The organism is Frankia sp. CgMI4 (assembly GCF_001756285.1).
Classification (GTDB): domain Bacteria; phylum Actinomycetota; class Actinomycetes; order Frankiales; family Frankiaceae; genus Frankia; species Frankia casuarinae.
In genome coordinates this window covers 1-45,453 of record NZ_MAQZ01000054.1, presented here as the reverse complement: position 1 = coordinate 45,453, position 45,453 = coordinate 1, and the positions used below count along the sequence as shown (strand labels likewise).

At 68.8% G+C, this 45,453-nt stretch carries 36 protein-coding genes and 1 pseudogene; 11 read left to right on the top strand and 26 right to left on the bottom strand.

Translation table 11 applies throughout. The features are described 5' to 3' along the window. The 11 genes and pseudogenes from Manayef4_RS08030 to Manayef4_RS07980 form a co-directional block, all read right to left on the bottom strand. Window positions 1–237, bottom strand: a pseudogene (locus Manayef4_RS08030) (hypothetical protein); the annotation flags it as partial. A 477-nt stretch (window positions 238–714) separates the two neighbouring features. Next, on the bottom strand, window positions 715–1,350 hold the full coding sequence (locus tag Manayef4_RS08025; RefSeq protein WP_070131161.1) for a hypothetical protein: 636 nt from the start codon (window positions 1,348–1,350) through the stop codon (window positions 715–717). Continuing rightward, on the bottom strand, window positions 1,347–3,629 hold the full coding sequence (locus Manayef4_RS08020; protein ID WP_139140039.1) for a hypothetical protein: 2,283 nt from the start codon (window positions 3,627–3,629) through the stop codon (window positions 1,347–1,349). Before Manayef4_RS08020 ends, Manayef4_RS08025 begins: the two co-directional genes overlap by 4 nt. Then, window positions 3,622–4,746: a hypothetical protein gene (locus tag Manayef4_RS08015; RefSeq protein WP_139140038.1), complete on the bottom strand. Its 1,125-nt coding sequence runs from the start codon at window positions 4,744–4,746 to the stop codon at window positions 3,622–3,624. The genes Manayef4_RS08020 and Manayef4_RS08015 overlap by 8 nt, the downstream gene beginning before the upstream one ends. A 193-nt stretch (window positions 4,747–4,939) precedes the next feature. Continuing rightward, complete coding sequence (locus Manayef4_RS08010) at window positions 4,940–5,617, bottom strand: Crp/Fnr family transcriptional regulator (RefSeq protein ID WP_070131158.1); 678 nt, start codon at window positions 5,615–5,617, stop codon at window positions 4,940–4,942. Window positions 5,618–5,893: 276 nt separating this feature from the next. Next, window positions 5,894–6,289: a hypothetical protein gene (locus Manayef4_RS08005; RefSeq protein WP_308726802.1), complete on the bottom strand. Its 396-nt coding sequence runs from the start codon at window positions 6,287–6,289 to the stop codon at window positions 5,894–5,896. Window positions 6,290–6,553: 264 nt separating this feature from the next. Then, a complete protein-coding gene (locus tag Manayef4_RS08000; protein WP_049760935.1) occupies window positions 6,554–7,417 on the bottom strand; it encodes a rhomboid-like protein in 864 nt (287 codons plus the stop codon). Between the two features lie 249 nt (window positions 7,418–7,666). Further along, window positions 7,667–8,773 carry an alpha/beta hydrolase-fold protein gene (locus tag Manayef4_RS07995; RefSeq protein ID WP_254665521.1) on the bottom strand — a complete coding sequence of 369 codons (1,107 nt, stop codon included), beginning with the start codon at window positions 8,771–8,773 and terminating at the stop codon, window positions 7,667–7,669. 97 nt (window positions 8,774–8,870) lie between these two features. Further along, window positions 8,871–10,802 carry a phosphatidylglycerol lysyltransferase domain-containing protein gene (locus Manayef4_RS07990; RefSeq protein WP_070131156.1) on the bottom strand — a complete coding sequence of 644 codons (1,932 nt, stop codon included), beginning with the start codon at window positions 10,800–10,802 and terminating at the stop codon, window positions 8,871–8,873. Window positions 10,803–11,788: 986 nt separating this feature from the next. Next, entirely contained in the window at window positions 11,789–12,526 is a 738-nt protein-coding gene (locus tag Manayef4_RS07985; RefSeq protein WP_254665520.1) for a ribonuclease BN, read from the bottom strand. Window positions 12,527–12,845: 319 nt separating this feature from the next. After that, entirely contained in the window at window positions 12,846–13,478 is a 633-nt protein-coding gene (locus tag Manayef4_RS07980) for a GAP family protein (RefSeq protein WP_070131155.1), read from the bottom strand. A gap of 791 nt (window positions 13,479–14,269) precedes the next feature. On the opposite strand from Manayef4_RS07980, the gene Manayef4_RS07975 reads away from it, so the two are divergent. Further along, the gene (locus Manayef4_RS07975; protein ID WP_070131154.1) at window positions 14,270–15,211 is read left to right on the top strand and encodes a ParA family protein; all 942 of its coding nucleotides are present in this window, start codon (window positions 14,270–14,272) and stop codon (window positions 15,209–15,211) included. A 317-nt stretch (window positions 15,212–15,528) separates the two neighbouring features. Continuing rightward, window positions 15,529–15,771 (top strand): hypothetical protein, encoded by a 243-nt coding sequence (locus Manayef4_RS25830; protein ID WP_254665519.1) that lies wholly within the window; start codon window positions 15,529–15,531, stop codon window positions 15,769–15,771. A gap of 60 nt (window positions 15,772–15,831) precedes the next feature. Here Manayef4_RS25830 and Manayef4_RS07965 read toward each other — a convergent pair whose 3' ends face one another. Both Manayef4_RS07965 and Manayef4_RS07960 read right to left on the bottom strand, forming a co-directional pair. Then, window positions 15,832–16,383 carry a hypothetical protein gene (locus tag Manayef4_RS07965; protein ID WP_070131153.1) on the bottom strand — a complete coding sequence of 184 codons (552 nt, stop codon included), beginning with the start codon at window positions 16,381–16,383 and terminating at the stop codon, window positions 15,832–15,834. Between the two features lie 504 nt (window positions 16,384–16,887). Beyond that, window positions 16,888–17,283 carry a helix-turn-helix domain-containing protein gene (locus tag Manayef4_RS07960; RefSeq protein WP_011437141.1) on the bottom strand — a complete coding sequence of 132 codons (396 nt, stop codon included), beginning with the start codon at window positions 17,281–17,283 and terminating at the stop codon, window positions 16,888–16,890. Between the two features lie 61 nt (window positions 17,284–17,344). Between Manayef4_RS07960 and Manayef4_RS07955 the strand changes: the two genes are divergently transcribed. From Manayef4_RS07955 to Manayef4_RS07935, 5 genes are all read left to right on the top strand, one after another. Beyond that, on the top strand, window positions 17,345–18,841 hold the full coding sequence (locus Manayef4_RS07955; RefSeq protein WP_175443344.1) for an MFS transporter: 1,497 nt from the start codon (window positions 17,345–17,347) through the stop codon (window positions 18,839–18,841). Window positions 18,842–19,302: 461 nt separating this feature from the next. Next, a complete protein-coding gene (locus Manayef4_RS07950; RefSeq protein ID WP_070131151.1) occupies window positions 19,303–19,725 on the top strand; it encodes a rhodanese-like domain-containing protein in 423 nt (140 codons plus the stop codon). A 221-nt stretch (window positions 19,726–19,946) separates the two neighbouring features. Beyond that, a complete protein-coding gene (locus Manayef4_RS07945) occupies window positions 19,947–20,915 on the top strand; it encodes an isocyanide synthase family protein (RefSeq protein ID WP_070131150.1) in 969 nt (322 codons plus the stop codon). Further along, window positions 20,912–21,724 carry a TauD/TfdA family dioxygenase gene (locus tag Manayef4_RS07940; protein ID WP_070131149.1) on the top strand — a complete coding sequence of 271 codons (813 nt, stop codon included), beginning with the start codon at window positions 20,912–20,914 and terminating at the stop codon, window positions 21,722–21,724. Before Manayef4_RS07945 ends, Manayef4_RS07940 begins: the two co-directional genes overlap by 4 nt. 27 nt (window positions 21,725–21,751) lie before the next feature. Continuing rightward, window positions 21,752–23,608 (top strand): tryptophan 7-halogenase, encoded by a 1,857-nt coding sequence (locus Manayef4_RS07935; protein ID WP_070131148.1) that lies wholly within the window; start codon window positions 21,752–21,754, stop codon window positions 23,606–23,608. 66 nt (window positions 23,609–23,674) lie between these two features. Here Manayef4_RS07935 and Manayef4_RS07930 read toward each other — a convergent pair whose 3' ends face one another. Both Manayef4_RS07930 and Manayef4_RS07925 read right to left on the bottom strand, forming a co-directional pair. Beyond that, on the bottom strand, window positions 23,675–25,177 hold the full coding sequence (locus Manayef4_RS07930; protein ID WP_070131147.1) for an MFS transporter: 1,503 nt from the start codon (window positions 25,175–25,177) through the stop codon (window positions 23,675–23,677). A gap of 223 nt (window positions 25,178–25,400) precedes the next feature. After that, window positions 25,401–26,096: a TetR/AcrR family transcriptional regulator gene (locus Manayef4_RS07925; protein ID WP_083282345.1), complete on the bottom strand. Its 696-nt coding sequence runs from the start codon at window positions 26,094–26,096 to the stop codon at window positions 25,401–25,403. A 495-nt stretch (window positions 26,097–26,591) separates the two neighbouring features. On the opposite strand from Manayef4_RS07925, the gene Manayef4_RS07920 reads away from it, so the two are divergent. Both Manayef4_RS07920 and Manayef4_RS07915 read left to right on the top strand, forming a co-directional pair. Further along, window positions 26,592–27,602 (top strand): alpha/beta hydrolase, encoded by a 1,011-nt coding sequence (locus Manayef4_RS07920; RefSeq protein WP_070131146.1) that lies wholly within the window; start codon window positions 26,592–26,594, stop codon window positions 27,600–27,602. Between the two features lie 186 nt (window positions 27,603–27,788). After that, entirely contained in the window at window positions 27,789–28,808 is a 1,020-nt protein-coding gene (locus Manayef4_RS07915) for a universal stress protein (RefSeq protein WP_083282350.1), read from the top strand. A 50-nt stretch (window positions 28,809–28,858) separates the two neighbouring features. Here the strand turns inward: Manayef4_RS07915 and Manayef4_RS07910 are convergent, their stop codons facing one another. Both Manayef4_RS07910 and Manayef4_RS07905 read right to left on the bottom strand, forming a co-directional pair. Then, a complete protein-coding gene (locus tag Manayef4_RS07910) occupies window positions 28,859–29,920 on the bottom strand; it encodes an LLM class F420-dependent oxidoreductase (protein WP_011437151.1) in 1,062 nt (353 codons plus the stop codon). Window positions 29,921–30,058: 138 nt separating this feature from the next. Further along, window positions 30,059–30,925 (bottom strand): class I SAM-dependent methyltransferase, encoded by an 867-nt coding sequence (locus tag Manayef4_RS07905; protein ID WP_083282344.1) that lies wholly within the window; start codon window positions 30,923–30,925, stop codon window positions 30,059–30,061. A 469-nt stretch (window positions 30,926–31,394) separates the two neighbouring features. On the opposite strand from Manayef4_RS07905, the gene Manayef4_RS22675 reads away from it, so the two are divergent. Next, entirely contained in the window at window positions 31,395–32,315 is a 921-nt protein-coding gene (locus Manayef4_RS22675; protein WP_083282343.1) for a class I SAM-dependent methyltransferase, read from the top strand. Here Manayef4_RS22675 and Manayef4_RS07895 read toward each other — a convergent pair. From Manayef4_RS07895 to Manayef4_RS24840, 8 genes are all read right to left on the bottom strand, one after another. Continuing rightward, complete coding sequence (locus tag Manayef4_RS07895; RefSeq protein ID WP_070131144.1) at window positions 32,212–34,137, bottom strand: ABC transporter ATP-binding protein; 1,926 nt, start codon at window positions 34,135–34,137, stop codon at window positions 32,212–32,214. The genes Manayef4_RS22675 and Manayef4_RS07895 overlap by 104 nt on opposite strands. Further along, on the bottom strand, window positions 34,134–35,012 hold the full coding sequence (locus tag Manayef4_RS07890; RefSeq protein ID WP_070131143.1) for an ABC transporter permease: 879 nt from the start codon (window positions 35,010–35,012) through the stop codon (window positions 34,134–34,136). The genes Manayef4_RS07895 and Manayef4_RS07890 overlap by 4 nt, the downstream gene beginning before the upstream one ends. After that, window positions 35,009–35,992, bottom strand: a complete 984-nt coding sequence (locus Manayef4_RS07885; RefSeq protein ID WP_349257431.1) for an ABC transporter permease — start codon at window positions 35,990–35,992, stop codon at window positions 35,009–35,011. The genes Manayef4_RS07890 and Manayef4_RS07885 overlap by 4 nt, the downstream gene beginning before the upstream one ends. 13 nt (window positions 35,993–36,005) lie before the next feature. After that, the gene (locus tag Manayef4_RS07880; RefSeq protein WP_011437157.1) at window positions 36,006–37,673 is read right to left on the bottom strand and encodes an ABC transporter substrate-binding protein; all 1,668 of its coding nucleotides are present in this window, start codon (window positions 37,671–37,673) and stop codon (window positions 36,006–36,008) included. A 919-nt stretch (window positions 37,674–38,592) separates the two neighbouring features. Beyond that, a complete protein-coding gene (locus tag Manayef4_RS07875; RefSeq protein ID WP_070131141.1) occupies window positions 38,593–39,462 on the bottom strand; it encodes a helix-turn-helix transcriptional regulator in 870 nt (289 codons plus the stop codon). A 462-nt stretch (window positions 39,463–39,924) separates the two neighbouring features. Further along, window positions 39,925–40,638 carry a response regulator transcription factor gene (locus Manayef4_RS07870; RefSeq protein WP_070131140.1) on the bottom strand — a complete coding sequence of 238 codons (714 nt, stop codon included), beginning with the start codon at window positions 40,636–40,638 and terminating at the stop codon, window positions 39,925–39,927. A gap of 415 nt (window positions 40,639–41,053) precedes the next feature. Then, a complete protein-coding gene (locus Manayef4_RS07865; protein ID WP_254665518.1) occupies window positions 41,054–42,619 on the bottom strand; it encodes a 4-hydroxyphenylacetate 3-hydroxylase N-terminal domain-containing protein in 1,566 nt (521 codons plus the stop codon). Further along, on the bottom strand, window positions 42,616–43,569 hold the full coding sequence (locus Manayef4_RS24840; protein WP_175443343.1) for a hypothetical protein: 954 nt from the start codon (window positions 43,567–43,569) through the stop codon (window positions 42,616–42,618). Before Manayef4_RS24840 ends, Manayef4_RS07865 begins: the two co-directional genes overlap by 4 nt. Before the next feature lie 565 nt (window positions 43,570–44,134). Here Manayef4_RS24840 and Manayef4_RS26460 point away from each other — a divergent pair. Beyond that, window positions 44,135–44,863 carry a helix-turn-helix transcriptional regulator gene (locus tag Manayef4_RS26460; RefSeq protein ID WP_082456850.1) on the top strand — a complete coding sequence of 243 codons (729 nt, stop codon included), beginning with the start codon at window positions 44,135–44,137 and terminating at the stop codon, window positions 44,861–44,863. Here Manayef4_RS26460 and Manayef4_RS07850 read toward each other — a convergent pair. Then, on the bottom strand, window positions 44,843–45,453 hold a 611-nt coding region (locus Manayef4_RS07850), incomplete at its 5' end, for an ATP-dependent Clp protease proteolytic subunit (protein WP_070131138.1). The genes Manayef4_RS26460 and Manayef4_RS07850 overlap by 21 nt on opposite strands.

The window sequence follows — 45,453 nt, the reverse complement described above, 5'->3', positions numbered from 1 at the left end:
CCACCCGTCCTTACCGTTCCAGCCGTCCCACCCGTCCTTACCGTCCCACCGGTCCTTGCCGTCCCAGCCGTCCCAGCCGTCCTTACCCCAATGATCCTTGGCGATCTTTTCATCCACCGGGCCACCGAGATAGCTCGACGCCAGCGCGCTCGTAGYCGCCGGCCCCACGGTGACGAACACTGCCGCCGCCGTAGACACCGCGACAACCGCGGCTTTCCGCCTCACGGACTTGTCCACGCTTCCTCCAGAACCGAGAGAGAGTGAATCGCTACTATCGGTAACAGAGACTAGCGTGCTCGACGAGGTCCGCAAACGGATCATCGACCGACTTCGACGATCAGCTAGCCACGGAGCGTGGCCTTAGCGGGATGAAGAGGAGATTCCAACTCCTATACACCCGCTGGAAAGGGAGATGCGGAATGTTGAGGTTCGCGGTTCACGGACTCCCACCACGCATGGTAATTGTCGGGTGGGTAGTAGGCGGTCATGCCCTTCGGCATGAATCGGTCCAATTCTGACAACGGCGCCTCGTCCGGAGTGATATACGTCAGCTGCCGGGTCGCAGGAGGAGATGGCGCGGTCCGCCTCCTGACGGATCCACCCGGCCCAGGCGAGCGCTGCTGCGTGTTCGGATTCCTCCGGCGTGTCGCCGGCATCCGTCGAGGGCAGGCCACGCTTCCGCCGCAGCCAGAAGTGATCAAGGTGGTCTATCGACTACAAAATGGCCTGGGAGGCGGGATACAGCTGCTTCAGTAGTTYGYCGAACTCCCCCGATGTGTTCCATCTGTCKAGCACGATTCCGAGCTGCGCGGCAAGGTCGCCTCGCCTGCCGTCCGCTGGATCTGGGAGGACTGCCTGTATGATCGCCTCGGCATGCTTTTCGAAGGTCATGTCGTCGTCCACAGTGTGTTCCCACTTCCGCGGCCTCGGCAATCGGCTCTCCGCCTTTGGACTGATCACTGAGACGAGATAGTCCAGCACGGGCATCGCCCGGCCTGTTGCCTCGATATCCRCATCGCCGCGAGCCAGGTGCCAGACCGCCGCCGAGTCCGCGGCAGAGAACACCTGAGCGAGATCACGCCGTCTCTCCAGCTCGCGTTGGTACTCGYCGGAGAGGACGGGAACCGGGGTCATCGCCATCGTAGGGACTACCACTGGCGACGGAGGAGMCTTCTCCGCATCCAGAATCCCGCGCACCGGCCACGCCTGGACGACTGTCACTCCTGTCAGAGCGAGCGCAAGAACTACCCAGATCAACAACGGCCCGCCCACGATCCACCCCAGAAGAAGCGGCGTGGCGAGGAGACCGAAAAGGTTCATGACGAAGACGACCCACTGACTCCTGGTCATCGTTGTTCCTCTCGTCCTGCGGCGGGCGACGGCTGGGTGTCACCTGGCGAGGAGGGCGGACGCAAGCCGACATCCTCCCCGAAGAGCTCCTTATCGATCCGGTCGAGGAGATAGGTGCGAACTGCGGCCTGGTCGGGCGCCATCGAATCCCCCAGCGGCCGATCCACCCAACGACCGAGGATCGCCCGCAGCGATGAAAGCAGATCAAAACGTTCACGCAGCGCGTCGACGAGCAAGTCCGGTAAAATCGTCGGCCCCCGCCCAACAGCCTGCACCACGTCATCCAGCCAGAGATGGACCAGCCCGATCGTTTCCTTCGAGGGCGGCGCATCGGCCTCGAGCACAAGGATCCACCCGCCACGGAAAAGCTCCCCGCATTCGGGATCGTCGACAGGCCGCCATCCGACGGCGTCCCTGGCATACAACCGAGAGGCCGACACCAGGCGCAGAAAAACCTCCGCGTTCCCCGTCGATCCGCGGACGGCATAGGGCGCTCTCACGGACCGGCCAAGTACATAGCGATAGTTGTCCCGGTCGGCGCTTGCCAGGGTCTCGACGGCATCGATGGCCGCGCTGGCAACCTGCGGATTCTCATGCGCGGCGAAGTTGTGCAGTCGGGTCAACGCCTGAAACGGATAGATATCATATATTATTTTACCAGAGAGCTCGATACACATACGCGCCAGGTAGGCGTCCAGCCGATGATCCTCCGACCATGCACGGATCCGCTGCCGGAACTTCCGGCCRCCGGTTCCCTCCGCTCCCTCCTCCAGGCCMTTCGTAAGCAGGCCCAAGCACGCGGGGATCGCGGCGACACGACGGCGACCGATCCAGTGATACGCAAGATCCAGGGCATCATCGGCTCGATCACTCCGCAACGACTCCTCGGTGAACCGTTCCGCGAACCTCGTCAGAACATCGTTGGGCCAAAAGATCCCCGGCGGCGARGGAAGCCGTTCCGCCCAATCGAGAAAGGCCGGACGCAACGTCGGGTAGTTGTCCCAGGCATAGTGGCGCGCGGCCACGCCGAATCCCGTCTTCTCAAAACGGATCGGTCTCTGCTCGTCGCGGACGACACCGATCTCTCCCAGGCGGGCCAGAAAACCTGGGCGGGTCAACGCGTGGTCATCTGGAAGGCGAAACTCACCGGCCCGGGCGAGCTCCCGTTGCGCAACGAACACCAGGTCCCGATCCGCGTCCTCCAGCATGGCCGCTGTGATGAGAAGGAGAGCGTTCATGCCGGTCCGATCGTTCTCGAGCAGACAGTCGATCTCCTTCCCATAATCGCTGTCCTGCCGTTTGACCTCCCGCCAGGCCAACCGGAGGCAGTCCGGCAGAGCCGCGCCCGGACGCATACCCAGGAGTTTCGCTGACGCTACGGCCACCCGGCTCACCTGATACAGCGTGGCGGCCCCGAGATCGGCGAGATCGGCGGACTTTTCGATGATCTTTACTATCGTCGCAAGATCAGGCTGCGCGCTTGGTTGCATGGATACGGCGAGGTGTGATTGCAGCACGGCACGCCAGTCCGGCCGGCTCAYCTCGGGCACGAGTCGCCGCAGCTCGRCCGGCAGCCATCTCACCGAGTCCGCTGGAAGAATGACMGCCAGATAGCGGGCCGAGCCGGCAACGACGTCCCGCAGCGCCTCAAGCCGCTTCGCCAGTTCCTCGGAGCGAGACGGCATCAATTCGGACAGGTCGAGAAGATACCGCGCCTGATCGTCCAACGCTTTCTGGGGAATGTCCGGCTCGTCGTCTGCCTCGACATCGGCGGGAATACGCTCAATCCTCTCCGTCCCGGCCCTGGCACCACCGGCTCCAGCCACCAGCATCCACGCCGCGGCGTGGATGCCGTCTCCGGGGGATCCCGAGAGCAGCACCAGGCGGTGTTTTTCTATCTTTTCCGCCGCATCCGCGAAGCCGGTGGGCCGAACGAACACTCCGCTCAGCTCGCGAAGAGTCGCGCCGGAGATGGCTTCGGGCCGGCGAACTCGCTTCTTTGCCAGGTCGATCAGATTCACAATATTCTTGATGTCGCCGTTTCCCAGATGGGTCTGCGCCCGATTGTCACCACTTACCGAGCCGCCGACGTTGCCTGCTCCACCGGATTTTCCTGCCCCGCTGACATTACCGGTGTTCCCGGCCCCCGGTGGTTCGGCGGCGGCCGCTGCGCCGGCGCCGGCTGCTTTCTCGTCCGGGGGCACATTACCCGGCGGTTCGTGCGGCAAGGTTTCATCCGCTGGACTGGCGCCAGGCATAAGACTCCGGATGTCAGTCATCGTGTGCGCCCTCCACGCCCGAAGTCCCCTTTTCGTCCACGGCTCCGGGGTCCGGGGCCGTGGTCGGGGATCCCTGCGTGAAGTTAGAATCACCAAAATTAGGGCGGTCGAGCGGCGCGGCGAACTGGTGGCCCTGGCCATAGTGTTCCGGGCCATGGTGCTCGGTACGCGGCCCGATCTGCTGGTCGCCGCGTGGGGCGTGGGTATCTCTACGGGTTGTGCGGATCGGACCAGACGCGGTGTTGATGTCACCGATGCCCACGTGCGTCTGCGGCCGATTATCCCCGAAGACCGATCCGCCGACGTTGCTGATACCACCGATATTTCTGATGCCGCTGATATTTCTGGTAGCGCCGCTCTGCCCAAGGTCGRCTCGGCTACGGTCCGATGGCGTGGAAGCCTCGGCCGCCGCCCGCGACGGTGCGGCTGGAACCTCGGGAACGCGGAAGCCGCGGTGCAGCAGGCCGCCCGACGGTCTCGGCACATACAGGTACGCCTCGTCGCGGTATGTCTTCACCTCGACGGGGGCCTTCACGAACAAGGAGTCGTCCAGCCCGCTGTAACCRCTGAGCACGGCGTCCTCGTAGGCCCGTGACGACAGGATCGCGGCCACCAGGGTCGTCCGGGGATTCGACTCTTCCAGCAGGTGTCGTACCGCGGCGGCGTCAAGCTGGCGGTGCAGGGCAATACGGGCCGCACCGCTGCCGTCACCCAGCCGGTTCGTCCCCRAATCGGTCGTCGATCCCACGTGCAGGCTCACCCGCATCCGCAGCGTCCGGTCGGCCGCGGCAGGTGCGACGGGCGCGACCTTGTTCCRGTACTCCAGCTCCTGCTGGAGGTTGTCCAGGAACGGGTGGACGAGCAACGGCAGCATCGAGGGCTCGAAGCMGAGCACGTACCCGTCGCCGGTGGTGTCGGAGAAACGTTCCATCGATGGTGATTCGGACCAGCCAGAACGCGCGAACGCTCCGGTGAGGATGTCCGGCACCGCCCGCGTCATGTCCTCGTGCCAGCGTCCGGGGTAGCCGCTGAAATCCTTGATGTCGACGACGAGCAGGGCCCGGTAAGGGGGCATTGCCATGCTGTCGGTGCCGCCATGGACCGGTGTAGAGGCCATCGCTGAATCCTTCGCGTTCGCGGGAGAGCACGGATGTCGTGCCCGTGTTCTTCAGCGTCGCGGCGGAAGAGTGACAAAAACGTCCATCGACGGACGGTTCAACGGTGGCACGGACCACATCTCGTCGGCCCACCGGCTCCCGTCAACGGAGAACCAGCGGACGACCTGGAGCCCGCCGGGCCAGCCGGCATGCTCAGCCGGTCGTGATGCCCACCTCGGCCCGCRACCGTGAGATATCCGCCACCGCGAGCCGTGGCCCCGGCCTCAGCACCTGTTCCTCTCGCAATGCCGCCACATGTGYGGCCACCGTGCTCCGGGCGAGTCCCAGGGACTCCGCGACGGCATCGAGCGAGAACGGCACCCGCATCGGATCGGGCAGCTCCGGTCCGGCGAGGGCGACCAGTTCCAACAGCAGGCGGGCGACCCGCTGCCGCGGCGAGAAATGCACGAGCTGATGCTGATAGGGAACCGTTTCGGACAGCTTGCTCACCACGTAGTCAGCCAGCGCTCCCTGAACACCGTGCCGCCGCAGGAAGGAGTCGAGCGTGGCGGCGGAGACCCGATGCGCCTCGCATCGATCGATCGCCTGCACCGTGGCGGTGCGTCCGGTTCCGATTCGCGCCATCTCACCGATCATGTCCCCGGGCGAGCGCAGCGCCAGCAGGAGGGCCGAGCCCTCCGCGTCCACGCGCACCACCTTTACCCGGCCGGTGGTCAGCAGAAGCAGGAAATCATCTGGATCGCCCTGACGCAGCAGCACCTGCCGCGACCGGAAATGGCACCGGGAACCGCATGACAACAACGCCTGCCAGAGACGGTCGCCGAGGATAGCCTGCATTCCCCGCCGGGCAGGCCRGACAGAATTGGTCATCCCACAGAAGTATCGCGGATCGGGCCCRCATTCGGCGCCGCCACCGAGAGGATGCGACTGAGGTGACCGACCAGCGGTCTTGTCCGATCAATCCTTTCTATCCGGTTCGCCCGATTCGCTCTCGGCCGCGATGCACCGATGCACCGATGTACCGATGTACCGTGCCGCGGATGGTCGAACTGCTGCCATCCGCGGCACGGCGCCCGGCTCCCCGTGCCATCGGCGCAGGGCCTCGTTCACCGGCCGGGCCGGGCCCCGGGTGGACGGGTTACTCGACTACTCGACGCCCTCGAAAATCCAGCCCCTGTCCTCCCTGAAGATAGGTGACAGGGCAACCAGCGGCGGGTAGATGAGCGCCGGGTGAAGTCCCAGGGTCAGTTCATTGTCCGGGACACCGATGGTGAAGGTACCCGACTGGGGACCATCAGCGATCTTCCATTCACGCGGCTCCGGGAGCACACGTACCCGCTCGAATGTGTCCGGGTCACCATCGAAGCTCACAAAAGCCCCGCCGGACGGCTTGCGGATCGTGTAGGTGTCGTCGTTGGCGCGCCGCACCTGCCACACCTGCCCGCCGCCGTTGCCGTCAGGCAGAAGGACGAGGTTGCCCCCGCCCACGTCGGTGAGGGTCTGCTGCCCGGCGATGCTGATCCGGTAGATGCCGTCGATCACACTTGCCACGCTTGGCTCCTCTTCCGTCAAAGGAACAACTGGTCACGGTTGCAACCAGCCGCGATTGAGAATGTTGCTGCCTGCACCAGAGTCAGAAGGAAGATCTTCTCTTTGATGACATGATGAGACCCTTTTTGGCGGTTCGATGAGCCAGGAAAGCTCTGCGATGGGGCACTGGACGAGCAGACCGTGGTGGCAGCGGACAGCCAGGACGCTAACACCATCATGCCCGCTGGCGTCGGCGTTTCGGATCAGCGGCGCACACTAAAAATGCAGATCAAGACCCGACTCGCGCCGTCCACGTATCCAACGATATCTTCGCACACCAAACCGCGCTTTGTGGCCGGACTTCGCCCTCCTGTTCCCCCCGACGTCCCACCAGCCGCGCCGAGCGGTGTCCCGCCGCGCCGCGGCGCGGCGGCGCACCGGTGGCGCGAGCCCCGCGAGCGCACCGAGGGCGAGGGCCGCCGTATGGCCGACCGCGTCGAGCTCCCCACGGCTCACCCCCTTCATCATCACGGGGAGTACGACGACGAAGGTCAGTGACGCCAGAGCGCGCAGCGACCGGCGGGAGGGCAGCACCACGAGCGCGGTCAGGGCGGTCGCCACGACATAGCTCGGCCCGACATCCAGGACGTGCAGAGCGGTCCGCGGCAACCCGCCRGTGACGACCCGCAGGTCCAGCACACCCTGGGAGATCAACGTCGCCCCGGCGTGCCCACCCAGCACGACGGCCAGCGCGGTGGCGCCTCCCGCCGTCGCCTCCAAGCCGCCCACGGCCAGGCCCGCGAACATGAGCCACGGCGCCAACGGCCCCTCGGGCAGCCACGGAATACTGCCCACAAGCACCCCGAGGGGATGGTGGCGCATCTGGTCGAAGGTTGTGCTCATGGCCCACTGCCAGCGGGTCGCCGTGGCCGGGTCGACGTACTGGAACACCCGCGCCGCGACGAGGGCGCCGAGCAAGGAGTCGGTCACCGGCAGCCGCCACACGACCGACCACGGGCGTCCCGACCACGGGCTGGCGGCGCCCTCGGCCCCGTGAACGTGCTCCGCGCCGGCGGGGCCGTCGTCACCTCTGGCGGTACCGTCGTCGCCTCCGGCGGGGGCCGGTGTGCGGACGGTCATGGGACTCCGGCCCCCGGTCCACCTCGGATGTTCTCCGCCGGCGCGGCCCATCCCCGCTGATCGCCCCGGCCTGGAATCGAGCACGCCACGGAACACTCCCGCCTGACGAGAAGCAGGGCCCATCTGAAGAATGTCTTCGCCCGGCGCTGTCATTCCCGGCACCGCGGCAGCCGACCAGATGTGCCACGGTCGCGCCGGGCGGATGGTCGCGCCGGGCGGATGGTCACGCCGGGCGGACGGGGCCGACAGTCACGCCGGGCGGATGGTCACGCCGGGCGGTACCGCCCACAGCAGGCTGTCTCGAAGCGCCGGACGCCACACGCCGAAGTCGTGGCCGCCGGGGCGCAGCCGCAGCACGACGTCGAAGCCCGGACGCTCCCCCAGGGCGCGGGCCATCGCCTCCGTGTCGCCCAACGCCTCATGATCGCCATGTCCGCAGTCCAGCCACACCCGCATCGGCGGGAATGGTGGGAGCGTCGCCGCGTACCGGGCCGGGGTGTTCGCCGCCACGACCAGAGCGAGATCGGGCCGGTTCCCGAACAGGCCGACCATCCCGCCGTCGTGGGTCGGTTTCGACATCCCGGACATATCAATGATMGTCTCGACGAGGTCACGGTGGCRTAGCCCGAGGTTCAGCGCGCAGAACCCGCCGGCGGACATTCCGACGAAGATCCGGTCGGCTCGGTCCGCGATGGCGCGCAACCGCCGGTCGACCGTCGAGATCACGTCGTCGATCAGATAGGTCTCGATGTTCTCGCCGGGCCGGTCGACGCATTCGCTGTCGTCGAGCCAACCGTGACTCAGTCGCGGGGCGACGAGGATCGCGGGCCGGCCGACCCCGGCAAGCAGCGCGCCGACCTGCGCGGCCCGGCCCGCCCGGTACCAGTCGACCGGCACCCCCGGCGAGCCATGCAGAAGGTAGACGACGGGGAACCGGACGTGCGGTTCGGTGAAGTACTGGGGCGGGAGGTACACCAGTGCCTGCTTTGCCTCCTTCACACCGAACCCGCTGTGCGTGCCGGGGACCAACAGGTCGATAACCGATCCGTCCGGGTGCGGCGGCGCTGGCGCCACAGCCTCCCGCGCCGACCCCGTCGGCCAGGACTTCACCCCGATGACGTCGTCGACCCGCGGCAGGTAGCCGTAGTAGGCATTGACCAGATCCGCCGCCGTCACCAACGTGAGCAGCATGGCGAGGACGCCCATCCCGAACGCGGCGGGGCGTCCCACCCGGTTCCGATGCCCCGCCCGGCGCCGGTGGGCCAGYCACCCGCAGCCTGCCCAGCAGGCGAGCGACATTCCCGCCAGGGACAGCAGGAACCACTTCCCGATGACGACCAGGGACCCCAAATCCACGCTCCCCTGCGAGTGTGTCCACGGTGTAGACAATATGGACGACGTAGACAATATGGACGACGTAGACAATATGGACGACGTAGACTGAAGGTGATGGTCAGTCCGGCCCGGGGCCGGTCGAGGTGTCCTTTCTTCGGGCACGGTGATGGAGGCCGGCCGTCCCAGGCCGGGGCAGTCGGGACAACCGGGATAGTCGGGACAACCGGGATAGCCCGGACAGATGGTCGCGCCAGCAGGGCCAGACCAGGAAGGCCTCGGCTTCGAGCATCGCCAAGGCGATCCGTGGTAGCTCGGAACTGGCGGGGTAGCAGATATAACGGGGCTGCCAGGTGGGTTGAAATTTGGCGTTGAACCGGTACAAGCTATCGATTTGGAACCAGCGGGACAAGAATATTAACAGGGAACGCCAGCAGCGGATGACCGGCCCGGCGCCCAGGCGCTCGCCGCGTTCGAGCGCGGACCGGAAGAACGCAAAGTTCAGCGACAGCCGTTCGACGCCCAGCTCGCGGGCCTGGCGCAGGGCGCTGACGATGAGGAACTCGTTCAGCCCGTTGTCGGCGGTCCGGTCCCGCGTCATCGCGTCCAGCGACAGGCCGTTGGGGCCCCACGGCACGAAATGCAGCAGGGCGCGCAGCCGGGGCTCGGTGCCGGCCGCGTCGGCATGCGACGTGCCGTCCTCGATGCCGCTTGTCGTGTCGTTCGCCGGGTGGCCCGGAGCACCGTTCACCGGGTCGTCCGCGTCGTGGGGACCCGCGTCATGGGGACCCGCGTCATGGGAGAACGCCATCACGGCTACGCAGTCGCCGTCCGCGCCGCCGCCGAGGCGGCCGAGCGCCATCGAGAAGCCCCGTTCCGTCTGGGTACCCCGCCAGGCAGCGGCCTGTGCCTTCAGCCGGGCGATGTCGGCCGGCGCGAGATCGCCGACCCGCCGCGCGACCGCGGTGTAGCCGGCGCGTTCCACCCGGGCGACCGCCTGGCGAACGTTACGCATCGCCCGGCCCTCCAGCGTGAACGACGCCGTGTCGACGATGGCCTCGTCACCGAATTCCAGCGCGCACAGCCCGGCGCGGGTCCAGGCGAAGCCACCCGCCTCCGAGCAGCCGAGGACCGCCGGCGTCCACGCATGATCGGCCGCCTCACGCAGGAACTCCCTGATGGCCCCCGGCCAGGCCTCCCGGTCACCGAGCGGGTCTCCGCTGGCCAGCATCACGCCGGAGACCACCCGGTAGGCCACGCAGGCCTTGCCGGTCGGTGACCAGATCACCGACTTGTCCGACCGCAGCGCGAAGTATCCCAGCGAGTCGGCCTTGCCGTGCCGGGCCAGCAGGGCACGTATCCGTTCCTCGTCGGAGTCGGTCAGCCGGGGCCGGGGCTCGGGCGGTCGCAGCGCGAGGTAGCCGGTGGTCACTATGGTCAACAGGCCCATCGTCAGCAGCACGCGGGCGGCGAGGCCGGAGAACCGGTCGGAGGTGAACCGTAGCGGACCGGGGATCCCGACGAGTCCCTCGACGATCTGTTCGAACTGGKCGGACAGCGAATGCGGGCCGACGATCCGGTCCTGGCGCACATAAAGCAGCAGGAACCCGATCCCGATCGAGACGACAGTGAGCAGCAGGCCGACGCCRAGCGCCCGCCAACGCGTCGACGGGTCGCCCTTGGCCCGGAACTCCCCGTGGACCAGCAGCAGGGCGATGAGCAGCGCGGCCGATCCGGCCGCCTCCTCGTAGTCCAGACCCTTGGCAACGTGGAGCACGATGCTCACGCCGAGCAGGACCACCACGGCCCGCCAAGCCCGCCGCTTGCGGCGGCGCAGCCCCGGCGTCAGCAGCACGAGCAGCATGCCGACGACGACGGTGAACGCGGCGGCCTGCTGGGAGGCCGCGGGGGGCAGGAGCACCCGCAGGTCCTCCAGGCGGGAGCGCCACTCCGGGGTGACCGCGGAGATGACGTCCACCAGGCCGACAACCAGAGCCAGCAGCGCGGCGATCCGAGGCGCCCACGGCTGTTTCCAGGGGGGCAGCACGGGCATCCGGCCGCTCTTCCTGCCGGGACGGACGCCGGGTGATGTCGTCGACGGCGGGGCAGATGACGGCTGTGAGGCAGACGACGCCGGTGAGGCAGACGACGCCGGTGAGGCAGACGGGGCACGCGGTGCCTGGGGGGCAGGCTGTGCGGAAGGGACAGGAGGGACGGGAGAGGCCGCGGACCCCCGACCGACCGGACCAGACCGGGCGGACAGGCCCCGGCGGGCGCCGGGCCGCCCGGGTTCCGGCCGCACCGCCGGGCGTGGCCACCACCGGCGCCGGATGACGGCGCGCTCGTTCGCCTCGGGCGGCGCGTTTCCCCCCCGCCGCCCGTCGGCGGGGCGCCCGGCCGAGGTGCCCGATGCCCCGGTCCCGCTCGAGATTCTCATGATCCCTATCGTCTCCCGATGGGTCGCTTGCTATGGCGCTCAGGACCTGGAGACGATAAACCGCCCCGTCACGGACGTTCCTCGTGCCACCCGATCGTAGCCGGGCCGAGTCGCGGGGTGGTCACGCGCAGAAGGCGCCGAGTCGTGGACGAGGGCCAGGCGGGCGTCCCGGGCCGGCAGGGAAGGACGACCTGGACGATCTCCGCCCGAACGTCTAGACACACCCAGCAGACCAGCTCACATACGACATTTAGGCAGTTAACTCACTTATCTAGCTCACTTATTACTCCCATCCGGACGGAGGTGACCCTGTGAGGTCGATCCGCGGTCTACTCATCCTGCGCTGCCGCTGCGGCCATGCGCGTCATGACCACGAGCACTACCGGCCCGGCTCGGATTGCGGCCGATGCGGGTGCCCGGCTTGGACCCTGTGGAGGCGACGTTGACGCCCCTGAACCTAGGGTAAGACGGGCAGGACGCCAGTCAACCAGATCAGCCGCTTACACAGCGTCACCTCCTGCTGTCCGCCGGACACGATCAACACCAGGTCACACGTCATTGGCCCTTGTGGCCCTCGGCGCCGATCMGCGCACCGGCTCAGCTCATGATTTCCGGGCTTGGTCTCGGCCCGTCCTCCTCCCGATGTGAAACTTTCTGAGGATGCCGGCGACCGACAGCTCGGTGTCGAGATACCACGTGCCGACGATTACCCCCCCGATGAGGACGACACCGAAACCGATCAGCCACGACAGGATGGTGAACACGACCCCGATCCCGCCATAGCTGCGCTCGTTCGCCACGATGGAAGCCGAGAATGCCAGCCGGCTGACGACACCCAGACCAGTCAGGCCGATCGTCGTGAACAGGGCTGTCGGCCACGAGTCCCGCCAGCTCATCCGGCCGATGGTGAGTACCCGGACCCCGACCCACAAGAAGAGCGCCAGGATCACGGTGGCTACCAGGCCGTAGCAGACCTGACCAGCCACGGTGCCGGTGAGCAGCGCCCCGAGACTCGTGGTAGCGACGAGAAAGAAGATCAATCCGCAGAGCCAGCCGACCTGGGCCAGTAGGCCGCGTAGCCCGAATGGCTTCAGTCTGAAGACCCGCACATAAATGGACTGGACGGACGCGGCCAGACTCAGTCCGCCAATTATCAGCCAGAGCACTCCCAGTACTGTCCAGCCGGTGAGGACGGTTCCGCTCCGCGGGGTAAAGAGTCGTTCCACGGCCATCGCCGCATCATGGCTCAACCCCATGCGCGCGATGATTATGTCCGCCGCACCGCCCTGCCGCAGTGGCGACAGCGCCGCCAGCGTGATGACAAAAGGAAAGAAAATCATMAGGATCATCGCGGCGAGATTCATCGCCCTGTTAATCAGATCCGCCTCACGTAGTCTGGACGCCAGGTCTCCTACCGGGGACTGCCCCGCACGCCCCCGGGCTGTCCCGACGCGCGCACAGAGCGTCCTGATCGGCCGCCACGGCGCGCCGCTGCGGTGAGCGCCAGCGCCGCCGGACGGCCGCGACGCAGGATTGTTATTACTCGTACGCCAGCTCCGGGGCATGGCGTCCTCCCCACAGCACCGGGTTCATCGCCGGATCCGCCGAATGCCCTGTGTGCGGCGCTCGCCCTCCGGGGCGGGGACTCAGGCAGCCGCTTCAGTCGATGATGAGGGCGATGAAAATGATGCAGACGATTATGTTGATGAGCCAGCTGTGAGTGTTCATCCAGTCTCGGACGCGCGGTGCGGCGACTTCTGCCCGTCTATGGAACAGTAGTCGGGCAAGCAGCGGCAGTGCCGCCACCGTAACGGTCAGYCCGATGAACGGGAGTGCTGCCGCATAGGACGCGTTGTTCTGCTGCAGGTGTATTCCAACCGTCATCATAATCACGATGTCCGAGGGCATCAGCAGAATGACGAACAGTCCGACTTGGAACGCCTTCATCAGATCTGCCRCCATCAGCGTCGTCAGCCATTTCGGCGGCTCCACCGTTTCGCGCCGCACCCAGTTCTTCACGGCGGCGACTGCCAACAGGCCCACCAGTACGTACTGGATGATCTGGCCGRCCGAACCGTTACTCCTCGAACTTCCCAGGTCGACGGCGCTGTCCAGCAAGGCGGCGAGGCCCATCATGACGGCCACACCGGCCGCTGTCGCGGCCGCCACACCGGCCAGGAACCCCAGGGATACCCGCCCGGCTCGTGGCGTGGTAACGAAGATGATCGCCGACATGATCTGCGGTCCGATCATCATGGTGATTGCCAGCGGGAGAATCTGGAGACCGTCCATGGATGCTCCCCACCGCTTGACCATGCTGATTCACGCGAGACTCCTAGCCCTCTCGCGCTCGAACTCCTGGTCGTTGAGCAGTCCGCGGCGGTGCAGGTCTCCGAGCTTGGCCAGCTCGTCTGCAATAATGGTCGCGCGGGTCGCGGCGCGGRTGTAGCCGCGGACCGCTTCCTCGCTCGCCGAGCCAACAGCCGGACCGGGTCCTCCCGGCCCCGCGCGCGTCGGGTGCGCCGATTACCACAGCCATTACCTACCGCCTGCTCGCCGCGTCAAACCCAGCATCACCCGAAACTCACCCTCTCGTCTCGGCCCGATGCCGCAGACGGTGGCCGGGGGCACTAGGTGAGCAGGGGCACTGACGGAAGACGGTCGGCTTGGGGTGTCCGGCCGGACTTGCGGGCCTTCGTCTTGGTACCGTCCCACTTCGCTTGAGTTGACCATGGTGTACCCACCAGTCGGCTAGGTCCAGCGTGGCGGCAGTCCGGAGCCGGTGCGCGGCTGGCTGCCCTACGACCTCTCCCACGACCCTCCCAACGTGCGATCAGCTGGACGATCGATGGTCATCGGCGRCCAAATGTCCACGCACGGCACTCACCCGTCCGGGGGATCCTGGAAGTGGYGTCAACGGCACGTGGTGTGCTGGCAGGAAGAAGGCCGGMGCGGGTTACGCGTACGGACGACGGCGCCAGTGCGCGACAGGGGGACCGCCGGATGACACATCATCGAAGTCCACGAAGCCAACCTGACGGCTACCTTAATATATCGCGGTCATCCACAAGAGCGGTGACACCGTGAAAGTGGTCTCCGTCATGAACTACAAGGGCGGAGTCGGAAAGACCACTCTGACGGCGAACATCGGCGCGGAGATCGCCCGCTGGGGAAAACGGGTTCTTCTGATCGATCTTGATCCGCAGGCGAGCCTCACCTTCTCCTTCTACCGGCCGGAGGACTGGCGGGCGCACCTCGCCGAGGGCCGGACCATCAAACAGTGGTTCGAAGCCTGGCGGATGGACGGGCCGGTGCCGGGACTCGAGGTACTCGTCACCGCCCCCACGGTGGCGAACTCCCGCATCGCGCATAACGGTGGCCGGCTCGACCTGATCGCGTCCCACCTTGCCCTCGGCGACGTCGAGATGGATCTCGCCGCGCGGTTGGGTGGGGCACAGATCCACCGGTCGACACGCCACTACTTCGACGTCTATCTGCGTCTCGCGGCCGGGCTTGCCACCCTGCCCGGGCGGCTCTACGATCTGGTGCTCATCGACTGCCCGCCGAACTTCGGCGTCATCACGAGGTCCGCCGTGGCGGCCAGCGACCAGCTGCTCATCCCGGCCCGCCCGGACGAGCTGTCCACCCTCGGAATCGATCACCTGCAGTCCCGGCTGCGCCGGTTCACCTGGGAATTCAACCAGGTCGCTGATCTGCAGGCCGACCTCCGGCCGGCCGTGAAGAAACTGGAACCGATGATTCTGGGCGTCGTCTTCACGATGGTCCAGTACTACGGTGGTCAGCCCGTCTCGGCGCTGCGGCCCTACATAGCACAGACCAGAAGCCTCGGGCTGCCCGTCTTCGATGCGATGCTTCGGGAGAGCAACAAGCACTTCGCCGGCGCGGCCCGCGCCCAGCTCCYCGCCATTCTCACCGAGCAGCTCAGCCGGGAACTCGCCTGGGAACTGCAGAGCCTGGTCGAGGAGTTCCTCAAACGCATCCGGACGGCGAACCATGGCTCCTGACAGTCGRCCCGCCAGCCACCCGGGTCGGGATGCGGCCCGTCTCGGGGCTGTTCTCCTGCGCCAGGTGTCCGATCTGCTCGACACCCTGGACGTCCGGCAGCTTGACGATCTCGTGGCGGGTCGGGCGCGGCTCGCGGTCGTCCCCACGCCCACAGCAGCGCCCACGCCCACAGCAGCGCCCACGCCCACAGCAGCGCCCACGCCCACAGCAGCGCCCCACAGCAGCGCCCACGCCCACAGCAGCGCCCACGCCCACGGCCACGGCAGCAGACCCGGGCGGTCGTGCCGCGGCGGACGGCTCCCGGCTCCCGGCGTCCGTGGACGTCGAGAAGCTGCACGCGACACTGGTCGCCGCCGCGAGCCGGGAGGAAGCCCGGGAGCACCTGGCTGCCCTGGGCCGGATTCCGGTCCCGCAGCTACGGGCCCTGGCGGGCGCCCTGGGTGTCGACGGTGTCGGCGGCAGGGATCCGAAAGCCACCGTGATCCGAAAGATCGTGGACGGGACCATCGGTTTCCGGCTCAGCTCCCGGGCGATGCTGGCCGGGGAATCCGAACTGTAGAGCCGCGTTCTCCGACCGTTCTCCGGCCGGTGGAGCCGTCGGCTGGCCCGCTCCCGCCGGTCATGCCGCACCGAGCAGGAGGCCGAATCCGGTCATCAACACGGCGACGGCGAGTACCAGCGAGGTCACGAGATTACGCATGGTGACTCGGCGGGGAGCGCCGTCGAGGTCCGGCTGCGCCTCGGGCTCGCGCGGTGGAATCCGCAGGGCGAGCACGATCGGGTGAAACGGCGAGACGCGGTTCGGCGGCCAGGCGACCKCCCGCAGATCGCGCCGTTTGAAGGGGGCGTGACTCGCGCATCCGGTGAGCCAGCCGTTGACCGGGGTCTCGCAGATGCCGTCGTCGGTCCGGTAGGCCCGGCAGAGCGTCGGCCAACGGAATCCCAACATCACGGTGATCACGAGCAGGGCCACCGGCAGCGCGATCCACGTGCCCCGCAGGGTGAGCCACAGCCCGGCGGCACCGAAGGCGAGATAGCAGGCGAGATGGACATGTTTGCGTTCCCGTCGGCTCCTCGTCCGTGAAGCGGCCCGGCGGGACCGGGTCGGTTGCCGGCGGCGGGCGGACGTCCGGCCCGATCCCGACGAAGATCTCCTGCGCGGCGCTGCCATGACCATCCTCCTGTCTGCCCAGGTGCACGGGTGGGATGCGCCGCGGCGTCACGACAGATGCGTGGCCGTCCGTGCATCTGCGCCGACGGTCACGCCCCGCCCCTCGGCTGGCGTCGCTCCGCGATGGTTCTAGCACAGCTTGATGCCTAATTTAGCGCTTATCCTTTGTTTGCCATCACTTGCCACCAAACGCCAATAATAGGCGTATGATGTGTCCGTATAGCAGTCATGTTTTCAGTCATGCTTCTTCGCGACAGATCTCGATCAAGGCTTTGGCGGATCCCGCCGGCCTGTCGATCAGTACGGTGAAGGCGCGGTCGAGATCGGGCAGCGGATACCGGGGATGATCAGACTGGCCGCGACGAGCCTCGGCCTGGTCCCCACCGGCCTCCTTGTCCGACGGGACACGCGCGGGCGTCCGGGCCGGCCCTGGACCTTCGGCCGCACTGACGCGCCGCCGTTGACACCTGGAGCCGCTCCAGGAAGCTCCTGCTCCTGGCCGGGTTACTCGTCCATGGCACGGAGYAGGCTCGCGGGCAGCGATCGATCCGGGCCGGCTCCCGTAGTCCATCGGGAGCCCCATCGGCCGAGTTCCATCAGGATCGGCGCGAGATCCCGGCCCGCCGACGTCAGTTCGTATTCCGAACGAGGTGGACGTGGCTGATAAAGCCTGCGTTGCAGGATGCCTCGATCGACGAGCCGGTCGAGGCGCCGAGTGAGGGTGTGATCGGAGATCTTCAGACGGGTTCGGAAGTCGTCGTAGCGCCGAGCGCCGCCGAACGCCTCTCGGATGATCAGCAGGGACCAGTGATCGCCGATCAGCCCGAGCGCGCGAGCGGCCGGGCAGTCGGACTCGTCGTGCTGGTCAAGCACCTGGCCAGTGTATCTGTTGACTTCCATTTCGGAAGCATCTAGGATCCCTTCCGAAATGGAAGTCGGTCTCGGGGGAGTGGAGGCGCGTATGTCGAGGTCCGCTCAGCCGAAGGAGTCTGCGGCATCACCACTGCTGCTGCCGGTCGTGTGCCTCGGCCAGTTCCTGGTCGTGTTCAGCCTGTCCAGCGTGAATGTCGCGCTGCCCAGCCTGGCAGCCGATCTTCAGATGAGCCGCGAGACCCAGCCCTACACGGTCACGGCCTACGGGATAGCCCTGGGCAGCCTGCTCCTGCTGGGTGGCAGGGCTGGCGATCTACTCGGCCGACGGCGACTGTTCCGGCTAGGCACGGGGGTCTTCGCGGTCGGCACCGTGGTGTGCACGCTCGCCAACGTGACCGGCGTGCTGCTCGCTGGGCGGGCCCTGGAGGGGCTCGGTGCGGCCATGCTCGCCCCGGCCGCGCTGGGGACGATCAACGCGATCTACCCGCAAGGGCCGAGCAGAAACAAGGCGCTCGGGGTGTTCGGTGCGGTGTCCAGCGCGGCGGCCGGGGTGGGCGTCTTGGCGGGCGGGGTCCTCACCGACGGGCCGGGATGGCGGTGGGCGTTCGCGATCAAAATTCCCTTCTGTCTACTCCTGCTCGCCGTGGTCGGAAGGATCATGCCGGAAACCCGTGACACCCGTTCTCACCACGGCTTCGACATCGCCGGCGCGCTCACCGCGACGGGGTCGATGTTCTCGCTGGTCGTGGCCATCACACAGGCGGAGCAGCGCGGTTTCACCAGCCCGGCGATCCTTGCTCTGTTCGGATCAGCCGCCGTTCTTCTGATCGCCTTCATCGTGATCGAGAGCCGCGGCGACGACCCGCTCATGCCGTTGGCCCTCTTCCGCCGGCGTGGTCTCAGCGTCGCCAACGGCGCGACCCTGCTCGTGTGGGCCAGCTTCGGGTCGGCTTTCCTCCTGGTGGCCCTGTATGTGCAGCAGGTACTCGGCTACAGCCCGATGAAGGCCGGGCTGACATTCGTGCCGATGGCAACCGCGGCCGCGCTCGCGGCCAACGTCGCCCAGGCGACAGCGAGTCGTTCCGCGCGCGGTCCCAAGCCCGCGCTGCTCGTCGGCCTTGTCCTCCTCACTGTCGGCGTGGCCCTCCTGTCCCGGGGCGACGCCGACACCAGGTACACGGCGGTGCTGCTGCCGSCGCTCGTGCTGTGCGGCGCCGGTCTCGCGACCTCCCTCACCGCGCTCAACGTGGCCGCCTTCAGCGGCTCCAACAGCGACGACTCCGGGGTTGAGGCAGGACTCCTGAGCACCTCCCAGGAGATCGGCGCGGCCCTCGGCGTCTCGATTCTCTCGACGGTGTCGGCCCGCGTCATCTCCGATCATCTCGCAGCTCATCCCGGAGATCCGACCGCGATGCTCAGCGGCACGGTCGATGCCTTTCAGGTGTCCTTCGTCGTCGYGGCGGGCATGGCTGCCGGCGCCTTCCTGCTTTCCCTGATCGCCCTCTCGACGCGGGTTGATATCCCCCCGGCCAGCGTGTCGGAAAACCCCCTCGCGGAACCAGCCTCGATAATGCCCTCAAGGTGACACGGTCTCCTTAGACGGGACTTCCGAAGATCGTCGCGCGGGTTCCGCCCGCCTTCTCATCGGATCGAACTCGGCCGCGGCCATGCGGCTGCTCCTGCCAGGCCTCCGCTCCCCTCGTCCCGCTCGCGGCCTCCTCCGCTGGGCCGTGCCGTTTCCTCCTCCCGCAGCACATCCGGCGTCAGTGGCGCTGGCCAGTGATTTCTTTCTGGCCAGCCCGTCAGTACCCGCGCTCCTCAATGAATCGCTCCTTGAGGAGCAGGTCCGCGACCCCGTTTCCCACCCCGTGGGACGGGGTTGTTGTCGTGTTCGGTGGGGTCAGGGGTGATCCCGGCCCGCCGGTAGTGCCCGCTGATATCTCCCTCCAGTCTGTCGCATAGGAGACAGCGGAGTCCTTGTTGCTAAATTGCTACGTATCGCCCAGAGTGGTGATGTCCAGTTGTTCAGGAAGAAAGGATTGGCTGATGGTAGTGCTTGACCAACGGCTGCTCGAGAGTTGTCGACGCTACGTCGACGACATGCCGCCGCGCTTCAACTACATGACTTCCCCCGAGCTGGCCAAATCCCTGGAGTCCCATCCGGACGCATACTTCGTCCTTGACAACCGCACCCCCGAGGCGTATGCGGCGGGCCATATACCGGGTGCCGTGAACATGTGGTTCAAGGACGTGCTGTCCGACAGCAACCTCGCTCTTCTCCCTCGGGACAAGACAATCGTCATCGTATGCTGGGTGGGCCATACGGCCAGTCAGCTCGTCGCCCTGCTCGGTCTGCTGGGTTTCACCGTCGCAGGTCTTCAGTACGGCATGGGTGAAAGCCCGGTGCCCGATTCCCCCCGGGCCGGCTGGCGCGATCTGGGCCTGCCGCTGGAAAAGAAAATTGGCTAGCGAATCGCTCACCTGAGCTGACGCAACGCCTATCTGCCCTCACCGCAGGTCAAGACTTCCAAGAACCCGCTTTGAATCTTGTCTTGACCGCGAACGGCGCTACACCATGGGATCGAATCCCGGTACTCGGCGTGCCGACCGGTCACAGCCCTCTTTGTCAGGCTGGAATACCGGACCGGAGTACTTCTAAAACAGACTCTAAGAGGGAGTCTTAATCAGCCATGCCCAACGAAACCGCAACAGAGATCATCGATCTGCTGTTTCAGTTCCGGCGGCTCTCCGATCCGACGGAGGTCTGCTCGGCCCAGCCCTGCGAGCTCTGCTTCGACATCCATCGCCCAAAGATCGAGTACTGGATCAACCAGAACGAGCCGATCCACTTCGTGATCCTCGCTTTCCCGGCCAAGTCACCCAACAGGCAGAAGGTCCTCGGCTCGCTGCCGGATCTCGCCGAGCGCATCGCGCTCGACTTTCTGCGCTCGATGTGTGAGCACATCGGCCATTTCTATGAGCCCGGAGCCAGGATCACGGTCTGCTCGGACGGGCACGTGTTCGKGGATCTGATCAGTGTCTCCGACGAGGCCATCTCGTCCTACCGCAGCGACCTGGAGGCGCTGCTGGTCGACATCAGAGCACACAATATCGATCTCTACTCACTGGACGACGCGTTCGGCGCCGGTGACTTCACCGAGCTGCGTAGGAAACTGGAGGAAAACTATGCCGCAACGGTGGCGGAACTGCGCCAACAGATCGCCACGAGCCCAGCCACGAAGACGCAGTTCAACGGCATCCACCGTTTCGTGTTCGAGGATCTGCTGGTGCTGCGCCCGGAGACCAGCCGCACTCAACTCCGGCTCGCCAGCAAGGATCTCGCCTACCAGATCGTCCGCCGCAGCAACGCCTGGAGCCGACTCGTCGCCGAGCAGTTCCCGTCCGCCGTCCGCCTGTCGATCCACCCCCAGCCCTGCCATTCCGAGAAAATCGGCATCCATATGATCAGAACCAGGGACAACTGGCTCACTCCCTGGCATGGCGTCGCCATGGACGACGGCAACAGTGTCACGCTGATAAAGCGCAGCACCGCCGAAAAGCTGAACGCGTCGGTGGTCTGGCGCAATGGACGACCGAGTCACTTCGTCGCTCCGCATCTCATGCGGACGGATTCGAGGGTGAAGGAGACCGTCTCGTGAGTGCCGGGGCACTGGTCGACGCCAGCTCGGCGCCGCGGCGTTCGCTGCATCCGTTCGGACTGTTGATCGAATCATCCAGTGACACGGATCTGACCGCCGTGCCACCCGAGGAGTTGACCCGGTTCGTCGCGGATTCGAAGCTGCTGGTGCTACGAGGTTTCCAATCTCCTTCGACCACCGATCTCGTCGCCTACTGCCGGCGAATGGGCGAGATCCTGACCTGGGACTTCGGGGAGGTGCTGGACCTGACGGTGCACGAGGACCCACAGAACTACCTGTTCACCACGGGTCCGGTGYCCTTCCACTGGGACGGCGCGTTCGCCCGGCTCACGCCACGCTTCATCGTGTTCCGCTGCCTACGCGCTCCCGACCCGGATAGCGGYGGGGAGACGACTTTCTGCGACACCGCCCGCATTATTTCCGCCGCGCCTGCGCACCTGCGTGACACCTGGGCCGGCGTCCGGATCGACTACCAGACCGAAAAGATCAAGCACTACGGCGGGCACATCGTGCAGGACCTCGTGGTGCCCCATGCCGTGACGGGTGTGCCGACTCTTCGTTTTGCCGAGGCGCTCGACCCAGCCGAATATCTCAATCCGCTGTTCCTCGACATCCACGGCGTCTCACGGAATGATCGCGAGGACTTTCTCGACGATCTGTCGGCCCGGCTCTACGACCCGTCCGTCAGCTACGCGCACGCATGGCGTTCCGGCGATGTCGTGATCGCGGACAACCATGCGCTGCTACACGGTCGACGGTCTTACTCACTGGCCTCCTCGCGGCGACTCCAACGCATTCATGTGATCTGAGCAAAGATTCGAGGAAATGGAGAAGACATGCGGGATCATTACGACGTTATTATCGCCGGCGGCGGGCCGGCGGGCTCTACACTGGCCGCGCTGCTCGCCCGCACGTCGGACCTGAAAGTAGCGATCTTCGAGAAGGATGAGTTCCCGCGCGAGCACATCGGCGAGTCGTTCGCGCACCCGTTGATCCCGGTGCTGGCAGAGAGCGGAGCGCTCGCGAAGGTGCTGGCCAGCAACTGCTGGGTAAAGAAATTTGGCGGTATCTACAGCTGGGCGCGGCAGGGTCCGAGCCGGGCGTTCTTCGACCACGCGAACTGGGCGGTGGACGGGGTACACCGATGGGCACTGCACGTCAACCGTTCAGAGTTCGACCAGATCCTGCTGGAACACGCCCGGGACCTCGGAGTCGACGTCACCACCGGGATGGCCGTCACCGACTTCGCCGCGGCCGCCAACGGCTGTCAGGTGACGCTCRCCGACGGCACCGCCGTGTCCGGCGCGTACTTCGTCGATGCCTCCGGTCGCCAGCAGAGCCTGGTCACCAAAAAGCCTCGCGAATGGTTGTCCGGCTACCGGAACATCGCGATCTGGCAGCACTACCTGGGCGGCCTGCCGGCCCAGGGGCTCGACGGCGACTGGAACATCTTCCGGGAGAAGAACCTCTCGCCGATCGGTTGCTTCGCGTTTCCCGACGGCTGGTGCTGGTACATCCCCGTCCCCAGGATCGTGAACGGGGAGCGKGTGCTCACGCACTCGATCGGCATCGTGACGAGCCCGGAGGTGCTGAAGGAACCCGGGAAGGACTTCACGGACTCCGAGGTCTTTCTGCGCACCGTCCGCGGCGTGCCGCGGCTGGCCGACCTGGTGGCCGAGGTGACGCCGATCTCCGACCAGATGATGACGGTCACCAACTACTCCCGGGTCAATGAGCGCTTCGCCGACCTCGACCGGCACTGGATCCTGATCGGCGATGCCTCCTACTTCGTGGACCCCCTCTTCTCGTCCGGGGTCGCGTTCGCGGCCAACCAGGCGGCCTCGGCGGCGCTGCTGCTGCGCACCACGCTGCGCGCCGAACTCTCCCCGGGTCTGGTGAGAGATCTGTGGCAGGACTACGACCACGAGTGGCACGGAATGGCCGAGGTGTTCGCGCTCTCGATTGATCAGTGGTATCACATGATCGGCGCGGACAACCCGGGCAGCGCATACTGGCRCCGGCGCAATTCGAGTCCGCATCTGGACATGCCCGATCGGTCCTTCGACGCGCTGCTCAACACGGCGTTCACCCCCGACCTGCTCCTGATCATGACGCGCGGCACCGGCCGAATGTCCGACCTGGCGATCGACGGTCCGTACCAGCAGGMTCGCGCGCACGTGATGCTGACGGAGCCGGAACCGGACGCCGTGCTGGTCGCCGCTCCCGGAGTCCGGATGCGGGCCGGCGTGGCGCTGGATGTCCCCGGCTTCAAAGCGGTGCTCCCACCGGCCGACCTCGAACTGGACACGCCCGCCGCGGTACGGGCCGCCGTCGCCGAGTACTGGACCGATCCGGTGGCGGCCGAGGCGAACGGCGGCCTCGGCGTGCCTTCTCCGACCGCCTCCCCAGTACCGTGCCACCGTTTCGAGTTCGATTCCGACGCACTCGTCGATTCCGGCTCAGGCGCGACGGGGTTTTCGGTGCGCGGGGTGGACAGTCACGACGGYGCACCGCAGCTGTGGGAGATACTCAGCCGCGGTCCGGTCGTCTACGGCGAGCTCGGCTCGCGGCTCGCCCCCGGTCAGCGGGTGCTGCTGCAGCGGCTGATAAAGGCCGGAATGGTCACCGTCAAGACCGCGGCGAGGCAGACCACGCCGGGGACTGAAGCCGCCGAGGTCACCCTCGCGGACTGACCGAAGCGGCGGCCGGCCAGCCGGGCGCGGGCCGGGCCGGTCGCTCACGCCGGCCCGGCCCGGGTCTCAGCCGGCGTGCGCGGGGACGACCTCGACGTTGGTAGTCGACTCCCGCCCGGCCCGGATGAGCACGACGATCACCACCGCCGCGAGCGCGATGAGGATGGCGCCCCACAGGAACGCCGTGGTGTAGCCCTCGATCTGCGCCTGGTCGAGAAGCGCCTTCCCACCCCGCCCGTGATCGGCCAGGTAGTTGGTGACGGCCGTCGCGTAGACGGTGTTGAGCAACGCGGTTCCCAGCGCCCCGCCGATCTGCTGGGTCGTGTTGACCAGCGCGCTGGCCACCCCCGCGTCGTGCGGGGCGACCCCGATCAGCGCGAGGTTCGACAGGGGCACGAACGAGAAGCCCATGCCGATGCTGATCAGCAGCTCGGAGGGCAGGATGTGCACGACGTAGCTCGAATCCGTCCCAACCCCGAGGAGCAGCGCCATCCCGACCGCCGCKAGCGTCGTGCCGGTGCCGGCCAGCACCCGGGGTCCGACGCGCGGCAGGAACTKGCTGGCAAGCCCCGCGGAGACGATGATCCCGCCGCTGAACGGCAGGAACGCGAAGCCGGTCTTCAGGGCGCTGTAGCCGAGCGTCTGCTGGAAGTAGTACGTCAGGAACAGGAACATCGCGAACAGGCCGGCCCCGGTCAGCAGCGAGGCCAGGAACGAGCCGCCGCGGTTGCGCTCCCACGGCACCCGCAGCGGCAGCAGCGGCGCGCTGGTGCGGGACTCGACGACGACGAAGGCCACGAGCAGCACAGCCGCACCAACCAGCAGCCCGATGGTGCGGGCGTCGCCCCAGCCATCCTCGGCGGCCACGGTGAAGCCGTAGACCAGGGCCACCAGGCCCGCGGTCACCGTCACCGCGCCGGGCAGGTCGTAGCGGGCCTCGCCCTCCGCCCGGCTCTCGCGCACCACCGGCAGCGCGAGTACCGCGGTGATGATCGCGATCGGCACGTTCACCAGCAGGCACCACCGCCAGGAGGCGTACTCGGTGAGCAGGCCGCCGACGATGAGACCGATCGCGGCGCCACCGCCGGAGATCGCTCCGTACACGCCGAACGCCTTGGCCCGCTCGTGGCTTTCGGTGAAGGCGACGGTGATCAGCGACAGCGCGGCCGGCGCGAGCAGGGCCGCGAACGCGCCCTGCAGCGCCCGCGCTGCGAACAGCAGCCCGGCGTTCGGGGCCAGGCCGCCCAGCGCCGAGGCCAGCGCGAAACCGAGGAGTCCCCAGCTGAAGGCCCGCTTGCGCCCCAGGTAGTCGGCGACGCGCCCGCCGAGCAGCAGCAGACCGCCGAAGGCCACGGTGTACGCGGTGATGATCCACTGCCGGTTCGCGGTGGAGATGTCGAGATCGGCCTGCGCGTGCGGGATCGCGATGTTCATGATCGCGGCGTCGAGGACGACCATGAGCTGCGCGACAGCGATGATCCAGAGCGCGAGCCAGCGCCGTGGATCGGGCGAGCCGTCAGCCGCGTCCACCGGAYGGTCCTCCGCCTGGTGGTCGAGGGTTGTGGTCACAGGGAAGCTCCTAGCCGGTCGGACCTGAAACGGGGACGAACGAACGCCACGAGTTCGGGCGAGGCGACCCGGTGCGGTGGGGATGGTGCCGATGGGGATGGTGCCGATGGACGGCGCCCCCGGGACCGGGCGGTCCGTGGCGGCGTCGGTGACGCGGCAGTGGCAGGGACAGGGACAGTGGCAGTGGCAGGGACATCGAACAGGAGTTCGAGCAGGGAATAGCTCAGGCGTTCGAGTTGACCCCGGACGGGGGTGTTTCGGGCCGGAGTGTCGTTCCGGGCCGGCCAGCCAGCAACGGCATGAGCACGTCGTCCACCATATGATCGACGAACGCATCGTCGAGCGGCTCGCCGGTGACGAGCAGGCGACAGAAAATCATCGCCATGACGATCTCCATAATMACGTCGAAATCGGCCGACACAGAGATCTCCCCCCGTTGCGAGGCCCGAGCGAACATGCAACGGCCGATCTTCGCTTTGTTCTGCAGGATGTTGGCCTGCACGACCGCGGCCAGCCGCGGGGACTCGCTCGCGGCCCGGAGCACGCCGATGAGCAGCGCACCGTCGGGACCGGTAATCGTGTCGATCATGAGGTGCACCTCGGCGGCCAGGTCGTCCCGCAGGCACCCGGTGTCAGCCGGAACGCGGTCGCCGGGACCATGCCGGCGCAGGGCCTCCACGACCATCTCGTCCTTGCACGACCATCGGCGGTAGATCGTCGCCTTGCTGGCTCGGGCCCGGGCCGCGACGGCGACCATGCTCATCCGCTCATACCCGACCTCGACGAGCAGTTCCAGCGCGGCGTCCAGGATCGCCCGTTCCCGGGCGTCGTCCCGGGGCCGGCCACGCCCGGCGCCACTCGGCGGGGAAATCGGTTTTCGCCCTTCCGTCTCGGACGCTTCTCCGGAGTCGACGCKCATGGCCGCGACGCCGAGGAGAAGGCGTAATGAACATTACCTGGACCAGAGAAACAGTACCGTACTGTACTGAAAATACCAGCTCCCCACACCGTGTGGTGCTGGTCACATCCACTACCCGTCACCAACACCCGTACCCGCACCCGCACCGCGTCGGCCCCGGCCCCGGCCCCGGCCCCGGCCCCGGCCGCAGGCTCCGGCCGCAGGCTCCGGCTCCGGCCGTGATCCGGGTGTCCCGAACGGACAACGCCCGGGGCCGTCCGTCTGGWATGTCAGTGAACGCCAAGATCAAGGGATTCATCATGCGATCGGACGTTCGGAACGGTCAGAGCGGCAGGGCATGATGACTGGCGGAGGCGAGAGTTCCGTCCCCGCTGACCCCTGCCCGGCCGATCCCCGTCCCGCCGATCCCCGTCCYGCGGACGGCCCTCCGGAAGGGAGATTGTCATCATCCGCTCCGCCCAGCACCGATTCCTCGCCGCTGCCGCCACCGGCGGCATGCTCGCACTCGGCCTGGGCCTGGCGGCGTGCTCCCGGCACGGCTCCACCCCTCGCCCCTCGTCGCCGACAGCGTCGGGCCCGGGTGGCCCGAACAGCACACTCGCGCAGGCCGGCACGCCCGAGGAGTCCGACGGCCTGTGGGTCCTGCGCGACGTGCCCTACGCGCCGGTCTCGCCGGCACAGCGGCTGGATCTCTACCGCCCCTCCCCGCCGGCCCCGACGGCGGGTGCCGAGGGGGCCCGGGTGGTCCCCGGGACGGTCCTGCCGGTGGTGCTCACGATCCACGGTGGCGCGTTCATGCTCGGCGACAAGCGGGACGACCTGCCGGTGGTCCGGGCACTCGTCCACGCCGGATACGCCGTCGCCAGCCTGAACTACCGGCTGTCCGGGGAGGCGAAGTTCCCGGCCGCGGTCCAGGACGTGAAGGCGTCCGTCCRCTGGCTGCGGGCCCACGCGGGCACCTATGGCCTGGACCCCTCCCGCATCGCCGCGACCGGCGCGTCGGCCGGGGCCTACCTCGCGGTGATGCTGGGCACGACGAGCGGCGTGGCGATGTTCGACGACCCGGATCTCGGCAACCCCGGGGTGTCCAGCGACGTCCAGGCCGTCGTCGACTTCTACGGCCCGGTGAACTTCGCCTCGATGGACGCCCAGCTGCGCACGAACGAGCGGTGCACCGTGGCCGACGCCCAGCACGACCGGCCCCACTCGCCGGAGTCGCGCTTCCTCGGCCGCACCGTGACAGCCGTGCCCCAGCTGGTACGGGTGGCGAGCCCCCTGAACTACCTGAGCCGCGGGCCGCTGCCGCCGTTCCTGATCGAGCACGGGGACGCGGACTGCACGGTCCCCCACCAGCAGTCGCTGGAACTCGCCCACGCGCTGCGCACCGCCGGAGCGCCGGCAGTGGACGTGACGATCGTGCCGGGCGCCGGCCACGGCGGTGYCTTCCCGACCCGGGAACGGATGGGCGTCGTTCTGGCGTTTCTGCACCGCACCATCGGCCGCTGACGGCCGGCACACCACCCGGCGCTCCATCGAGCAACCACCTCTGCGACCTCAGGCCGCGGGCCATCCGGCAGGGTCATGACCCGGCCGCAGGCCCCACCGGCTCACCCCGCGCGTCACGTCGCGGGGGTCACCTTCAGGCGGAACCATGGCGGTGGCGGGGGACACCACGGCGAGAGGGTGATGGCGATGTCGGACACCACGGCACAGCCGGACAGCGCGGCACAGCCGAACAGCGCGGCACAGCCGAACAGCGCGGGGTACGCGCGCCCCGCCGGGCCGGCGGACGCCCGCAACCCCGCCGGGCAGGCCGTCGAGGTGGCGGACGCGGAGTCCGCCGCCGGTGGGATCGTCGTCGGGGTCGACGGTTCACCCGCGTCCGTCGCCGCGATCCGGTGGGCCTGTGACGAGGCCGCCCGGCGCCTGGTCCCGGTGATCGCGGTACTGGTATGGGACGTCATGGGCGAACCGCGGCCGGTCTTCGAGACCGCGGCGAACGCCGACCGCGAGGGTCTGGCGCACGCCGCCACGCGGGTTCTGGACACCGCGCTGACCRCCGCCCGGGTCAGCGATCCGACAGTGCGGATCATCCGGCGGGTCGAGGAGGGCAGTCCCGTCCCGGAGCTGCTGCGGGCCGCGGTCGGCGCGCGGATGATCGTCGTCGGCGAGCGCGGTCACGGGGCCCTGCACCGGCTGGTGAGCGGCTCGGTGAGCCAGGGTGTGGTGCACTATGCCTCCCTGCCGGTCGTCGTGGTACGGCCGGTCGCCCCGGCCGCCGGCGTCGACGACCGGCCGGTGGTCGTCGGCGTGGACGGCTCGGCCCTMTCGCTCACGGCACTACGGTGGGCCGTCGAGGCGGCGATGCTCCGCAAGAGCGCCCTGCACGTCGTGCATGCCTGGCACCTGGACATCCCGATCTACCCGGGGAGCTACGCCGATATCGGATCGGTGCTGGCGGAGCAGGCCCAGCAGACCCTCGACCAGGCCGTCTCCACGATCGTCACCGAGCACGCCGGCGGGCTACCCATCCCCGTTATGAAGGAGACCGTCGCCGATGGCCCCGCCCATGCGCTGCTGCGGGCCTCGGCTGACGCGCAGCTGCTCGTGGTCGGCAGCCGCGGGCACGGCGGCTTCGCCGAACTGCTTCTCGGTTCGGTGARCCACCAGTGCGTCCTGCACGCGCACTGCCCGGTGGCCRTGGTCAGGTAGCGGCGCGGCCCGTGGTCGGGGAACCGGCACGGTTCGTCCGGCGAGATCGATCAGCCGACGCCAGCCGGCGTTGGGATGCGGGGGCGCAGCGTGCTCAGCAGGCCGAGGACCCGGTCGGCCAGGTCCTGCTCTCCCCCGCCGGCCGATCCAGCTGATCCGGCGGTGTCCCACGAGCCGAGCAGGAAGGACGGAGTCAGGCGGACGTAGAGCTGGATCGCGGTAACCCCGGGCTGCACATATGCGGCGATCTGGTCGCGGCACTGCTCGGGCGTGCCGTGGATGAACAGGGCGTCAATGACCTCATCGGGTAGTGCCCGGGCGGCACCACGCTGGTCCCCGGCGGTCCAGCGCTCGTGGGACTCGGCGAGCCGTTCGCCGTTGCCGAGCCATTCGTGGAAGGCATGGTAGGGGGTCTGGTTGAGGATCCAGGTGAGGAACGGCCGGCTGTCGCGGCGGGCGACGTCCGGATCGGCGTTCGGGCTCACGAAGACCTTCACCACCAGCTCCTTGCCCGCTGGCTGCGGTCCGACGACGGCGCGGACCTTGATCAGATCTTCGGGGGACAACAGATTGGTGACGGCACCATCCCCCTCGGTGAAGCCGAGCTTGAGCATGCCGGGCCGCAGCGCTCCCAGGATGACCTTCGGCGTCTCGATCGGAGGATTCGGTATGGCGAAGCCGCGGATCGCGAACGTGTCGAAGGCGCCGGAGACCACCTCGCCGCGCAGCGCCCGGGTGAGGAAACGAAGCGTGTCCCGGGTCCGGCGGAAGGGCTCGTCGAACGGGATGCCGTTGAGGTCGGTCACGTGGGCGGGCACCGACGAACCGATGCCAAGGACAAGCCCGCCGAACGTCAGATCGGCCAGGGTCGCCGCGGTCTGGGCGAGCACCGCCGGGCCGCGGGTGTGGACGGGCACGATCGCGCTCGCCAGGCGCACCCGGGGATCCCAGGCGGCGGCGACCGCGAGCGGGGTGAACGCGTCGATGCCGCCGCCTTCGGCCGTCCACACGTCGCTGTAGCCAGCGTCAGCGAGTCCCGTGACGATGCGTCGATGGTCCCGCAGCGGGATGCCGGGCAGAGGAAGGGTGACACCGAAGCGCGGAGTGGTCACGGGAGTACCTCACGGGTGGTCGACGGTGTTCGGTCAGATGGTCGTCGCGGAGACGGAGGACGAAGGACGAAGGACGAAGGACGGAGACGGAGGACGAAGGACGGAGACGGAAGGGCGGGAGTTCCCGCGCCCGTAAGCTCAGGCCGGGGGGCGCCGGCCCCAGGCCGCGATGATGCTGGGCCCGAGGTCGAGGAAGTCGGGATCGGCGAGCAGGGCCAGGGCCGAGTCGAGATCGGCGCGGGTGAGCAGGCCGCTGGCGACAAGGTAGTCGGCGGACTGGCTGAACGTCGCACGCCACAGGCGCCCGATCTCGTTGGAGCCGCCAACCGGGTAGTACGTGGCGTGCAGACCGGCGTCGACCAGGCCCGCTCGGGTCAGCGGCGCCGGCAGCGTTCGCCCCCACCACAGGTCCGACCCGATCGACGACGCCATTGCCTGGCCGATCGCCTCGAAGGCGTGCCGGAATTMGTCGTGCGGTGACGAGTCAACCGGGGACAGCACGAGATCCTCAGTGACCAGCCARCCGCCCGGGGCCAGCCAGGAGACTAGCCGCCGCAGCACCTCCTCACGTTCGGGGATGTGCATGAGGACGGTGCGGGCATGGATGAGGTCGAAGGAGCCCGGCTCGAAGTCGTGGGTGCGCACGTCCGCTTGGACGATCCGCAGGTTCGACCGGCCGGTGTCGTCGAGGAAACTCGTGCTCACGTCGACCGCGGTCACCTCCCCGCCGGGGAACCGGTCGGCCAGCCAGTAGGCGACCGAACCCGCACCGGCACCGATTTCCAGGAACCGCCCTCCGTCTGCGATTCCCCGCGCCTCGAGAACGGCGTGCGTGGCCGGGTCCACCTGTGATTCCAGCAGTTGCAGCCGACCGAGTTCCGTGGAGATGTCGTGGCTGAGGATGCCCTGGACGTATCCGACCGACGTGTCGGGCTCGGAACGCTGTGCAGCGATCACGTCTCGCGCCGGCGCCAAAGCCGCATCGAATTCCGTTGTACTGGTCATCGTCTCCCCTGGGCATGGTTCTGGGCCGGCTCCGGKCGGTCGCAGCCAAGTCCCAGACCGGTTGCGGACCAGCTCCGGTCCGGCACGGCGGTACCGATGTCTGTGCGGTTTCCACCGTCGTACCTGGTTTCCACCGTCGTACCTGGTTTCCACCGTCGTACCTGGTTTCCACCGTCGTACCTGGTTTCCACCGTCGCGGCTTCCACTGCCGCGAACAGTTTCCGCGTCCCGGCCCGCGACCCATTCCAGTCGGCTCGCGGCGGCGGGTCCAGAGGCATCACGGTGCTGTTACCAGTACTAACAGGATGTYGACTATGGACGCAGAAAGCTACCTTGACCCCACACGAACACGATGCCTAATTTCAAAACTCATGGCACGGAACTCGGCGCTTGGCGCGAGCCCGTGATGCACGATGGCGGACCGTCAGTACGTCGGATCGGTTGACATACCTCGGCTGGGGAGAAGCAGATGACGCAGACCGTCACGGCACAGGCGGCCCGACTCGGCGGATACGACGACGCCAGCCGGCTTCGGCAGGCTCAGGACACCGACTGGGTGCTCGGGTTCGCCGATCYGACCGCCCGGTCCGTCGCCGATCTCGGCTGCGGCATCGGTTCCCTGCTCGCCGCGGCGCTCGACCGCCTGCCCGACGCCGTCGACGCCCTGGGCCTGGATCGTGAGGAGTCCCGGCTCGCCGAGGCTCGACGCAAGCTCGCCCCCTACGCGACCCGGGTACGGTTCCGCTTCGTCCAGGCCGATCTGCGCCGGCCCCCGCAGCTGGCCGACGATGCGGGTTCCACGGCGTTCGACCTGGTCACCCTCACCGCGGTCCTGCACTGGATCCACCCTGACGAGGAGCAGCTGGTGCGGTGGATCTCCATGCGACTGCGACCCGGCGGCGCCTTCCTGCTCACCACCCACCATCCCGAGCACGACGAGTACGGGTTCGGTGGCAGCGACGACCTCGCCCGGCAGGCCCTGGTCCGCCTGGGCCATGCGGCCGAGGACGTACCCAGGCTGCTGGCGGCGGCCGGGATCATTCCGATCGCCGTACGCACCCTGTCCGTGGACGACACCGCGACCCTGCTCGACGCGTACTTCGACATCGACGGCGTCGACGAACGCCCGGCACTCGTGCGGGCCGCGAGCGGCGAAGAGTACCAGCGGTTCCACGCGGCGACCTTTGGCACCTACTACAGCCGGCTCGTCGGTGCGGATCGCCAGGAGGACTATTTTCGGGCGATCGGGGAGGTCGCGCAGCACCGCCTCGACACCGACGGGCACATTACCCAGATGCCGGTACGGCTGTGGCGCTGTCGGCCACGGGCGTCCCGGCCTGCGGAGACGGCCCGGCCTGCGGAGACGGCCCGGCAGCCGATAGGGGGGTAGGCGGTGCGGGGAGCCGGGGCACCGCGGCGAGCAGCCGTACGGTGTAGGGGTGCCGGGGGGCGGTGAAGACCGTCTCCACCTCCCCGGACTCGACGATCCGCCCGTCGTACATCACCAGGACCCGGTYGCTGAGGTGCCGCACGACGCCGAGGTCGTGAGAGACGAAGACCATGGCCAGACGGTGGGTCCGGCGCAGGTCGACAAGCAGGTCCAAGACCTGGGCCTGGATGGACACGTCGAGCGCGGATACCGGTTCGTCGCAGATCAGCACCTGCGGTTCCACGGACAGCGCCCGGGCGATGGCCACCCGCTGCCGCTGGCCGCCGGACARCTCGACCGGTCTGCGCCGTAGTTCCCGCGCGGAGAGCCCCACCTGTTCCAGCCGTCGGACGGCGGCGTCGCGGCGCTCGGTCCGCGCGACCCCACCCACCCGCAGCGCCTGCGTCAGGATCCGGCCCACCGTCAGTCGTGGGTCGAAGGAACCCAGCGGGTCCTGGAAGATCGCCTGGATCTGCCGACGGCGTGGTCGGCGCTCACGCTCCGACACCGAGCTGCCCCGGCCGCCCCCAGGATCCGACGGACCGACCCAGGGAACGCCGCCGAGCAGCACCTCACCCGCGTCGGGTTCGGTCAGACCCAGCATGATCCGGGCGAGCGTCGTCTTCCCCGAACCGGACTCGCCGACGAGCCCGAGGGTCTCCCCGCGGCGCAGCGCGAAGGAGACGTCCCGGACCACCTCGCGTCGCTCTCCGTCCGTCGTCCGGAACGCCTTGCGCAGTCCCGTCGCCCGCAGAAGGATCTCGGCGCCGGTCGAGCCGCCCGCGTCGAGCCCGGCAGACGCGAGCCCGGCTTCGTCGACGGGTCCGGCCAGCCGGCTGCCCCTGGTCCGTGCGGAGGGCACGGCGGCAAGCAGCTCGCGGGTATAGGCGTGCGTGGGATCGCCCAGCACCCGCTCGGTCGGGCCACTTTCCAGGATCACTCCGTCGCGCAGCACGGCGACCCGATCGGCGAGCCGGGCAACGACCGCCAGGTCATGGCTGATGAGCAGCAGTCCCATCCCGCTCGCACGCAGACCGGCGAGCAGATCGAGGATCCGGGCCTGGACCGAGACGTCGAGAGCGGTGGTCGGCTCGTCGGCGATGAGCAGGTCCGGGGTGCCGGCCAGCGCCGCGGCGATCAGCACCCGCTGGCGCAACCCGCCGGAGAGCTGGTGCGGGTACTGCCGGGCACGGACCTGTGGATCAGGAATGCCGGCCCGCGCCAGCAGCGTCACGACGCGGGGGCCACGTTCGGCTCGCGCGACCGGGCCATGCGCCCGCAGCGCCTCGTCGACCTCCTGCTCGACCCGCCGCAGCGGATCGAGGGAGCCGAGGGCGTCCTGGAGCACCAGGCCGATCCGGCGGCCACGCAGGGCGCGCCATTCCCGGTCCCGCAGCCCGATGAGGTCGGTCCCGCCCAGGCGCAGCCGCCGGGCCTGGACCGTCGCGCCCGCTCCGGCGAGTCCGACGAGGGCGCGGGCGGTCACGCTCTTACCCGATCCGGACTCGCCCACGAGGGCCACACACTCCCCCGCGCCGACATCGAAGGAGATTCCCCGCACCGCCTCGACGGCCCGAGCGCCCCGGCCGAAGGAGACCCGCAGCCCGTCGACGGTCAGCAGGGTCGCGGACGGCTCCTTCGCCCCCCGCCCGCTCGGAGGTATCGAACCAGGGGGCTCCGACCCCAGCGGTGCCAGGTTCGGCGATGCCACGTTTGGCAGTGCCAGGTTCGGCGGTGCCAGGTTCGGCGGTGCCGGCGGTGAGACCTGCGGCTGGTCGTTCACGGAGTCCGTCCCTCCACCCGCAGGCGGGCATGGCGGCCGAGCACGGTCACGGCGACGACCGTGGCGGCGATCGCCGCCCCGGGGAACACCACGACCCACCAGGCGGTGTCGATGACGCCCCGGCCGTCGGCGAGCATCGCCCCCCACTCGGGGGCCGGYGGCTTCGTACCGAGGCCTAGGAAACTCAACRCCGAACCGGAGATGATCGCCGTCCCGATGCCGACGGTGGCCAGCACGAGCAGCGGTCCGAGCGTGTTCGGCACGATGTGGCGCAGCATGATCACCGACCGGGGCAGGCCGAGCGCCACCCCGGCGTCGACGAACCCGGCATGGCGGACGACGAGGGCACGCGACCGCACAACCCGCGCGTAGCTGGGGACCGCCGCGATGCCGATGGCCACCGCCGCGTTCACCGATCCTGGACCGACGATGGTGATGACCAGCAGCGCGAGCAGCAGTTCGGGGAAGGCAAGCAGCAGGTCCACGAGCCGCATGAGCAGCCCGTCGGCGAACCGGCCGCCGAGGGCCGCCGCGAGGCCGACCGTCGCCCCGATCCCCGCGCCGAGCGCGGTCGCTCCGGCACCGAGCAGTAGCGAATGCCGGGCGCCGGTGACCACCCGCGCGAAGACGTCCCGGCCCAGCTGGTCGGTGCCGAACCAGTGTGCCCAGCTCGGTCCGCGCAGCGCCTCGCCGAGGTTCGTCCCGTCCGCGGGATGGCGGCTGAGCAGCCCCGGCCAGGCGGTCGCGACAAGAAGCAGGACTATCAGCAGGCCGGCCGCGATCAAACCGGGACGCGGCCGGCCACCGCCGGTGCCGGCCAGGGCACCGGCGGCGGGCGGCTCGGTCCCGGGGCGGGTTTCCCCGACCGCGGTCACCGGGACACCGCCAGATCAACCGCCGTGGCCCTCCCGGCACCGGATCCGTCGTCGCGCAGTCGCGGGTCGATGAGCAGGTAGAGCAGGTCGACTACGCTGTTCACGACGACGAAGACCGCCGCGGACAGCAGCACCACCGCGGTGACCACCGGGATGTCCTTGGYCGAGATCGCCACGAGGGTCACCCGACCGATCCCCGGCCGGGCGAACACCGCCTCGGTGACGACGGCGCCGCCGAGCAGGCTGCCCACCGCCCAGCCGAGCAGGGTGACGAGCGGGAGCGCGGCATGGCGCAGGGCATGGCGGGTCAGCACACCCACCGCGCCGATGCCGCGGGCGCGAACCGAGACGACGAACGGAGCCTCCAGCGCGGCGTCAAGGCYCTCCCGCAGCACCTGGGCAAGGACCCCGGCGATCGGCAGGGCCAGCGCGGACGCCGGGAGGACCAGTCCGGACGGGCCAGTGGCGCCGGCGCTGGGAAACCAGCCGAGATGCGCGGAGAAGAGGGTGATGAGCAGGATGCCGATCCAGAACGTCGGGCTCGACACGACGAGCAGCTCGGCGCTGGTCGCCAGCATCCGGCCGAGCCGGTGGGTGGTGCCGCCCCGGCCGGCGGTCGACACCGCGAGTCCGACCGCCAGCAGCGCGGCGAGTGCGGACGCCGTGAGCGCCAGCTGCACCGTCGGCCACACCTGACCGGACAACACCTCCACGACCGGCCGCTGCAGCTGGTAGGAGGTGCCGAGATGGCCGGTCACCAGGCGGCGCAGCCAGGTGCCGTACTGGACGACGAGCGGCGACTGGAATCCGTACGTCTCGTTGATCTGCTCCCGAAGCTGCGGCGAGATCCCGAACGTAGGCYCGATCAAAGTGTCGACAGGATCACCCGGTACGACGTGCAGCGTCACGAAGGCCAACGTCGCCGCGCCCCATAGGACCCCGGCGCCCACGACCAGCCGGCGCAGCAGGAACCTCGCCACAGCCCGCACTAGATCAGCCCACCCAGCTGTCGTAGAACAGCGGGAAGGCGTCCGCGTCGAAGGTGATGTCGTGGACCTTCGACGCCGTGCCGACGGTCCGGGTGAACACGTAGATCGGCAGGGTGTACGCGTGGTCGATCACATATTTCTGCACCTGCCCGTAGGCCTTCTTGCGGGCGGCGAGATCCGTCGTGCCGGCGCCGGTCGCGAGCCAGTCGTCGACCTCCGGCACCGCGATCCCGGAACTGTTCGCCCCGCCCTGGGTGAACGCCAGATTCGAGGCGAACAGTGTACGKAGCAGGTCGGGGTCGGACTTGCCCCAGCTGTAGGCGATCAGGTCGTAGCCGCCGGCGTTGCGCTGGGTGGTGTAGGCGCCCGAGTCCATCGAGTAGAGCTTGGTGGCGATGCCGACCTTCTTCAGGTCGGCCTGTACCGCCTGGCTGACGATGTCGCGCTGCTCGCGGTTGAAGGCGCCGACGTAGGGCCAGTCGAGGACGAGACGCGCGCCGTTCTTCGTGCGGTAGCCGTCGGCGTCGCGGCCGGTGTAGCCGGCCTCGTCGAGTAGCTTGTTCGCCGCGGTGACGTCATGGGGGAAGGCCTTCTCGAGGCTGCGATCGTAGGCGATGTTCTTTGGCGTCAGCGTGCTCCACGCGCGGGCGTACTGGCCGGCGTAGACCGTCTTCACGATCGTGTCGACGTCGACGGCGCGCTGGACGGCCTTACGGACCCGCTCGTCGGAGAACGGCGCACGCCTGGTGTTGAAGTAGATCGAGTAGTTGGCGTTCTGCGGAATCACCTTGAGTAGCCGCAGGGAGGTATCGCCCTCGATCGCGGCGACGTTCTGCGCCGGCACGCCGTCGGCGGCGTCGATCTCCCCACTGCGCAGCGCGCTCACCCTCGTCGCGTCCTCGGGCAGGAAGCGGATGGCCAGCTTGTCGAGGTAGGCGGCGCCGGTGTGCTTCGCGCCGCCGGGGGCCGAGGTGTAGCCGTCGTTGCGGGTGAACTCGGCGACCGATCCCTTCACATAACGGGTGAAGCGAAACGGCCCGGTACCCACCGAGTTCGGCCCGCCCGAGCAGAGGGTGTCCGGCGCGTCGGCGATCTTCTTCGACGACTCGATGCCGAGGTAGGTCGTGGCGGCCGCGGCGAGGAATGCCGCGTACGGCTTGGAGAAGGTGACCTTGGCCGTGTGCGGGTCGACGACCTCGGTGCCGACGTAGGGGCCGAGCAGCGCCACCGCGTACTGYGACTTCGTTGACTTCGCCGCGATGTGGTCGAAGTTCGCCTTCACCGCCGCCGCGTCGAACGGTGTGCCGTCGTGGAACGTCACGCCGTCCTTGAGCTTGAAGGTGAACGTCTTCGCGTCGGCTGAGACCGTCCACGACGTGGCCAGCCACGGGCCGACCCCGCCGCCCGGCTGCTGCGTCACGAGCGAGTCGAACACACCCCGCTGGATGACGGCGGTGACGTCGGCCGGGCTGACGTGCGGGTCGAGGCAGTCGCCCTCGGTGGCCACCGCGAAGGTGAGCGTGCCGCCCCGGTGCGGTGTTCCGCCCGCCCCGTTCGCGCTGGTGGAGCCGGCGGGTGCCGGATCGGACGCGCAGGCGCCGAGCATGGCGGCGGCGGCCGCGACGGCCGCGACGCGGACGGCGGGGTGGAATCGGGGACGTGGGCGTTTCATGGATGCTCCAGATAGGGCGGACGCGACGATGGCCTCACCGGGTCATGCGGCCCGGCGGCCGAGGGGCACGGGGAGCCGCAGCCGGCGGCCCGGGCGCGTGCCGTACGAGCACGGACCAGCACGAACGGGGAGGTAGTCGCCGATGGTGCTACTGCCGTACCAGCCCAGACAGGCAGCGGTTCATCCTGTTATCGCGGCTCATAGACATCGCCGCAAGCCCGTGCGCGTCGCCCCGCGGCCCGCCCCGCCCGAACCGACCCCGCCCGAACCGACCCCGGCCGAAAGGCACCCTCAGGTAACCTGAGCGGGGTCAAACGGTCGTAGCGACGCCCCGATACCCGAGATGGCGTGGACCGATGCCCGCGACATGCGGGCCCCAGGTCATGGCGGTCGACTACGCCCTGGCGGGCTGGCCGCCCGGCACATCCCCGGCCATCCGGCGGACTAAAGTCCCCGCCGAGGAGATCTGCACCGACCCCCGATCCCGGCGGCGGACCATGCCGAAAGGCCAACTCACCCGCGCACCAGGGAAGATCACAGATATCTGATCATGCTATGAAAGATCACACCACCAGCGCTGGTGGATCCAGGTAGACCGCAGGAAGGAAGGGCCGACACGGTCGGCACAGCCAGCGCAGCTGTCACACATACACAGGCACGCCACGACGTCATCGGGCGAGATACGCCCGCGGGAACGCCACGACCTCCGCCAACGCCTCCCTCGCAGCCCCCGAACTAGGCACCGCGATGTGCCAGCAGTGCCCGGTGCCCGCCCACGCGCGGTACGTGACACGGCCCCCGGCGGCGGAAGCCCCGCGTCCCGTGCGGCCAGCAGGGCCGCCGCCGTGCAGATGCAGCACCATCGCGCGCCGGCCGCCGGCCGCCGGCCGCCGGTGGCGGGCCGGGCCGCCGGTCGCGGTCAGGCCGAGAGCCGCTGCCGCGCGGCGGGGTCCGGGCGCCCCGCCGCGCCCGGCGTCTCGGCCGCCAGCCGGGTGAGCAGCTCCCGGTCCGCGGGCGTCGCGGGCGTCTGGAGCCAGATGGTGGACTCCGGATCATCACCCGGTCGCAGCACCGACAGCATCAGCGAAATGTCGCCGAGCGGCGTGGCCGCGCTGACCGTGCGGCCCGTGAACACGCGCACGGACCGGCACTGCCACCAGGCACGCAGCTCGGGGCGCGCCTGTTCGAGCAGCTCCAGCACGGCACGGCCGCGCTGGTCGTCGGGATGATGACCGATCTGGGCGCGGAACTGGGCGAGCAGGTCCTTGGCCACGTCCTCGGACCCGCCCATCCCGTCCCGGGTCCGGGGCTGCGCCACCAGCAGCCACAGCAGGTTGCGCTGGGGCTCGSGCACGTCGGCGGGATCCCCCCACAGGACGGTGTAGGCGTCGTTCCAGGCGGTGACGTCGAAGCGCCGGTCGAGCAGCAACGCCGGACAGTTCGGCCAGTTGTCCAGCACCGAACGCAGCGCCTTGACGAGGGTGTGGTGGCGGTCCGCTGGCGGCGTGTGCAGGCCGGCGAGCGCCAGGGCGTGGCGACGACCGTCGTCGTCGAGCCGCAGGGCCCGGGCGACGGCCTCGAGGACCTGCCGGGACGCGGCGACCCGGCCTTGTTCCAGCCAGGTGTACCAGGCGAGGCCGAGGCCGGAGAGCGCGGCGACCTCCTCCCGGCGCAGCCCCGGGGTGCGGCGGCGAGGTGTGGCGGGCAACCCGACGTCCTCGGGTCGCAGGCGCTCACGGTGGGCACGAAGAAAGAATCCAAGCTCACGCTGGCGGGYGTCGTCGCTCATCGGTTCCAGTCGGATCGGGCGGCCTGGTCGACACCGCCGATCCGGCACATCCGGCACATCCGGCACATCCGGCGGGCGGGACAGCATCGACACAGGGACACGCGGTCAGCAGGACTGCTACTACCCTCAGTCGCCAACAACGCCTAACAGCAGTCACCCATGTGATGGCTGAAATCCAGCCACCGCCGCCGGATCAGCGCAGGCCGAAACGGCCGAGCGGACCGTCCAACGCAAGAGGACACAGCCCCATGGTGRCATCGCCCGGCAGCCATGTCCGGCGCTTACCCGGAGAGATCGCGCCATTTACATGATCGAATAACGTCAGCACGAATTTCGACACCCGAAGCAACCTATCAATAACCACAAGTAATAGATCTGTGATGATCAGCCGGAATCCGGATCATCGAAAACACCGACTCGCGGAACGTGTTCATCCCGCCATGGCGCCCGCGGCCACCCCGATCATTCGATCATCCGGTCCGGCGCCGATCCGCGGCCGGACCCACGCCCACGGCCCGTCCAGCCGGCATGCGGACCGTCCAGCAGTCCGTGCCGATAGGCGTAGAGGCCGGCGCGTAGCCGGTMCGGCTGGCCGATCTTGCGCATCGCACCGGTGAGGTACCGCTTGACCGTTGCCTCGGCCAGGGCGAGCTCGCAAGCGATCTCCGCGTTCGACAGACCGCGGGCGAGTTGGCCGAGCACCGCGCGTTCCCGGGAGGTCAGCCCGAGGGCCTGCGGTGGCAGCTCGGCCTGGACCGGCGGCCCCGGCACCCCCGTCGGCGGCGGCGCGGGCAGGAAGACCACGCCGCCGAGCGCGGCGATGGTGACCGCGTGGGCGAGGTCGGCAGGCGGGGCGTCCGGCAGCACCGCCCCCGACGCCCCGGTGGTGAGGATCTGGGTCAGTTCGGCGCAGGTGGCCAGCGGCCGCAACAGCAGAACGCGCGTGGTGGGGATCCGGTCGCCCTCCACGCGCAGCCGGCGCACCGCCGCGAGGTCGGTCGCGAGATCCCCCGCGAGCCCGAGCAGCAGGACCCGGGGACGCGAGCGGCGGATCTGCGGCAGCGCGGCATCCAGCCGATGGCCGCGGCCGACGACGTCGAGCCGGCAGATCGTCGAGAGCAGCAGGTGCAGCCCCGCCCCGGTCACCGGATGGGCGTGCAGCAGAAACACCGACACGCCGCCGTCGATTCCCGTGGGCGTGAGATCCTTGGCGTACGCGGGACACTCGGGCTGCGCGGACGCCTCGGCGCGAACGGGAACCCCAGGACAGGCCGAAACCCTGACCCACGGCGGACCCCCGGAGGACCCGGAGGACCCGGAGGACGCAGAGGACCCGGAGACCTCGGCACGGACGGGAGGGGGCGAGGCGGCTCCGATCGTCATGACTCCGGGTCCTTACCACGAGGAGCGAACGCGGGCCGGCGGTATCACCCCGTCGTCCCGCGTGCAGGGGGCTGGCCTGACCGTAGGCACCTTCGGGTAGCTCAACCAGGTAGGCGGTGGTATCGCTAACACCCTCCGCGCACACCGTCCCCKGACCCCTCCGCCCGGTCCGACAGCCACCGGTCCGACAGCCACCTGCCGTCAAGCCTCAGAGCGGACGGGTGATCAGCTCCCGGATCTGGTCGGTGACAGGTCCCAGGTCATCCCGGCGGAGCAGGTTGATCCGGTTGCGGGTGATGTCCCCGCGGTGGACGAACTCATAGAGGTCCTGACGCTGCCCGAAGCTGTCCGCCGTGAGCTCCCAGGCCAGCCGGAACAGCCGTGACTTCTCCTCGACCGGGAGGTTCGCGCCCCGCATGTACCGATCGAGATAGGGCCGCAGGTCGGCGGCGGCGAGGTCACGCTCGCTGGGCTGCATGAGGACACCCGACGAGCCGATCCGCCGCACGATCTCCACCGCCCGGCCGGCGACCTGCGCCGACCACACGCGGCTCGCGTCGGTGTTACCCGGCGCGAGCAGGCCGCCGTCCGTCGTCTCGGCCCTGGCCTCCCCCGCGTCGAGAAAGTACCCGACGAGGTCAACGTAGCTCGCCAACTCCCCGAGGTCCTCCTGGACGTGACGCAGCCCCGAGGCTCCGATCGCGTCGGCGAGCAGCGTGCCGACGGCGAGCAGGGTCCGCAGCCGTTCCTGGTAGCGGATGTGGCCGGCGGCCGCGCTCCAGGCGTTGATCCGTCCGAGTCCGACCCGGGCGAGGTTGCCGTCGCGCAGCAGGAACACCCGGTCCCACGGAACCAGCACGTCGTCGAAGAACAGCATGGCGTCCTGCTCGTCGAACCGGGACGCGAGCGCGTGGGCGTGCCCGTACGGCCGGGCCCCCAGCGGCTCCCGACAGAGGATCTTCACGCCTGGGGTAGCCAGCGGCAGGCCGAACCAGATCACGAACTGCTCGGCCTCGCGCTGCGCGAAGCTCGCCGAGAGGTACACGAGCACCTCGTGGGCCAGTGGGGCCAGCGTCGTGAGCTGCTTGGCGCCCCGGACGACGACGCCGTCGTCCCGCTCGGCGATGATGCGCAGCGCGAGATCGGGATCGTCCACGGGGCTGGTGGTCCGGTCGATCTGCGGGTCGCCCAAAGCGTGGCCGAGGACCAGGTCATTGGCCGCACAGTGCCGGTAGAAGGYCACCGCGTTGGCGCCGAAGCCGGCCTGGTTGCACTCCAGATGCTCCCGGAAGTCGAGCAGACCCACCGCCACGTTCGCCATGAACGACGGCGACCGGCCGTGCTGACCCCAGGACTCGCGCATCCACACGGCCGTGCTGCGCCGCCGGGCCCGCAGATCGTCCAGCGTGCGCGGCAGCTGGTAGGACCAGCCGACGCGGGTTCCCGCCTCGGGTTCGTGGACGGTGAGCACGTCGCGCAGATCCGGGTCGTGCTGCAGGTCGAACAGCCGGGCCAGCTCGTCAACGGCGCCCCGGAAGGCTGGATGCGTCGCCACGTTCGCGACCTTCTCCCCGTCGAGCCACACCTCGCGGCCGTCGTTGAGGCTCGCCCGGTACCGCTCCCCGGTCATCAGCCCCTGCGCGGCAGGCGGCGGGGTTCCCAGCGGCGAGTCGGCCGGGGGATCGGCCGTCGCACCGGCGGGGTGGTCACCGGCGGCTGGTCGGCCCGGATCGTCGATGGCGCCGGGATGACCGCTGTCGGTCACGAGGGTCATGGCCTGATCTCCGCTCTGTGGACAATGTCGGTGGCGCCGGTGGCGCCGGTGGCGCCGGTGGTGCCGGTGGTGCCGGTGGTGCCGGTGGTGCCGGTGGTGCCGGTGGTGCCGGTGGTGCCGGTGGTGCCGGTGGTGCCGGTGGCGGTCCAGACGCAGCCACGGTCGACCTGCCCCGGTCCGGCGACCGACCCGGCCACGACGGCAGGCTGGCCGCCCGGAGCGGGCACGGCCACGCCGGCTGACGGGACCGAGGGGTCGTCATGCAGCAGGCGGAAGGCCGGTTCGTATCCCTTGGCCCGGATGTTCGCCGAGAGGGCAGTGGTGCAGAACGAACAGGGGGAGGCCAGGGTGAGGGGCACGCCCCGGGCGCGGGCCTGCTCGCGGTAGTCCCAGATGCCACAGTGCGAGATGATCAGGGTCGCTTGCATGGGCTCGTCGGTGTCGACCGCGTAACGGGAGGAGTAGAGATCCGCCTGGCGTGCGAGCCGGTGGACGACGTCGGCGGGCCGGCCGGTCGGCTCGGGCTCCACCTTGCCGAAGACCGAGGCATTGGCCCTCGCCCAGTCGACGAGCTCCGCCTCGCCCCAGCGCGACACGATGAACCGTTCGATCAGTGCCTGCGCGCGGAAGAACACCCGCTGCCAGGCCGTCGGATCACGATCGTCGGGCGTCGKGAAGTCGGCGAAGATCTCGGCCTGGGTATGCAGCCAGTCGAGTAGACGCAGATCGGCGTGGTGTTCCAGCAGGAACGTCGTCATCCCCGACTCCGCCTCGAGCAGGCGCTGCTGCCACAGGGCTACGCGGTCGTCTCCGGTMATGTCGAGGGCCGGAGCCGGGGTAGACGACCCGGACGCCGTCGCCCGCGGGGATGCGCCGGGCGGCTCAAGGTGGGCGTGGGGACGGGTGCCGAGGACCGCCATCGGCACCGACGCGGCCGAGGACATGGACATGGGTATGGCCATCGGCGTGGCAACGGCACGGGGCACGTGTGTGGGAGCCTCCACGGATCTCCTGTCCCTGGCGGCCCCGGCTAAGCGGGCCACCGCGACGACCGTTCCGGAGACCGGACGGTCAGGATGAATCACGACGGAAACGACGCTAAGTGCGCGGATGATGTAGAAATACCGACCTTTGGTGCATCTTCGTGCCACTTTCGGCGTCCGTCTCCTCACACGTTGTCGCCGTATGCATCGGCGCCGCACGGTTCGTCCGCCGTCGGCAACTCCGGCGGCCGTCGGCAACTCCGGCGGCCGTCGGCGACTTCGCGGCAAAGGTGTGGGCGGAATGCCGGGTGCGGTACTTGCGGTTCCGGCGAGGGCGCAGCGGATACGCTCGGTGCCTTAGCCCTCCATCGACTTACCCGGGGGTGGCTGCGGCAGCGGTCGCCTTCCCACCCACGTGATCAGTATCCGGGACGCGTGTATCTATCAGGACGCGAGCGCCCCTCCGATTCCCTGACCCTTCAAGGCACCAGTCCCCCGGAGGTTCCTGATGGCGATGACGGATGATGCCGAGATGCCGTTGCTGCGCCGGCTGGTCGGGCAGGCGCTGCGCCGACGTCGCCTCGCTCAGGGCCGCACCCTGCGGGACGTGGCGGACGCGGCGCGGGTGTCGACGCCCTACCTCTCGGAGATCGAACGCGGCCTGAAGGAGGCGTCTTCGGAGATCCTCGCCGCGGTCTGCCGGGCGCTGCACATCCGGCTGTCCGATCTGCTGGACGAGGTGCGTCTGGAGCTCGCCCGGCTCGAACCCGAGGTCACCCCCGTGACATCGCCTGGGCCGCTGTCCGCCGTCCACGGGCAGGCGACACCACCGATCACGGCCCGCGTCATCTCCGCTGACCTGCACGCCGCCAGCGGCACCGCGGCCACCGCCAGCATCACGGGCTCGGCTGGCATCGAAACAACCGGTGTCGGCGCAACGGTCGGCGCGGCGTCGCCCTTCGGCGTGTCGCCGAACCTGGGACTCTCGCCGAGCTTCCGGGCCGCCGTCCATACCGGCCGGGTGGTGGTGCCCAGCCCGCGGCGAGCCGCCGTCGCTCCCGGTCCGCGGGGATCGGGGAGATCGGAGGGGCCGGGCAGGTGGTCCCGGCCCGCGGCCGCCTTCCGGCCGCAGCATAGTCGGCCGGAAGGCGGCCGCGGGCACGCTCGTCGACAGGTCGGCCTGTGGCCAGTCGACGTGTGGCAGGCCGACCGGAGCGGCCAACCGCCGGATCGCACCCGGTCAGGCGCTGCGTGCCGATAGAAGCCGGGCGGCCTTACGGCTCATGATGACCTCGTCGATGAGGCCGTACTCCTCGGCCTCATCGGCACTGAAGATCTTATCGCGTTCGGTGTCGCGACGGATCTCCGTCTCGGTACGACCGGTGTGGCGGGCGAGCATCGTCTCCTGCAGCGCCCGTACGCGCAGGATCTCCCGCGCCTGGATCTCGATGTCGCTCGACTGGCCCTCGCCCTGCGCCGACGGCTGGTGGATGAGGATCCGGCTGTTCTCCAGCGCGAACCGCTTCCCCGGCGTGCCCGCCGCCAGCAGCACCGCCGCCGCCGACGCCGCCTGACCCATGCAGATCGTCGAGATGTCCGGCCGCACGAACTGCATCGTGTCGTAGATCGCCGTCAACGACGTGAACGACCCACCCGGCGAGTTGATGTAGATCGAGATGTCCCGGTCGGGATCCTCGGACTCCAGGAACAGCAGCTGCGCCATCACGTCGTTCGCCGACACATCATCGATCTGCACACCGAGAAAGACGATCCGCTCCTTGAGCAGCTTCGAATACGGATCCATCGAGTACTCGCCGCGGGAGGTCCGTTCCACGATGTTCGGCAGGACGT

What these genes read in the sequence shown, in the direction of transcription:
- Manayef4_RS07985 (WP_254665520.1), bottom strand. Translation starts at nt 12,526, where the DNA reads ATGATTTTCTTTCCTTTTGTCATCACGCTGGCGGCGCTGTCGCCACTG.
- Manayef4_RS26460 (WP_082456850.1), top strand. Translation starts at nt 44,135, where the DNA reads ATGCCGTTGCTGCGCCGGCTGGTCGGGCAGGCGCTGCGCCGACGTCGC.
- Manayef4_RS07950 (WP_070131151.1), top strand. Translation starts at nt 19,303, where the DNA reads ATGGTAGTGCTTGACCAACGGCTGCTCGAGAGTTGTCGACGCTACGTC.